Source organism: Streptomyces bungoensis (assembly GCF_001514215.1).
Classification (GTDB): Bacteria; Actinomycetota; Actinomycetes; order Streptomycetales; family Streptomycetaceae; genus Streptomyces; species Streptomyces bungoensis.
Window position 1 is genome coordinate 485,891 of record NZ_KQ948853.1, and the last position, 56,225, is coordinate 542,115.

Annotated in this window: 51 protein-coding genes, 1 tRNA gene, 1 pseudogene and 1 riboswitch (2 of these 54 running past the window's edge); of the genes and pseudogenes, 35 read left to right on the plus strand and 18 right to left on the minus strand. The window is 72.8% G+C overall.

Annotated elements, in window-relative coordinates:
* The 15 genes from AQJ66_RS09775 to AQJ66_RS09845 form a co-directional block, all read left to right on the plus strand.
* On the plus strand, nucleotides 1-1,638 hold the 3' portion of the coding sequence (locus tag AQJ66_RS09775) for an N-6 DNA methylase (RefSeq protein ID WP_061919174.1). Its footprint begins 546 nt before the window's first position; 1,638 of the gene's 2,184 nt are visible here — the last part of the coding sequence; its start codon lies off the left edge, out of view; the stop codon is at nucleotides 1,636-1,638.
* A gap of 157 nt (nucleotides 1,639-1,795) precedes the next feature.
* On the plus strand, nucleotides 1,796-2,476 hold the full coding sequence (locus AQJ66_RS09780) for a hypothetical protein (protein WP_061919176.1): 681 nt from the start codon (nucleotides 1,796-1,798) through the stop codon (nucleotides 2,474-2,476).
* A 38-nt stretch (nucleotides 2,477-2,514) separates the two neighbouring features.
* Complete coding sequence (locus tag AQJ66_RS09785) at nucleotides 2,515-4,008, plus strand: protein kinase domain-containing protein (protein ID WP_279617316.1); 1,494 nt, start codon at nucleotides 2,515-2,517, stop codon at nucleotides 4,006-4,008.
* Nucleotides 4,009-4,129: 121 nt separating this feature from the next.
* A complete protein-coding gene (locus AQJ66_RS09790) occupies nucleotides 4,130-4,957 on the plus strand; it encodes a glycoside hydrolase domain-containing protein (protein WP_061919410.1) in 828 nt (275 codons plus the stop codon).
* Nucleotides 4,958-5,103: 146 nt separating this feature from the next.
* A complete protein-coding gene (locus AQJ66_RS09795) occupies nucleotides 5,104-5,754 on the plus strand; it encodes a SurA N-terminal domain-containing protein (RefSeq protein WP_061919180.1) in 651 nt (216 codons plus the stop codon).
* Between the two features lie 124 nt (nucleotides 5,755-5,878).
* Nucleotides 5,879-6,961 (plus strand): nucleoside triphosphate pyrophosphohydrolase, encoded by a 1,083-nt coding sequence (locus tag AQJ66_RS09800; protein ID WP_244162785.1) that lies wholly within the window; start codon nucleotides 5,879-5,881, stop codon nucleotides 6,959-6,961.
* Nucleotides 6,958-8,247: a cytochrome P450 family protein gene (locus tag AQJ66_RS09805; RefSeq protein WP_061919182.1), complete on the plus strand. Its 1,290-nt coding sequence runs from the start codon at nucleotides 6,958-6,960 to the stop codon at nucleotides 8,245-8,247. Before AQJ66_RS09800 ends, AQJ66_RS09805 begins: the two co-directional genes overlap by 4 nt.
* Nucleotides 8,248-8,396: 149 nt before the next feature.
* Entirely contained in the window at nucleotides 8,397-9,446 is a 1,050-nt protein-coding gene (locus AQJ66_RS09810) for a LysM peptidoglycan-binding domain-containing protein (RefSeq protein ID WP_061919184.1), read from the plus strand.
* 182 nt (nucleotides 9,447-9,628) lie between these two features.
* Nucleotides 9,629-9,801: riboswitch (cyclic di-AMP (ydaO/yuaA leader) on the plus strand.
* Between the two features lie 4 nt (nucleotides 9,802-9,805).
* Complete coding sequence (locus tag AQJ66_RS09815; protein ID WP_061919186.1) at nucleotides 9,806-10,492, plus strand: LysM peptidoglycan-binding domain-containing protein; 687 nt, start codon at nucleotides 9,806-9,808, stop codon at nucleotides 10,490-10,492.
* A 268-nt stretch (nucleotides 10,493-10,760) separates the two neighbouring features.
* Nucleotides 10,761-12,071: a phosphopyruvate hydratase gene (gene eno, locus AQJ66_RS09820; protein WP_061919188.1), complete on the plus strand. Its 1,311-nt coding sequence runs from the start codon at nucleotides 10,761-10,763 to the stop codon at nucleotides 12,069-12,071.
* Between the two features lie 192 nt (nucleotides 12,072-12,263).
* Nucleotides 12,264-12,734 carry an FtsB family cell division protein gene (locus AQJ66_RS09825; protein ID WP_061919190.1) on the plus strand — a complete coding sequence of 157 codons (471 nt, stop codon included), beginning with the start codon at nucleotides 12,264-12,266 and terminating at the stop codon, nucleotides 12,732-12,734.
* Nucleotides 12,735-12,763: 29 nt separating this feature from the next.
* Nucleotides 12,764-13,369, plus strand: a complete 606-nt coding sequence (locus tag AQJ66_RS09830) for a DUF501 domain-containing protein (protein ID WP_061919192.1) — start codon at nucleotides 12,764-12,766, stop codon at nucleotides 13,367-13,369.
* Nucleotides 13,366-14,319, plus strand: coding sequence for a Ppx/GppA phosphatase family protein (locus tag AQJ66_RS09835; RefSeq protein ID WP_061919194.1), 954 nt, complete (start codon nucleotides 13,366-13,368; stop codon nucleotides 14,317-14,319). Before AQJ66_RS09830 ends, AQJ66_RS09835 begins: the two co-directional genes overlap by 4 nt.
* Before the next feature lie 524 nt (nucleotides 14,320-14,843).
* The gene (locus AQJ66_RS09840) at nucleotides 14,844-16,223 is read left to right on the plus strand and encodes an NAD(P)/FAD-dependent oxidoreductase (protein WP_079060157.1); all 1,380 of its coding nucleotides are present in this window, start codon (nucleotides 14,844-14,846) and stop codon (nucleotides 16,221-16,223) included.
* A gap of 224 nt (nucleotides 16,224-16,447) precedes the next feature.
* Complete coding sequence (locus AQJ66_RS09845) at nucleotides 16,448-17,737, plus strand: class I SAM-dependent methyltransferase (RefSeq protein ID WP_061919198.1); 1,290 nt, start codon at nucleotides 16,448-16,450, stop codon at nucleotides 17,735-17,737.
* A 53-nt stretch (nucleotides 17,738-17,790) separates the two neighbouring features.
* Here the strand turns inward: AQJ66_RS09845 and AQJ66_RS09850 are convergent, their stop codons facing one another.
* Nucleotides 17,791-20,319 carry an ABC transporter permease gene (locus AQJ66_RS09850; RefSeq protein ID WP_061919200.1) on the minus strand — a complete coding sequence of 843 codons (2,529 nt, stop codon included), beginning with the start codon at nucleotides 20,317-20,319 and terminating at the stop codon, nucleotides 17,791-17,793.
* Entirely contained in the window at nucleotides 20,319-21,089 is a 771-nt protein-coding gene (locus AQJ66_RS09855; protein ID WP_061919203.1) for an ABC transporter ATP-binding protein, read from the minus strand. The genes AQJ66_RS09850 and AQJ66_RS09855 overlap by 1 nt, the downstream gene beginning before the upstream one ends.
* Before the next feature lie 393 nt (nucleotides 21,090-21,482).
* Between AQJ66_RS09855 and AQJ66_RS09860 the strand changes: the two genes are divergently transcribed.
* Both AQJ66_RS09860 and AQJ66_RS09865 read left to right on the plus strand, forming a co-directional pair.
* Nucleotides 21,483-21,569, plus strand: a tRNA-Leu gene (locus AQJ66_RS09860).
* A 97-nt stretch (nucleotides 21,570-21,666) separates the two neighbouring features.
* A complete protein-coding gene (locus tag AQJ66_RS09865; protein WP_208611321.1) occupies nucleotides 21,667-22,407 on the plus strand; it encodes an SDR family NAD(P)-dependent oxidoreductase in 741 nt (246 codons plus the stop codon).
* A 40-nt stretch (nucleotides 22,408-22,447) separates the two neighbouring features.
* Here the strand turns inward: AQJ66_RS09865 and AQJ66_RS09870 are convergent, their stop codons facing one another.
* Both AQJ66_RS09870 and AQJ66_RS09875 read right to left on the minus strand, forming a co-directional pair.
* Entirely contained in the window at nucleotides 22,448-22,699 is a 252-nt protein-coding gene (locus AQJ66_RS09870) for a hypothetical protein (protein ID WP_244162786.1), read from the minus strand.
* Nucleotides 22,700-22,869: 170 nt separating this feature from the next.
* Nucleotides 22,870-23,265, minus strand: a complete 396-nt coding sequence (locus tag AQJ66_RS09875; RefSeq protein WP_061919209.1) for a helix-turn-helix domain-containing protein — start codon at nucleotides 23,263-23,265, stop codon at nucleotides 22,870-22,872.
* A gap of 227 nt (nucleotides 23,266-23,492) precedes the next feature.
* On the opposite strand from AQJ66_RS09875, the gene AQJ66_RS09880 reads away from it, so the two are divergent.
* The 6 genes and pseudogenes from AQJ66_RS09880 to AQJ66_RS09905 all read left to right on the plus strand — a co-directional run bounded on the left by AQJ66_RS09880 (nucleotide 23,493) and on the right by AQJ66_RS09905 (nucleotide 28,497).
* Nucleotides 23,493-23,708, plus strand: a complete 216-nt coding sequence (locus AQJ66_RS09880; protein WP_208611322.1) for a hypothetical protein — start codon at nucleotides 23,493-23,495, stop codon at nucleotides 23,706-23,708.
* Nucleotides 23,709-23,759: 51 nt separating this feature from the next.
* Nucleotides 23,760-23,978: a hypothetical protein gene (locus tag AQJ66_RS09885; RefSeq protein ID WP_061919211.1), complete on the plus strand. Its 219-nt coding sequence runs from the start codon at nucleotides 23,760-23,762 to the stop codon at nucleotides 23,976-23,978.
* A 117-nt stretch (nucleotides 23,979-24,095) separates the two neighbouring features.
* Entirely contained in the window at nucleotides 24,096-26,018 is a 1,923-nt protein-coding gene (locus tag AQJ66_RS09890; RefSeq protein WP_061919213.1) for a zinc metalloprotease, read from the plus strand.
* Nucleotides 26,019-26,080: 62 nt separating this feature from the next.
* On the plus strand, nucleotides 26,081-26,761 hold the full coding sequence (locus tag AQJ66_RS09895) for a hypothetical protein (protein WP_061919215.1): 681 nt from the start codon (nucleotides 26,081-26,083) through the stop codon (nucleotides 26,759-26,761).
* Nucleotides 26,762-26,885: 124 nt separating this feature from the next.
* Nucleotides 26,886-27,467, plus strand: a pseudogene (locus AQJ66_RS09900) (FAD-dependent monooxygenase); the annotation flags it as partial.
* A gap of 169 nt (nucleotides 27,468-27,636) precedes the next feature.
* Complete coding sequence (locus tag AQJ66_RS09905) at nucleotides 27,637-28,497, plus strand: Bax inhibitor-1/YccA family protein (protein ID WP_061919217.1); 861 nt, start codon at nucleotides 27,637-27,639, stop codon at nucleotides 28,495-28,497.
* 72 nt (nucleotides 28,498-28,569) lie between these two features.
* Here AQJ66_RS09905 and AQJ66_RS09910 read toward each other — a convergent pair whose 3' ends face one another.
* Entirely contained in the window at nucleotides 28,570-28,800 is a 231-nt protein-coding gene (locus AQJ66_RS09910; RefSeq protein ID WP_061919219.1) for a DUF4287 domain-containing protein, read from the minus strand.
* Between the two features lie 99 nt (nucleotides 28,801-28,899).
* On the opposite strand from AQJ66_RS09910, the gene AQJ66_RS09915 reads away from it, so the two are divergent.
* Nucleotides 28,900-29,211: a hypothetical protein gene (locus tag AQJ66_RS09915; protein WP_061919221.1), complete on the plus strand. Its 312-nt coding sequence runs from the start codon at nucleotides 28,900-28,902 to the stop codon at nucleotides 29,209-29,211.
* A gap of 12 nt (nucleotides 29,212-29,223) precedes the next feature.
* Here AQJ66_RS09915 and AQJ66_RS09920 read toward each other — a convergent pair whose 3' ends face one another.
* The 3 genes from AQJ66_RS09920 to AQJ66_RS09930 all read right to left on the minus strand — a co-directional run bounded on the left by AQJ66_RS09920 (nucleotide 29,224) and on the right by AQJ66_RS09930 (nucleotide 32,696).
* Nucleotides 29,224-30,006: a hypothetical protein gene (locus tag AQJ66_RS09920; RefSeq protein WP_061919222.1), complete on the minus strand. Its 783-nt coding sequence runs from the start codon at nucleotides 30,004-30,006 to the stop codon at nucleotides 29,224-29,226.
* 293 nt (nucleotides 30,007-30,299) lie between these two features.
* The gene (locus AQJ66_RS09925; protein WP_061919223.1) at nucleotides 30,300-31,520 is read right to left on the minus strand and encodes an acetyl-CoA C-acetyltransferase; all 1,221 of its coding nucleotides are present in this window, start codon (nucleotides 31,518-31,520) and stop codon (nucleotides 30,300-30,302) included.
* A gap of 153 nt (nucleotides 31,521-31,673) precedes the next feature.
* Nucleotides 31,674-32,696 carry an SGNH/GDSL hydrolase family protein gene (locus tag AQJ66_RS09930; protein ID WP_208611323.1) on the minus strand — a complete coding sequence of 341 codons (1,023 nt, stop codon included), beginning with the start codon at nucleotides 32,694-32,696 and terminating at the stop codon, nucleotides 31,674-31,676.
* 160 nt (nucleotides 32,697-32,856) lie between these two features.
* Here AQJ66_RS09930 and AQJ66_RS09935 point away from each other — a divergent pair, with 160 nt between their 5' ends.
* Nucleotides 32,857-34,248, plus strand: coding sequence for a cystathionine beta-synthase (locus AQJ66_RS09935; RefSeq protein ID WP_061919224.1), 1,392 nt, complete (start codon nucleotides 32,857-32,859; stop codon nucleotides 34,246-34,248).
* Nucleotides 34,249-35,160: 912 nt separating this feature from the next.
* On the opposite strand, the gene AQJ66_RS09940 is transcribed toward AQJ66_RS09935, so the two are convergent.
* Nucleotides 35,161-35,586, minus strand: a complete 426-nt coding sequence (locus AQJ66_RS09940) for a hypothetical protein (protein ID WP_061919228.1) — start codon at nucleotides 35,584-35,586, stop codon at nucleotides 35,161-35,163.
* 187 nt (nucleotides 35,587-35,773) lie between these two features.
* Between AQJ66_RS09940 and AQJ66_RS09945 the strand changes: the two genes are divergently transcribed.
* Both AQJ66_RS09945 and AQJ66_RS09950 read left to right on the plus strand, forming a co-directional pair.
* The gene (locus AQJ66_RS09945) at nucleotides 35,774-36,619 is read left to right on the plus strand and encodes a MurR/RpiR family transcriptional regulator (protein ID WP_061919230.1); all 846 of its coding nucleotides are present in this window, start codon (nucleotides 35,774-35,776) and stop codon (nucleotides 36,617-36,619) included.
* Between the two features lie 92 nt (nucleotides 36,620-36,711).
* Nucleotides 36,712-37,296: a hypothetical protein gene (locus AQJ66_RS09950; RefSeq protein WP_107118904.1), complete on the plus strand. Its 585-nt coding sequence runs from the start codon at nucleotides 36,712-36,714 to the stop codon at nucleotides 37,294-37,296.
* A 13-nt stretch (nucleotides 37,297-37,309) separates the two neighbouring features.
* Here the strand turns inward: AQJ66_RS09950 and AQJ66_RS09955 are convergent, their stop codons facing one another.
* The 5 genes from AQJ66_RS09955 to AQJ66_RS09975 all read right to left on the minus strand — a co-directional run bounded on the left by AQJ66_RS09955 (nucleotide 37,310) and on the right by AQJ66_RS09975 (nucleotide 41,012).
* Nucleotides 37,310-37,684: a roadblock/LC7 domain-containing protein gene (locus AQJ66_RS09955; protein ID WP_061919232.1), complete on the minus strand. Its 375-nt coding sequence runs from the start codon at nucleotides 37,682-37,684 to the stop codon at nucleotides 37,310-37,312.
* 20 nt (nucleotides 37,685-37,704) lie between these two features.
* Nucleotides 37,705-38,196, minus strand: coding sequence for a roadblock/LC7 domain-containing protein (locus AQJ66_RS09960; RefSeq protein WP_061919234.1), 492 nt, complete (start codon nucleotides 38,194-38,196; stop codon nucleotides 37,705-37,707).
* 31 nt (nucleotides 38,197-38,227) lie between these two features.
* Nucleotides 38,228-39,058: a hypothetical protein gene (locus AQJ66_RS09965; RefSeq protein WP_061919236.1), complete on the minus strand. Its 831-nt coding sequence runs from the start codon at nucleotides 39,056-39,058 to the stop codon at nucleotides 38,228-38,230.
* Entirely contained in the window at nucleotides 39,055-39,444 is a 390-nt protein-coding gene (locus AQJ66_RS09970; protein WP_063804029.1) for a hypothetical protein, read from the minus strand. The genes AQJ66_RS09965 and AQJ66_RS09970 overlap by 4 nt, the downstream gene beginning before the upstream one ends.
* A gap of 179 nt (nucleotides 39,445-39,623) precedes the next feature.
* On the minus strand, nucleotides 39,624-41,012 hold the full coding sequence (locus tag AQJ66_RS09975; RefSeq protein WP_061919240.1) for a type III PLP-dependent enzyme domain-containing protein: 1,389 nt from the start codon (nucleotides 41,010-41,012) through the stop codon (nucleotides 39,624-39,626).
* A gap of 157 nt (nucleotides 41,013-41,169) precedes the next feature.
* Between AQJ66_RS09975 and hutU the strand changes: the two genes are divergently transcribed.
* From hutU to hutI, 4 genes are all read left to right on the plus strand, one after another.
* A complete protein-coding gene (hutU, locus tag AQJ66_RS09980) occupies nucleotides 41,170-42,834 on the plus strand; it encodes a urocanate hydratase (RefSeq protein WP_061919243.1) in 1,665 nt (554 codons plus the stop codon).
* A 170-nt stretch (nucleotides 42,835-43,004) separates the two neighbouring features.
* Nucleotides 43,005-44,210, plus strand: coding sequence for an allantoate amidohydrolase (locus AQJ66_RS09985; protein WP_061919418.1), 1,206 nt, complete (start codon nucleotides 43,005-43,007; stop codon nucleotides 44,208-44,210).
* Nucleotides 44,207-45,544 (plus strand): formimidoylglutamate deiminase, encoded by a 1,338-nt coding sequence (locus tag AQJ66_RS09990; protein WP_061919245.1) that lies wholly within the window; start codon nucleotides 44,207-44,209, stop codon nucleotides 45,542-45,544. Before AQJ66_RS09985 ends, AQJ66_RS09990 begins: the two co-directional genes overlap by 4 nt.
* Before the next feature lie 38 nt (nucleotides 45,545-45,582).
* On the plus strand, nucleotides 45,583-46,758 hold the full coding sequence (gene hutI, locus AQJ66_RS09995; protein ID WP_061919247.1) for an imidazolonepropionase: 1,176 nt from the start codon (nucleotides 45,583-45,585) through the stop codon (nucleotides 46,756-46,758).
* Nucleotides 46,759-46,771: 13 nt separating this feature from the next.
* Here hutI and AQJ66_RS10000 read toward each other — a convergent pair whose 3' ends face one another.
* From AQJ66_RS10000 to AQJ66_RS10010, 3 genes are all read right to left on the minus strand, one after another.
* Complete coding sequence (locus AQJ66_RS10000; protein ID WP_061919420.1) at nucleotides 46,772-47,743, minus strand: DMT family transporter; 972 nt, start codon at nucleotides 47,741-47,743, stop codon at nucleotides 46,772-46,774.
* Nucleotides 47,740-49,308 (minus strand): RICIN domain-containing protein, encoded by a 1,569-nt coding sequence (locus AQJ66_RS10005; RefSeq protein ID WP_061919249.1) that lies wholly within the window; start codon nucleotides 49,306-49,308, stop codon nucleotides 47,740-47,742. The genes AQJ66_RS10000 and AQJ66_RS10005 overlap by 4 nt, the downstream gene beginning before the upstream one ends.
* Before the next feature lie 262 nt (nucleotides 49,309-49,570).
* Complete coding sequence (locus AQJ66_RS10010; RefSeq protein ID WP_061919250.1) at nucleotides 49,571-50,473, minus strand: RNA polymerase sigma factor SigF; 903 nt, start codon at nucleotides 50,471-50,473, stop codon at nucleotides 49,571-49,573.
* Nucleotides 50,474-50,717: 244 nt separating this feature from the next.
* On the opposite strand from AQJ66_RS10010, the gene AQJ66_RS10015 reads away from it, so the two are divergent.
* Together AQJ66_RS10015 and AQJ66_RS10020 are read left to right on the plus strand one after the other, a co-directional pair.
* The gene (locus AQJ66_RS10015; protein WP_061919252.1) at nucleotides 50,718-51,095 is read left to right on the plus strand and encodes an STAS domain-containing protein; all 378 of its coding nucleotides are present in this window, start codon (nucleotides 50,718-50,720) and stop codon (nucleotides 51,093-51,095) included.
* Nucleotides 51,096-51,406: 311 nt separating this feature from the next.
* Entirely contained in the window at nucleotides 51,407-51,967 is a 561-nt protein-coding gene (locus AQJ66_RS10020; RefSeq protein ID WP_061919254.1) for an ATP-binding protein, read from the plus strand.
* A 962-nt stretch (nucleotides 51,968-52,929) separates the two neighbouring features.
* Here the strand turns inward: AQJ66_RS10020 and AQJ66_RS10025 are convergent.
* Nucleotides 52,930-54,435, minus strand: coding sequence for a peptide MFS transporter (locus tag AQJ66_RS10025; RefSeq protein ID WP_061919256.1), 1,506 nt, complete (start codon nucleotides 54,433-54,435; stop codon nucleotides 52,930-52,932).
* Nucleotides 54,436-54,944: 509 nt separating this feature from the next.
* Between AQJ66_RS10025 and AQJ66_RS10030 the strand changes: the two genes are divergently transcribed.
* Nucleotides 54,945-55,622 (plus strand): response regulator transcription factor, encoded by a 678-nt coding sequence (locus AQJ66_RS10030; protein WP_061919258.1) that lies wholly within the window; start codon nucleotides 54,945-54,947, stop codon nucleotides 55,620-55,622.
* A gap of 39 nt (nucleotides 55,623-55,661) precedes the next feature.
* Nucleotides 55,662-56,225, plus strand: the 5' portion of a protein-coding gene (locus AQJ66_RS10035; RefSeq protein WP_061919260.1) for an ATP-binding protein. 708 nt of this gene lie beyond the right edge of the window; the window shows 564 of its 1,272 coding nt (coding positions 1-564); the start codon lies at nucleotides 55,662-55,664; its stop codon lies beyond the right edge, outside the window.

Sequence of the window (56,225 nt, forward strand, 5' to 3'; positions counted from 1 at the left end):
CCCGGCCCCGCCCCCGCCCTCCGCACCCCCACCGGCCCGCAGCTCCTCGCCTCCGTCCCCCTCCTGCGCGGCGCCGCAGGACTCGCCGCCGAGACCGGCGCGCGGCAGACCTTCGAGTTCCTGCTGGGCCGGCACCTGGACGCCAACCCGCGCCAGTACACGCTCACCCCGGCCGAACTCGCCCGCCTCATGGCCGACCTCGCCGGCCCCGCCCGCACCGTCCTCGACCCCGCCTGCGGCACCGGCGCCCTGCTGCGCGCCGTCGACGCCCGCCCCGACCAGGAGCTGTACGCCCAGGACAGCGCCCCCGACCTTGCCGCCCTCGCCGCGCTGCGGCTCGCGCTGCACGCGCGCGCCACCGTGCGCGGCGCCGCCGGGGACACCCTGCGCGCCGACGCCCACCCGGAGCTGCGCGCCGACGCCGTCCTGTGCCACCCGCCGTTCAACGAGCGCAACTGGGGCCACGACGAACTCGCCTACGACCCCCGCTGGGAGTACGGCTTCCCCGCCCGCACCGAGTCCGAGCTGGCCTGGGTGCAGCACGCCCTGGCCCGGCTGGCCGACGGCGGCACCGCCGTGCTGCTGATGCCGCCCGCCGCCGCCTCCCGCCGTTCCGGGCGCCGGATCCGCGCCGACCTGCTGCGCCGGGGCGCGCTCCGCGCCGTGGTCGCGCTGCCGGTCGGGGCGGCGCCGCCGTACAACATCCCGCTGCACGTGTGGGTGCTGCGCCGGCCCGACCGGACGCCGGCGGCGCCCGAGGTGCTGCTCGTGGACACCGGGCGGTTCGCGGGGGAGGGGCGCGGCGGTCCCGACTGGCCGGCCGTCCGGGACGCCGCCCTCGACGCGTGGCGCTCCTTCGCGCGCACCGGGCGGCTGGCGGAGCGGCCGGGCTCGGCCCGTTCCGTGCCGGTCATCGAACTGCTCGACGACGACGTGGACCTCGCGCCCGCCCGCCACCTGCCGCCCCCGGCCCTGCCCGAGGGCGCGGAGGCGCTCCCGGTGGTGCGCGAGCGACTCGGCGAGACCCTGCGCCTGACCGCCGACCTCACCCCGTCGCCCGCCGAGCCGGCCGCGCCCGTGCGCTGGCCGCTCACCACCGTCGGCGAACTCGCGCGCGGGGGCGCGCTGCTGCTGCGGACCGGCGGCAACGGCGGTCACGCGCGCGTGCCCGTGCTCACCGACCACGACGTGCTCGCCGGCACCGCACCCTCCGGGACGCTCCCGGAGAGCGAGGAGGAGGCCGTGCTGACCGAGCCGGGCGACGTCGTCGTACCGGTGCTCGGCGGCGGCTCGGTGGCGCGCGTCGTCGACGGCGCGACGGCGGGCGCCGCCCTGGGGCGCAACCTGGTGCTCCTGCGCCCCGATCCCGCGGCGCTCGACCCCTGGTTCCTCGCCGGGTTCCTGCGCGGCACGGCCAACCACCGCCAGGCCAGCAGCTACGCCTCCACGGCCACCCGCCTGGACGTGCGCCGGCTGCAGCTGCCCCGGCTCCCGCTCGAGGAACAGCGGCGCTACGGCGCCCGGTTCGGCGCCCTCGACGAGTTCGAGCGGGCGGTGCGCCGTGCGAGCCGGCTCGGGGAGCAGCTGGTGCGCGGCATGTACGACGGGCTCACCGACGGGACGGTCGCGCCGGATTGACGGAGACGGCCGGACAACGGTTCGGTACATCCTGAACCGCTTGTCCGCGGTGGGCCATATGCTCGGTGCGACCTCGCACGAGTGGTGCCGTCCGCCCGGCCGCACCCCGGGCGGGCCCACGCGTCCCTTCCGTCCCTCCCAGGCATCAGGAGCAGCCATGCAAGGCCACGGCTACGCACAGCCGGTGAAGCAGCCGCCGCACCCCGCGTGGCTGGTCATCCTGCGCGTACTGTTCGTGGCCGCGGCCGTCCTCAGCATCGGCTTCCTGACCTGGCTGCTGCTGCTGCGGCTGGCCGTGGTCACGCGCAAGTCGCTGGACTGGGGCCTGTTCGCCGCCGTGCTGGCCGCCGACCTCCTCAGCATCGTGCTGCTGGGCGAGGAGCCCGGCGACGACGTCCACACCGCCGGCGGCTACCTGGGCATCACGCTGCTGCTGGGCGCGCTGGCCGCCGGGGTCGTGTACTACCTCGTGGCGGAGATCCGGCACTTCCAGGCGCTGCGACAGGCGTACACGGGCGCGCCGGGGGTGCCGGGCACGCCGGGGTACGGCTATCCGCGGCCTGCGGCGCCGTTCGCCGCGACGACCGGGGGCCACACGCCCGTGCCCGGCCACACGCCCCTGCCCGGACAGCCTCCGGTGGCCGGTCCCCCGATACCCCACACGCCGCCGCCCCGGCCGCCGTCGGCGACCCCGCCGCCCCAGCGCCCGGCGCCCGCCCGGATCGACCAGGTCCGCGCCGAGCTCGACGAGCTGAGCGACTACCTGCGCAAGCACGACGGCAGCGGTGACGGCAGCCACGACGGCGGCCGGGGCGCCGGCCACGAGGGCGGACGGTGACCGTGGCGACCGGACGTGTCGTCGCCGGCCGGTACGAACTGTCCACGCTGATCGGGCAGGGCGGCATGGGCCAGGTCTGGACGGCCTACGACCAGCGGCTCGACCGGCGCGTGGCGGTGAAGCTGCTGCGCCCGGACAAGGTGGCCGGCCAGGAGGCGGACGAGCTGCGCCGGCGCTTCGTGCGCGAGTGCCGGGTGACCGCGCAGGTCGACCACCCGGGCCTGGTCACCGTGCACGACGCGGGCAGCGAGGGCGAGGAGCTGTTCCTCGTCATGCAGTACGTCGACGGCGCCGACCTCTCCGACCACCTCGCCGAGCACGACCCGTACCCGTGGCAGTGGGCGGTCGCGGTGGCCGCGCAGCTGTGCGCCGTCCTGAGCGCCGTGCACGCCGTGCCGATCGTGCACCGCGACCTCAAGCCGCGCAACGTGATGGTGAAGCAGGACGGCACGGTCACCGTCCTCGACCTCGGCGTGGCCTCCGTCATGGACACCGACACCACGCGCCTGACCCACACCGGCTCGCCCATCGGCTCGCCCGCCTACATGGCGCCCGAGCAGGCGATGGGCGGCGCGGTCGGCCCGTACACCGACCTGTACGCGCTCGGTGTGCTGATGCACGAACTGCTCAGCGGGGACGTGCCGTTCGCGGGCTCCACGGCGCTCGGAGTGCTGCACCGGCACCTGTACGAGCCGCCGCTGCCCGTGCGCCGGATCCGCCCCGAGGTCCCCGAGGCGCTCGAGGCACTGGTGCTGCGCCTGCTCGCCAAGGACCCGCAGCACCGCCCGGCCTCCGCGCAGGAGGTGTACGAGCACCTCGCGCTGCTGCTGCCCGCGCGCGGCACACCCACCGGGGCGCCGCTGGACCCCACCCGCCCCTTCCTGCGCCCGCACGCCCCCTGGCCGGACCGCGCGCTGACGCCCGCGCCCCAGCCCGCCCCGGTGGCGCCCGTGCCCACCGTGGCCGAGAAGCCGGACGTGGCCGCCGCCGTCGACGAGGTCAAGCGGCTCCTGGGGGAGGGCCGCATCACCCAGGCCGTGGACATCCTCGGTGCGATCCTGCCGACCGCGGCCGAGCAGCACGGTGAGCACTCCCCGGTCGTGCGCACCCTGCGCAAGCAGTACGCGGCGACCCTCATGGACGACGGCCAGTACCGGCGCGCGCTGCCCGAACTGCGCCGGCTGGCCGACGAACGCGCCGCGGAGGCGGGCCAGGCCGACCCGCAGTCCCTGCGCTTCCGCTACGAGGCCGCCCAGTGCCTGGAGCAGCTCGGCGAACCGGCGGCGGCGCTCGCCGAGTACCGCGCGCTGCTGCCGTACTACGAGAACCAGTACGTCTCCGGCGACCCGCAGCTCGCCCACGACGTGCGCCGGCGCATCGGTCACCTGCTGCTCGCCCTCGGCGACCGCCCGGCCGCCCACGACACGCTCGCGCGGCTGCTGATGGACGTCGAGCGGCTGGGCGGCCCCGGCCACCCGCTGGCCGCCGAGATCCGCCGCACCCTGCAATGGCTCGGGCAGGTGCGTGGCTGATTTTGCCGTTCCCTGAGTGATTCTTGTACATGACAGGGACTGGTGTTTCCCGAACACGGGAGCGGCGCCGGATAGGTTGCGCTTCGTTTTTGCCAGGCTGAAAAGATCAGGGGTGGGGTACATGGCCGGTCATCGGCAGTCCAGGAAGCGCAGGTACGTCACGTGGGCGGTGGCCGGGGCGGCCGTCGTCGCCGGCGCCGGGATCGCCGCGCAGACCTCCATGGCCGCCACCGCCTGGCCCGCGCAGAAGACCTTCACCGGGCGCGCCTTCGACACCTGCACCGCACCCTCGAAGTCGACGATGAAGGCCTGGCACACCGGCTTCTACGGCGCCGCCGCCGTCTACGTGGGCGGCAAGAACCGCGGCTGCGCCCAGCCCAACCTCACCGCCTCCTGGGTGTCGTACGTCAGCGCCATGGGCTGGAAGCTCGTCCCGATCTACGTCGGCGCCCAGCCGCCCTGCCAGTCCGGCTCCAACCCGGAGAGGCTGACCGCCTCCACCGCCGCCTCCCTCGGCACCGGCGACGCCAAGGACGCGGTGGCCAAGGCCGCGGCCCTCGGCATGAAGGCAGGCAGCGCCCTCTACCTCGACATGGAGCCGTACGACACGACCAACACGTCGTGCAACGACGCCGTGCTCACCTACGTCCGCTCCTTCGACAAGGAGCTGCGCGCCGAGACGTACCGCGCCGGCTACTACGGCTTCACCAGCTCCAGCGCCAAGGCCGTCGCCACCGCGAGCGACAAGACCGACCTGCCGGGCAACCTCTGGTACGCGCTGTGGGACAAGCAGAACACCACGACCGCGGACTGGCCGTGGGGCGCTACCCAGTTCACGAACCACAGCCGGGCCCACCAGTACATGGTCAACAGCAAGGAGTCGCACGGCGGCGTCACCCTCACCGTCGACCGCGACGCGTGGGACGCCCCGGTGGCCGTCACGGGCTGATCCGGCGCCCCGCCGGGGCGGCGCGACGGTGCCCGAAGCGCGCGCGAATCGTTGGTCGAATGGGTTGGCCACAGCCTCCCCACTGCCTACCATCGATCACCGCAAGAACTTTGTGCACCGTCGCACAATCTCCCGTGGAGGTTTCCTTGCACCGCCGCCGTCGCACCGCGCTCGTCCTCACCGCCGCGATCGCCGCCGCGGCCCCTCTCCTCACCGCCTGCGGCAACGAAGCGCACCCGGGCGCGGCCGCCGTCGTCGGCGGACAGCGGATCACCGTCGCCCAGCTGGAGAACCGGGTCGACGAGGTGCGCAGGGCGCAGCGGGCCGCGGTGCCGGACGAGACCCAGTACCGGCAGGTCCTCGCCTCCACCAGCAGCCTCACCCGGGACACCCTGCACAACATGGTCCTCGACCGCGTGCTGCACCGCGCCGCACAGGACGCGGGCGTCACGGTCAGCCGCCGGGAGGTCCAGCAGATGCGCAGCGGCCTGGAGCAGCAGGCCGGCAGCGCCAAGGCCCTGCAGACGGCCTGGCTGCAGAAGTACGGCATCGCGCCCGAACGCCTCGACGACAACCTGCGCCTGCAGCTGGAGGCTCAGAAGCTCGCCGCACGGCTCGGCACCGACCCCAGCCAGCCCGCCTTCTGGAAGGCGCTGTCCCAGGCGTCCAAGGAGCTCCACGTCGACCTGAACCCGCGCTACGGCGCGTGGGACGTGCAGAAGAGCAGCCGCGTGGACGCCCGGACGCCGTGGGTGCGGGAGGTCACGGCGACCGGGGCGCAGCAGCAGCCGGCGTAGCGGCGGGACGCGGCGGCCGGGCTGCGCGGCCGGACAACAGAACGCCGGTCATACGATCACACGCGGCCCCCGCCCCTGTGGACAACCGGTCTCGTCCGCCGGCGCCGTGGGTTACGTTCGGATCGTGAACGCCACCAGCCCCGAACCCGCCGGCCCGGACTCCACCAGCCCGGACCCCGCCGCCCCCGGCCGGATCGTCCTGCTCACCACCAGCCACCGCGTCGCCCCCGGCCTGCTGTCCTGGCCGGCCTGGCAGGCCCTGCGCACGGCCGACACCGTGCTGTGCGCGGACGGCGCGCACCCGCAGCTGCCGTACCTGCGAGAGGCCGCGATAGCCGTGGCCGAGGCGTCCCCCACCGCGCAGGAGCTGGTCGACGCCTGCGCCGGCGGGCGGACGGTGGTGGTCGTGGCCACGGGCGAGGGAGAGCCCGCCCTCACCGACGGCCTGGCCCGCCTCGCCGGCTCCGGCCGGGTCCGGATGCCCGAGCTGGAACTGCTGCCCGCCTCCTACGACCTGCCCGGCGCCCGCCTGCTGGACCTCGTCCAGGTCATGGACCGCATCCGCGCCGAATGCCCGTGGTCCTCCCGCCAGACCCACCAGGGGCTGGCGAAGTACGGCATCGAGGAGGCGTACGAACTGGTCGAGGCGATCGAGACCGGCGACCGCGAGGAACTGCGCGAGGAACTGGGCGACGTGCTGCTGCAGGTCGTCTTCCACTCCCGCATCGCCGAGGAGGACCCCGACGCCCCGTTCTCCGTCGACGACGTGGCCGGCGGCATCGTCGCCAAGCTGATCCACCGCCACCCGCACGTCTTCGGCGAGGAGAAGGCGGAGACCCCGGAGGACGTCAAGGAGCACTGGCTGCGCACCAAGGCCGAGGAGAAGCGGCGCACCTCGGTCACCGAGGGCGTCCCGCTCGGCCAGCCCGGCCTCGCCCTCACCGCCAAGCTGGCGTCCCGCGCCCGGACGGCGGGCCTTCGGGTGCCGCTCCCGCAGGGCGACGGGGTCGGCTACCGGCTGCTGGCCCTGGCGGCGCACGCGGAGGCGGAGGGCGTGGACCCGGAGGCGGCCCTGAGAGCGGCGGCGCGGGCCTACCGGGACGCCATCCTGGAGGCGGAGGGGGCGGCGCCCGGGGCGATAGGCGCGGCCGGCGGCGGCCACCGGGACGCGGAGGCCCACCCGGAGCCGGATACCGTCGAGGAGTGACCGACCAGCCCCCGCCCGACAGCGCCGCCCCCGAGCTCTTCACCTGGGAGTTCGCCGCCGACCCCTACCCCGCCTACGCCTGGCTGCGCGAGCACGCGCCGGTGCGCAGGACGCGGTTGCCCAGCGGGGTCGAGGCCTGGCTGGTCACGCGGTACGCCGACGCCCGGCAGGCGCTCGCCGACCAGCGGCTGAGCAAGGACCCGGCGCACCACGACGAGCCCGCGCACGCCAAGGGCAAGACGGGCATCCCGGGCGAGCGCAAGGCCGAGCTGATGACCCATCTGCTCAACATCGACCCGCCGGACCACACCCGGCTCAGGCGGCTGGTGAGCAAGGCGTTCACGCCCCGCCGGGTCGCCGAGTTCGCGCCGCGCGTCCAGGAGCTGGCCGACGGCCTCATCGACGGCTTCGCGGCCAGGGGATCGGCCGACCTCATCCACGAGTTCGCCTTCCCGCTGCCCATCTACGCCATCTGCGACCTGCTCGGCGTCCCCCGCGAGGACCAGGACGACTTCCGGGACTGGGCGGGCATGATGATCCGCCACGGAGGAGGACCCCGGGGCGGGGTCGCCCGCTCGGTGAAGAAGATGCGCGGCTACCTCGCCGAGCTGATCCACCGCAAGCGCCAGGCCCTGCCCGCCGAGCCCACGCCCGGCGAGGACCTGATCTCCGGTCTCATCCGCGCCTCCGACCACGGCGAGCACCTCACCGAGAACGAGGCCGCCGCCATGGCGTTCATCCTGCTGTTCGCCGGGTTCGAGACGACGGTCAACCTCATCGGCAACGGCACCTACGCCCTGCTCACCCACCCCGGGCAGCGGCACCGGCTGCAGCGGTCCCTGGCCGCCGGCGAGACGGGCCTGCTGGAGACCGGCGTCGAGGAACTCCTGCGCTTCGACGGCCCGGTGGAGCTGGCCACCTGGCGGTTCGCCACCCGGCCGCTCTCCATCGGCGGACAGGACATCGCGCCGGGCGATCCCGTCCTCGTCGTGCTGGCCGCCGCCGACCGGGACCCGGAGCGGTTCGCCGACCCGGACGCCCTGGACCTCAGCCGCCGGGACAACCAGCACCTCGGCTACGGCCACGGCATCCACTACTGCCTCGGCGCCCCGCTCGCCCGTCTGGAGGGCCAGACCGCGCTCGCCACCCTCCTCACCCGGCTGCCCGACCTGCGGCTCGCCGCGGATCCGGCGGAGCTGCGCTGGCGCGGCGGGCTCATCATGCGCGGCCTGCGCACGCTCCCGGTGGAGTTCGCTCCGGCCGGCGAGCGGGCCGTACAACCGTAAACATGACAGGGCTTCAACTCTGTGATCTTCATGTGATCTGCACGGCATGAACTTGTGACAAGTGATCGTCTGCCGATACGTTCACCCATCAGCGCGGCGCCGAGCCCCACCCGCCGCGCCGGTTCTGCTGTCGCACGAAAGGCTTCCGCATGCTCTCCGGGAACGGTCGTCACCGTCGCCCCCGTCAGGCTCCGGCCCTCCTCGTCGCGGCCGGCGTGACCGGCTCCGCCATCGCCATCCCCCTCCTCGGCGCCGCGAGTGCCAACGCGGCCGACGGCACCACGTGGGACAGGGTGGCCGAGTGCGAGAGCGGTGGCTCATGGAGCGCCGACACCGGCAACGGCTACTACGGCGGACTGCAGATATCCCAGGACGACTGGGACAAGTACGGCGGCGCCCAGTACGCCGACACCGCCGACCAGGCCAGCCGCTCGCAGCAGATCTCCATCGCCGAGAAGATCCTGGCCGACCGGGGCACCACCCCCTGGGCCACCTGCGCCCTGACCGCCGGTCTGACCTCCAACTCCGGCTCCGTAGAGGTCGACACGGGTCTCGGCGGCCCGGGTTCCGGCTCCGCGCACTCGGGCACGCAGGACCCGGGCGACCCGGGGACCTCGAACGGGTCCGCCGGCCACTCCGACGCGTCCGGCACGTCCGGCACGTCCGGCACGCCGGATTCGCCCTCCTCATCCGACTCCTCCCCGTCCGGCTCGCCATCCTCGGACCCGGCCGCCACGCCGACTCCGGGCGCGAGCAAGAGTGCCGGACACGGCAAGAGCACAAGTGACCCCAAGTCCGGCAAATCCACCTCGCCGGACTCCGGAGACGTGCAGGACGACGCTTCCCCGAGCACGGACCCTGCGACGGACGACTCGGACAATTCCTGGCAGACCGGCGGCTCTTCGAGTCTGGTCGACACCGGGGCGCTGCTCAGTGGTGGACGTCACCGCGGCGGCAGTGCGGACGAAAGCGTGACAAGCGGTCAGAAGACGGACTCTTCCGGCCGTCACGCGGCCTCCGGTGCGAGCGCCTACACGGTCCGCTCGGGCGACACCCTCGCCTCCATCGCGGACTCCCAGGACGTCGACGGCGGATGGCGCGCGCTCTACGCCGCCAACAAGAGCGCCATCGGAGCCGACCCGAATCACATCAGTGCCGGTCAGACCCTGGAAGTCGGTACCGAAACGGGCGATAAGTAGGCGGAGTTGACGCCCGGATTCGCGCCCGATGTCCGGTTTGGTGAAAGTGTGGGATGAGTCTCAGAAGCCCTGATCGTCTTTGAAATTCCGTCGATCACGTGTCTACGGTCAGGACCGCTCGTCACCACGAGCCCCGGCTTCCGCAACGCCGAATCCTGCCAGCGGTCGCCCGGGAACAGTCGTCGCGTCATGCGCCGTAGGCAGGAGCGGGGGACCCAAGGTAGGCGCCGGGCCCAGCGATTGACGCTGGACCGGCTGGGGGTGAAGCCGCGGCTCGCGAGAGCGAGTGCGCGGCCGGGCAACTCAACCGGCCCGAACCCGACAGCTCACCTCGCAGGCGTCGGTGAGGGGATCGATCCATGCTGTTTTCCGGCAAGGCCAAGCACCGTCGTCCGTCCAAGGCCACCCGCGCCCTCGCGCTCGCCGGTGTCACCGGTGCCGCCGTCGCCGCCCCGCTGATGGCGGCCGGCGACGCCTCCGCCGCCACCGCCTCCCAGTGGGACGCGGTCGCCCAGTGCGAGTCCGGCGGCAACTGGTCCATCAACACCGGCAACGGCTACTACGGCGGCCTGCAGTTCTCCGCCTCCACCTGGGCCGCGTACGGCGGCACCGCGTACGCCGCGCAGGCCAACCAGGCGAGCAAGGCCCAGCAGATAGCCGTCGCCGAGAAGGTGCTCGCCGCCCAGGGCAAGGGCGCCTGGCCGGTGTGCGGCACGGGCCTGTCCAGCACCCCGTACAACGGCACGGCCGCCGCCCCGTCGACGAACACCACGCGCTCCGGCGACCAGCAGGCCGCCTCCCGGTCCGCCAAGCGCCCGTCCGTGAGCAGCAGCAAGACGAGCGGCAGCAAGACCGTCACCACCCCGACCGGCAAGAAGGTCAAGAAGGGCGACGGCGAGTACAAGGTCGTCAAGGGCGACACGCTCAGCACCATCGCCACCAAGCACCACGTCCAGGGCGGCTGGAAGAAGCTGTTCGACCTGAACAAGGACATCGTCCAGACCGCCGACCTCATCTACCCGGGCCAGCAGCTGCACCTGAAGTAAGCGGCCCGGCGGCAAGCGGCCCGCGGGCCGCCCCCGTCCCCACCGCTCCCCGCCCCGGCGCGTGTTCCCCCGTACGCGCCGGGGCGGGGTCATTTGTGTGTGCCCCGTGCAACCACCCTTTGTTCAGTTCGGGAACAATAGGTACCGTCTCCCTGTCCACGGGACGGTCGGTCGGTGGCCGACGCCCCCTGGACGGTTAGGCTCTAGTCGCAAGGCTCCGCCGCAAGGCAGACCGCCCCGCACTTCCAGCGTCACATCCAAGAAGGAGATGCTCGTGCCGTCCATCGACGTCGTCGTAGCCCGGGAAATCCTGGACTCCCGAGGCAACCCCACGGTCGAGGTCGAGGTCGGCCTCGACGACGGCAGCACCGGCCGTGCCGCCGTCCCGTCCGGCGCCTCCACCGGCGCCTTCGAGGCCATCGAGCTCCGTGACGGCGACCCGAACCGCTACCAGGGCAAGGGTGTCGAGAAGGCCGTCCTCGCCGTCATCGAGCAGATCGGCCCGGAGCTGGTCGGGTACGACGCCACCGAGCAGCGCCTGATCGACCAGGCCATGTTCGACCTGGACGCCACCGACAACAAGGGCTCGCTCGGCGCCAACGCCATCCTCGGCGTCTCCCTCGCCGTCGCCCACGCCGCCTCCGAGGCCAGCGACCTGCCGCTGTTCCGCTACCTGGGCGGCCCGAACGCGCACCTGCTGCCGGTGCCGATGATGAACATCCTGAACGGCGGCTCGCACGCCGACTCCAACGTGGACATCCAGGAGTTCATGATCGCCCCGATCGGCGCGGAGTCCTTCTCCGAGGCGCTGCGCTGGGGCACCGAGGTCTACCACACCCTGAAGAAGGTCCTGAAGAGCAAGGGCCTGTCCACCGGCCTCGGCGACGAGGGCGGCTTCGCCCCGAACCTCGGCTCCAACCGCGAGGCCCTCGACCTCATCCTCGAGGCGATCAAGGAGGCCGGCTACACCCCCGGCGAGCAGATCGCCCTGGCGCTCGACGTCGCCGCCTCCGAGTTCTACAAGGACGGCAAGTACCTCTTCGAGGGCAAGGAGCGCTCCGCCGCCGAGATGACCGAGTACTACGAGGAGCTCGTCTCCGCGTACCCGCTCGTCTCCATCGAGGACCCGCTGTTCGAGGACGACTGGGCCGGCTGGAAGGTCATCACCGACAAGCTCGGCGACAAGGTCCAGCTCGTCGGCGACGACCTGTTCGTCACCAACCCCGAGCGCCTCGCCCGCGGCATCGAGGAGGGCGCCGCCAACGCCCTGCTGGTGAAGGTGAACCAGATCGGCTCGCTCACCGAGACGCTGGACGCCGTCGAGCTGGCCCAGCGCAGCGGCTTCAAGTGCATGATGTCCCACCGCTCCGGCGAGACCGAGGACGTCACCATCGCCGACCTGGCCGTCGCCACCAACTGCGGCCAGATCAAGACCGGCGCCCCGGCCCGCTCCGAGCGCGTCGCCAAGTACAACCAGCTGCTGCGCATCGAGGAGATCCTCGACGACGCCGCGGTGTACGCCGGCCGCAGCGCCTTCCCGCGCTTCAAGGGCACGGCGGCCCGCGTCTCCAAGGACTGAGCCATCCCGGGCCACGTCTGAGCCGGTCATACGTACGTCCCCGTACCCGGTCCCGTACCGTGTGCGGGGACGTACGCACGTGGAAGGGGAGGCGGTAAGCCAGATGGCCGTGCTGAACTCTCCCGGGGGCCGGCCCCCGGAACCCCGGCCGACGCAGCCGCCGGCGTCCGTGGCGGGGCGAGGTGGGACGCCGTGAGCGGCCGGGACCGATTCTCCACCGCGACGAGGCTGCGGGCACTGGGCGAGCAGACGGCCGCCCGGGTCTACCGCTCCCAGACCAAGCGGCAGGCCCGCCGCTCCCGCCTCACCGGCCGCGCCGCGCTGCTCGCGCTCGTGCTGTGCTCGCTGATCGTCGCCCTCGCCTACCCGATGCGGCAGTACGTCTCCCAGCGCGCGGAGATCGCCGACCTCCAGCGCCAGCGGGAGCAGGCCCGCAAGCGGGTCGAGGAGCTGCGCGACCTGAAGGCGCGCTGGCAGGACGACGCCTACGCCGAGCAGCAGATCCGGCGCCGGCTGCACTACGTGATGCCCGGCGAGACCGGGTACGTCGTCGTCGACCCCGGCACGGCCAAGCAGTCCCGCACCGACCTCCGGGCCGCCCGCCGGCCCTGGTACGCGAACGTCTGGGACGGCGTCGACAAGTCCGACGCCTCCGACCAGTGAACCCACAGAAAGCCGTAACGAAAGCAGTCATGGAAACGCCCCCGCCGCCCACCGAGCGCACCGAGCCCACCGACGCGGACGTCGAGGCCTTCAAGCAGCAGCTGGGCCGCCCGCCGCGGGGCCTGAGGGCCATCGCGCACCGCTGCCCCTGCGGGCAGCCCGACGTCGTGGAGACGGCGCCCCGGCTGCCCGACGGCACGCCGTTCCCGACGACGTACTACCTGACGTGCCCGCGCGCCGCCTCGGCGATCGGCACGCTGGAGGCCGACGGGGTCATGAAGGAGATGACCGAGCGGCTGCGGACGGACCCGGAGCTGGCCGCCGCCTACCGGGCCGCGCACGAGGACTACGTCCGGCGCCGGGACGAGATCGAGGTCCTGGAGGGCTTCCCGAGCGCGGGCGGCATGCCGGACCGGGTGAAGTGCCTGCACGTGCTGGTCGCCCACTCGCTGGCCGCCGGCCCGGGCGTGAACCCGCTCGGCGACGAGGCGATCGCGATGCTGCCGGAGTGGTGGCGCAAGGGACCGTGCGTGACGCCGTGCGGGCCGCCGACCGGTGAGGGATGGCAGGGGGAGACGACGGAGGACGGCACCGGCCACTTCGCCGCCGGGCCCGTCCGGGAGGACGACCAGTGACGCGTGTCGCCGCCGTCGACTGCGGTACCAACTCCATCCGCCTGCTGGTCGCGGACGCGAACCCGGCGACGGGCGAACTCGTCGAGCTGGACCGCCGGATGACCATCGTGCGGCTCGGCCAGGGCGTCGACCGCACCGGCCGGCTGGCCCCCGAGGCGCTGGAGCGGACCTTCGCCGCCTGCCGCGAGTACGCGGCGGTCATCAAGGAGCACGGCGCCGAGCGGGTCCGCTTCGTCGCCACCTCCGCCTCCCGGGACGCCGAGAACCGGGACGACTTCGTGCGCGGCGTGCTCGGCATCCTCGGCGTCGAGCCGGAGGTCGTCACCGGCGACCAGGAGGCCGAGTTCTCCTTCACCGGCGCCACCACGGAACTCAAGGGACGCGACGACCTCGCCAGGCCCTACCTGGTGGTGGACATCGGCGGCGGCTCCACGGAGTTCGTCGTCGGCGACGACCACGTGCGGGCCGCGCGGTCCGTGGACGTCGGCTGCGTGCGGATGACCGAACGGCACCTGGTGCACGGCGGCAAGGTGAGCGACCCGCCCACCGAGGAGCAGATCGCCGCCATACGGGCCGACATCGAGGCCGCGCTCGACCTCGCCGAGCAGACCGTCCCGCTGCGCGAGGCCCGCACCCTGGTCGGCCTCGCCGGCTCGGTCACCACCGTCTCCGCGATCGCCCAGGACCTGCCGGAGTACGACTCGACGCGCATCCACCACTCCCGCATCTCCCACGACCGGGTCCGCGAGATCACCAGTGCGCTGCTCCACTCCACCCACGCCGAGCGCGCGGCCATCCCGTCGATGCACCCCGGCCGCGTCGACGTCATCGGCGCGGGCGCCCTCGTCCTCCAGGCGATCATGGAGCGCGTCGGCGCGGAGGAGGTCGTCGTCAGCGAGCACGACATCCTCGACGGCATCGCCTTCGCGGCGGCGGCGGAAGCCGGGTAGGACGCGTGACGGCCCCGGCGCCTCCTGGTGAGGAGCCGGGGCCGCGACCGTCGGGACCGGCGTGACCGCGGTCTCAATCCGGCCTGTTTGCTACTGATCGGTAGCCTCTGTTGAGCAGGTTGGATAACGTGTGAGCGAGGTGCTCGGCCACCCCGCGGGCCCTCCGGCACCACCCTGCCGGGAAAGTTCGTGAAGTTCTTCACAAGAGATTGGTGTCCCGGCGTCACGGAAACAGGGCCCAATGGCCCTTCCGGGGGCTCGGCAGTCGTTTGAACATGTTCAGACGGGGTGTGCACGACGCCCCTCGAAGCTGGTGCTCCGGCCGTGTCGCGGGAACCTCACACCCGCCCCGCTCGGCCAGAGAAGCAGCTCACGCGCCCTTGACAACGGGTCGAACCACCCGGGAGCCCCCCTCCCGGACCACGATCCCGGTCAAGCGGGCCGCGGAGTTTAGCACAGGGGCTGCCCGAGCTTGTGAAGGGGCGCACGAGCACCCCCCCGGACGCGGGTGGATACTCGATGCCATGAGCACCACGGAGCGTCCCAGGATCCTCGTAGTAGGCGGTGGGTACGTAGGCCTGTACGCAGCTCGGCGCATCCTCAAGAAGATGCGCTACGGCGAGGCGACCGTCACGGTCGTCGACCCCCGGTCGTACATGACCTACCAGCCCTTCCTCCCCGAAGCCGCCGCCGGCAGCATCTCCCCTCGCCACGTCGTCGTCCCGCTGCGACGCGTACTGCCGAAGGCGGAGGTCCTCACCGGCCGGGTCACCACCATCGACCAGGACCGCAAGGTCGCCACGATCGCCCCCCTCGTGGGCGAGGCGTACGAGCTGCCGTTCGACTACCTGGTCATCGCGATGGGCGCGGTCTCCCGCACCTTCCCGATCCCCGGCCTCGCCGAGCAGGGCATCGGCATGAAGGGCATCGAGGAGTCCATCGGCCTGCGCAACCACGTCCTGGAGCAGCTGGACAAGGCCGACTCCACGACCGACGAGGAGATCCGCCGCAAGGCGCTCACCTTCGTCTTCATCGGCGGTGGCTTCGCCGGCGCCGAGACCATCGGCGAGGTCGAGGACATGGCCCGGGACGCGGCCAAGTACTACAAGAACGTCTCCCGCGACGACATGCGGTTCGTCCTCGTCGACGCCGCCGACAAGATCCTGCCCGAGGTCGGCCCCAAGCTCGGCCAGTACGGCAAGGAGCACCTGGAGAGCCGCGGCGTGGAGGTCTACCTCTCCACCTCCATGGACTCCTGCGTCGACGGCCACGTCGTGCTGAAGAACGGGCTCGAGGTCGACTCCAACACCATCGTGTGGACCGCCGGCGTCAAGCCGAACCCGGCCCTCGCCCGCTTCGGACTGCCCCTCGGCCCGCGCGGCCACGTCGACTGCGAGCCCACGCTCCAGGTCAAGGGCACCGACTACATCTGGGCCGCCGGCGACAACGCCCAGGTCCCGGACCTCGTCGGCCGCAAGGCCGGTAACGAGAACGCCTGGTGCCCGCCCAACGCCCAGCACGCGCTGCGCCAGGCCCGGGTGCTCGGCGACAACGTGATCTCCGGCATGCGGGGCTTCCCGCAGAAGGAGTACGAGCACGCCAACAAGGGTGCGGTCGCCGGTCTCGGCCTGCACAAGGGCGTGGCGATGATCGTCATGGGCAAGATGAAGATCAAGCTCAAGGGCCGCCTCGCCTGGTACATGCACCGTGGCTACCACGGCCTGGCGATGCCGACCTGGAACCGCAAGATCCGCGTCTTCGCCGACTGGACCCTCGCCATGTTCCTCAAGCGCGAGGTCGTCTCCCTCGGCGCCATGGAGAACCCGCGCGAGGAGTTCTACGAGGCCGCCAAGCCGGCCCCGGTCGCCGCCGCCAAGACCGAGGAGAAGGCCAAGGCCTCCTGACCTCGGGTCACCGGAACACCCCGAAGGGGCCGCCCGCCATCCGTGGTGCGGGCGGCCCCTTCGGCGTGCCCGGCCGGGTGCGCGCCGCCCGGAGTGCGCGAGGCGTGCGCCGCACCCCTCCGAATGGTTTGCCGGACCGTGACGCGCGTGGGGGACTGCCACCCGGCCGCGCAGGTGTTTACGTGGTGACAGATCCGGGATCACTCGTCACGGAGGTGTGCACCATGGCCGAAGCCGCGCCGCGGCTCACGAGACTGCTCGAACAGTTGCTGGGTGTCCCACTGCCGGTGCGCATCCGCGCCTGGGACGGTTCGCAGGCGGGGCCGCCCGGGGCACCGCTGCTGGTCGTACGCAACCGCCGCGCGCTGCGGCGGTTGCTCTTCAAGCCGGGTGAACTGGGCCTGGCCCGCGCCTGGGTCGCCGGGGACCTGACCGTCGAGGGGGACCTCTACGCCGCCCTCGAGCTGATGTCCGGCCTGGTCTGGGAGCGCGGCGACGACGCCCGCGGCCTGCTGCAGACCCTGCGCGACCCGGAGGCCCGCTCCGCCGCCGTCGGCCTGCTGAGACTGGCCGGACCGCCGCTGCCGCCCGCCCCGCCCCCGGAGGAGGTGCGCCGCACCGGCCACCTGCACACCCGGCGCAGCGACAGACGGGCCATCAGCCACCACTACGACGTCGGCAACGACTTCTACGAACTCGTCCTCGGCCCGTCGATGGTCTACTCGTGCGCCTACTGGGAGCCGGACGGCACCCTGGAGACCGCCCAGCGCGACAAGCTCGAACTGGTCAGCCGCAAACTCGGCCTGAGGCCCGGCCTGCGCCTGCTGGACGTCGGCTGCGGCTGGGGCTCCATGGCCGTCCACGCGGCCCGCGAGCACGGCGTGGGCGTCGTCGGGATCACCCTCTCCCAGGAACAGGCCGCCTACGCCCGCAAGCGCGTCGCCGACGAGGGCCTGACCGACCTCGTGGAGATCCGCGTCCAGGACTACCGGGACGTCACCGACGGCCCCTACGACGCGATCTCCTCCATCGGCATGGCCGAACACGTCGGCGCCGAACGCTACCTGGAGTACGCGCGCACCCTCCACGGCCTGCTGGGGCCCGGCGGACGGCTGCTCAACCACCAGATCGCGCGCCGCCCCGAGCGCGACGAGTCGTCGTACGAGGTGGACGCGTTCATCGACGCCTACGTCTTCCCCGACGGCGAACTCGCCCCCCTCGGCACCACCGTCACCCAGCTCGAGCGGGCCGGGTTCGAGGTGCGGGACGTGGAGTCGCTGCGCGAGCACTACGCCCGCACCCTGCGCCGCTGGGTCGCCAACCTGGAGGCCGGCTGGGACCGCGCGGTGCGGCTGACCAGCCCCGGCCGCGCCCGGGTCTGGCGGCTGTACATGGCCGCCTGCGCGCTCTCCTTCGAGCGCAACCGCATCGGCGTCAACCAGGTCCTCGCCGTCCGCACCCCCGACCCCGGCACCTCCGGGCTGCCGCTGCGGGCCCGCACCTGGACCGCCTGACCGCACGAAGGGCCCCGTTCCGCTCGGGAACGGGGCCCTCACGGGTCGTACGGCTACTCGGCCTTGATCGCGCTCAGCATGTTCAGCCGGGCCGCGCGCCGGGCCGGCCACAGCGCGGCCAGCACGCCGACCACCGCCGCCAGCAGCAGGAAGAGCGCCATCCGGCCCCAGGGCAGGACCAGTTCGTACGTCGCCATCTTCGTGCCCAGCAGCTCACCGGCCGCCCAGCCGAAGAACACCCCGAGGCCGATGCCCAGCACCCCGCCGAACAGGGAGATCACCAGCGACTCCAGGCGGACCATCCGCTTGACCGACCTGCGGTCCAGGCCGATCGCGCGGAGCATGCCGATCTCCTGCGAGCGCTCGAACACCGACATGGCCAGGGTGTTGATGACGCCGAGGACCGCGACGATCACCGCCATGCCGAGCAGGCCGTAGACCATGTTCAGCATCAGCGTGAACATCTTCGCGATGTCCTGGGAGATGTCCTGCTTGTCCTGCACCCGGACGGCCGGGTTGTTCCCCAGCACCTTCTCCAGCCGGTCCTTCGTCGCGCCGGACGCGCCGCCGGACGTCCGGACCATGACCTGCATGTCGGCCGGGTCGCGCAGGTGGGGGGTGAGCACGGCGTCGTCGAGGATGATCCCGCTGATCAGGTCGTTGCCCTCGTAGACGCCGGCGACGGTGAGCGTGCGCGCCCTGCCGTCCTCGAAGTGGGCGGTGAACCGCGAACCGGGCTTCCAGCCGTGCGACTTCGCGCGGTCCTTGTCGACCACGACCTGCGTGCCGGCCACCGTGAAGGACCCGTCGTCCACCTTCAGGTCCGTCAGCTTGCCGATGGCCGAGCCGTCGACGCCGGTGAGGAACTCCGTCTCGCCGCCGATGCGGGACTCGCCGTTGCGCAAGGGGCTGCTGGCGGTCACGCCGTCGGCGGCGGCGAGCTTCCGCGCCACGTCGGGGGAGAGCGGGGAGCGGTTGGCCATCGACACCACGTAGTCCGCGCGGATCGAGGCACTGGCCATCTTGTCGATGGACGTCTGCAGACTGCCCGCCATCACGGTCATGCCGGTGATCAGGGTCAGGCCGATCATCAGCGCGGACGCCGTGGCCGCCGTACGGCGCGGGTTGCGCACCGAGTTCTGGCGGGCCAGCTTGCCCGAGACCCCGAACAGGCGCAGCACCGGCGCGGCGGCCGCGACCAGCGGACGCGACAGCAGCGGGGTCAGCACGAACACGCCGATGATCAGCAGGACGGCCCCCAGGCCCATCGGCGCCTGGGCGGAGTCGGCGTCCATCGAGGTGGCCGCGAGGACCACCGCGACACCGGCCGCCGAGAACAGCGCGCCCAGCGTGTTGCGCAGCACCAGCGACTTGGTGCTCGCCTTGGCGTGCACGCTGCTCATCGCCGCCACCGGCGGGATCTTCGCGGCCCGGCGGCCGGGCAGCCAGGCGGCGAGCACGGTGACGACGACGCCGACGGCGAGGGCCGTCGCCACGGTGCCCGGCGTGACCACCAGCGGCCCGTCGGGCACGCTCGCGCCGAAGGAGCCCAGCAGGCCGCGCAGTCCCGCGCCGATGCCGACACCGGCGGCGAGCCCGGTCACCCCGGCGACCGTGCCGACGACGAGCGCCTCGATCAGCACCGACCGGGTGACCTGCCGGCGGGAGGCGCCCACCGCCCGCAGCAGCGCCAGTTCCCTGGTGCGCTGGGCGACCAGCATGGTGAAGGTGTTGGCGATGATGAACGTGCCGACGAACAGGGCGATGCCGGCGAACACCAGCAGGCTCTGCCGCATGCCGCTCATCGACGAGGAGATCATCTCGGCCTGGTCGTCGGCGAGCCGCTTGCCGGTGGTGGTCTCCACGAGGCGGGACGGCAGGGCCCGGTCGAGCGCCGACTTGAGCGCGGTCTGGCTGGTTCCCGGCGCCGCCTTCACGTCGATCTCGTCGTAGGTGCCCTTCTTGCCGAACAGGGCCTGCGCGGTCGGGGTGTCGAACAGGGCGAGGCTGCCGCCCGCGGCCACGTTGCCGTCGTCGGTGGTGAAGATGCCGGCGATCACCGGCTTCAGCACCGGGCCGTCGACGGAGAGGCGCACGGTGTCGCCGACCTGGTAGCCGGCCCGCTCGGCGGTCCTCGAGTCGATCAGCACCTCGCCCCGGCCGTGCGGGGCGTGGCCCCGGGCCAGCGGGTAGCGGGCGTCCTCGGTGCCCCAGTAGTTGCCGCCCTCGGACTGCCAGCCGCTGCCGACCAGCTTGCCGTCCTTGCCGGCGATCGCGGTGAACCCGGTGACGACCCCGGTGGCGGAGGCGGCGCCGGGGACCTCGGCGGCCTTGTCCAGCATGGCCCGGGTCAGCTCGGCGCTCCGGCCGACCTTGTCGCCCCTGGAGTCCTGGTACTTGGCCCGGACGGCCACGTCGACCTGGTCGAAGCCCTTGGCGGAGCTCTTCTGGTAGGCGTCGGAGATGGTGTTGGTGAAGACCAGCGTGCCGGAGACGAACGCCACGCCGAGCATGACGGCGAGCACGGTCATCAGCAGCCGGGCCTTGTGCGCGGCCACGTTGCGCAGGGCGGTGCGGAACATCAGGAGGTACGGCCCTTCGCGTCGAACTGCTTCATCAGGTCCAGGACCGAGTCCTGGGTGGGGCCGTGCATCTCGTCGACGATCCGCCCGTCGGCGAGGAAGACGACCCGGTCCGCGTAGGCCGCGGCCACCGGGTCGTGGGTCACCATGACGACGGTCTGGCCCAGCTCCCGCACGGAGTTGCGCAGGAAGCCCAGCACCTCGGCGCCGGAGCGCGAGTCGAGGTTCCCGGTCGGCTCGTCACCGAAGATGATCTCGGGCTTCGCGGCGAGCGCGCGGGCGACGGCGACCCGCTGCTGCTGGCCGCCGGACAGCTGGGACGGCCGGTGGCTGAGTCGCCCGGACAGCCCGACCATCTGGATGACCTGATCCAGCCACGCCTTGTCGGCCTTGCGGCCCGCGATGTCCATCGGGAGGGTGATGTTCTCCAGCGCCGTCAGCGTCGGCAGCAGGTTGAACGCCTGGAAGATGAACCCGATCTTGTCCCGGCGCAACTTGGTCAGCTGCTTGTCCTTCAGGGAGCCCAGCTCGGTCTCGCCGATCCGCACGGACCCGGAGGAGAAGCTGTCCAGCCCGGCCACGCAGTGCATCAGCGTGGACTTGCCGGAACCGGACGGTCCCATGATCGCGGTGAACTCGGCCTGCCGGAAGTCGACCGAGACCCGGTCCAGGGCGACCACCCGGGTCTCGCCCTGCCCGTAGATCTTGGACAGCTCGGTGGCGCGTGCGGCCACGCCGGTGGTCCGGCCGGCGGTGGGTGTGGTGGTCACGGGAGGGTGCTCCTGTCGGGACGGCGGGTACGTCATGGGGACGCACCCATCGTCCCGGCCGCGTCCGCCCCTGTAGTCAGTCGCTGTTCCGGTTCCGGAGGGCGACTGCGGTCGGACGGGACCGGCCCGCGTCATACCTGGGGAGGACGGGCGACCCCGAGACCGGTGTGGCCGGAACAGGTGGGACACCCTCGTTCGGTAGGTGAAATCTCGTCATTCCCCGTACGCGCGCACCCACGTCCCGTCACGCTATTGGCAAGTGCGGATGGGACGTTCCATGGTCTGATGCACCCTCAGACGTCAATAAAATAAGACAACATCGGGTCATCCCGTCCCCTGTCCGAGGGATGCGTCCCGATAGGCTCGGACTGCTCGAAGCGGAGCCCAAGGCCTGCCCGGATGGTGGAATGCAGACACGGCGAGCTTAAACCTCGCTGCCCCTTCGCGGGCGTGCCGGTTCAAGTCCGGCTCCGGGCACCACCACGTCTGCGACGCGGGGCACGGGTCACCTCGGGTGCCGAACGCCAGGTCGCGTTCCCGCCGGTTCTCGGCGCCGGTCCCCACCATGCTCGACGTCATGAACCGATTCGAGGGAAACACGGCTCTGGTCACGGGCGGCAGCCGGGGCATCGGTGCCGCCGTGGCGTTACGGCTGGCCGAAGAGGGCGCCGACGTCGTCCTGACCTACGAGAAGAGCGCGGAACGCGCTGCCGACGTGGTGGAGCGGATCAGGGCCGAGGGGCGCCGGGCACACGCCGTCCAAGCCGACGGCGCGGTCCCCGAGGCACTCACCGCCGCGGTGGACGAGGCGGGCGCGATGTTCGGCAGGCTCGACATCCTGGTCAACAACGCCGCCGTCTTCCTCATCGGCCCGCTCGACGACCTGGGCCCGGCCGAGATCGATCGCACCCTGGCGGTGAACGTCCGGGCGCCGTTCGCCGCGTCCCAGGCCGCCGTGCGCCATATGGACCGGGGCGGCCGCATCATCAGCATCGGCAGCAACGTCGCCGAGCGCGCGGTCTTCCCCGGACTGGCGCTGTACGCGATGAGCAAGACGGCTCTGGCCGGCATGACCAGGGGCCTGGCCCGGGAACTCGGCCCCCGCGGCATCACCGTCAACCTGGTGCACCCCGGCCCCACCGACACGGACACCAACCCCGCCGACGGGCCGAACGCCGAGGCGATCGCCGGCTTCACCGCCGTCGGCCGCTATGCGGAGGCCTCCGAGATCGCGGCCACCGTCGCCCACCTGGCGAGTGCGGAAGGCGCGTACATCACCGGAGCCTCGATCCATGTCGACGGGGGCTTCACGGCCTGATCAGGTGTCAGTTCACGGCTGACCCCGTCGCGGGCACCGCTCACCCCTCGTACACCGTGAGCACCGCACCCCCCACCTCGACCCGCCGCCCCGCGCTCATGCCGTTGCGGCGCAGGGTCTGCAGGCAGGTGTGGAACAGGGTCAGCTCCTGAGCGTCCAGGATCGCGGCGGCCAGGTCCAGCAGTTCGGTGACCGCCTGCTCGGTGAGCACCTCGGGCAGCTCGCCGGAGAGCAGGACCATCGATTCACCGGCGGGCCCCCGGACCACCGCCGTGGTCGGTCCGCCATGCACGAACAACACGTTCCCCCCAAGAGCCCGGGGTGGTCTTACGGCTCTCGTTCCTCGGGCAGGACGAGAGACTAGCGGGGGATCTCTGCGGTTTCGGGTGGGTGTGAAATCTTTTTCCGTGTTGACGGAAGTGGCACGTATCCAGGGCCGAAGGTGCGTCGGGCGATCGCTCGTCACGTGTCCGCGGAGCGGCCCAGCAGGGACTCCACCAGGGCGGCGACGTGCCGGCGGTCGTCGGCGGAGAGTTTCTCAACGCTCGCGATGAGCAGGTCCACCTCGGGGTCGGCGCTCCGGGGAGCCGCCGCGTCGGCCTCCGGGCCGGCCGGGGTGCCGTACACGTGGATGCCGCAGGCCTCCGCCGCGGCGCGCCGGACGGTGTCCAGCGGCAGTTCCAGGCCCTTGGCCAGACCCTCCAGCGTGGTCGCCTGGGGCATGCGGACGACCCGGTCGGTGGTGGCCAGGTGGTGCACGGTGGAGCGGGGGACGCCGCCCCGGCGCGCCACGTCGCCGTAGGACCAGCCGTTGCGATCGAGGCGCTCGCGGATCAACTGCTGCAGTGCGTTGGCCACCGTTGGTCACTTCCTGCTCGCCGCTCGCCGGACCTCCGTCGGAGGGATTCTACGGGCGGGTAGGCGCTGGGCCGAAAGGGTGATTCACGGAACGGGTTGCGCGGAGGCGCTCCGAGGCCCTAGTGTCCAATCTCGTTGGACAGCTCGTCCGACCAAGTTGGACAGAGTCCGGGGGGAACCTGACTCGGTCCGACCGGAAATGTCTATTTCCCGAGGGGGAATCGATCATGATGGACGCCCACGAGCTCGAGGCCGAGTCCGCCGAACTGCTGCCGGGCCGCGAGGCCCTCGGTCGCCTGAAGTTCAGCTTCGGCAAGACCGTCAACGTCACCAAGCACGTCGCGAACATCTCCGCGCACAACGAGTCCGCCGCCCTGAACAACCACTCCGCGTGGTCCGTGGCCGACTCCGGCGCCGGCCAGAGCATCACGGTCACCCAGTAACGCCCGCGCACCACCCCACCCACCGAAGAACAGAGCGAGAGGAACACCATCATGAGCATGGACATGCGCGAGCTGGACGGCGAAGCCGCGGAGCTGCTGCCGGGCCGTGAGGCCCTCGGCCGGCTGAAGTTCAGCTTCGGCAAGACGGTCAACGTCACCAAGCACGTCGCGAACATCTCCGCCCACAACGAGTCGGCCGCGCTCAACGACCACTCCTCGTGGTCCGACGCCGAGTCGCAGGCCGTGCAGTCGATCACCGTCCAGCAGTAGCGGCGCCACCGCCGCGACGACGGCCCCGGGGGCGGACCGCACCCACACATGCGGCGCGGTCCGCCCCCCGGGGCATGCCGGGGGGACAGCGGTGAGGACGTGGGGGGGAGACCACACATGACGGTGCTGGGAGACGGCACCACCGCGCTCTACGACACCGGCCCGGTACCCGGGCCCGGTGGCAGGCCGGTGACGTACGAGCAGGTGGCGACGGGCACCCTGCCCGTCGTCGGGGCGCCGGCCCGCCCGGTGCCCCGGCTCAGCGCGGGGCTGCAGCTGCACGGCGAGTACCAGGGCTCGGGCTTCACCGAGGCCAAGTACATCGCCCGTCGGGGGGACGGGCAGGTCGTGCAGCTGTCACGGCTGCTGTACCTCGTGGCGTCGTCCGTGGACGGCGTGCGGGACGTCGACACGATCGCCCACCGGGTCAGCGCCCGCTTCGGCCGTGAGGTCAGCGGGGAGAACGTCCGCTACCTGGTCGAGAACAAGCTGGAACCGCTCGGGGTGACGGTGCCCGAGGGCCAGGAGGACGACGAGGTCGACGCCCCGCGCTCCGACCTGCTGCTCGCCCTCAAGGGCCACCGGGTGATCTTCGACGAGCGCCGGACGGCGAAGATCGCGCGGGCGTTCGGCTGGCTGCACCGGCCGGCCGTGGTCGTCGCCGTGCTGCTGTCGGCCGTCGCCATGGACGTCTGGCTGTTCGGCTTCTTCGGGGCGATCGAGCCGGTCCTGGAGGTCCTGGACCAGCCGCTGCTGATCCTCATCGTCTTCGTCCTCACCGTGGCCTCGCTCGTCTTCCACGAGTTCGGCCACGCCTCCGCCTGCCGGTACGGCGGAGCCCGGCCCGGGTGCATCGGGTGCGGGCTCTTCCTCATCTGGCCGTCGATGTACACCGACGTCACCGACGTCTACCGGATCAGCCGCGCCGGCCGGCTCCGCACCGACCTCGGCGGGGTGTACTTCAACGTCGTCTTCATGCTGGCCATGGCCGGGGCCTACTTCGCCACCAAGGCGCAGTTCTTCCTGGCCGCGGTCTACCTCGGGCACTTCGAGATCCTCGAACAGCTGATGCCGGCCGTCCGCCTGGACGGCTACTACATCCTGGGCGACCTCGCCGGGGTGCCGGACCTCTACGGCAAGATCCGCCCGATCCTGCTCTCCCTGGCGCCGGGCGCCCGGGGACGGGCGGCCCGCACCGAGGTCGCCGGGCTGAAGAAGTCGGCGCGCACCATCGTCGCCACCTGGGTGCTGACGATGGTGCCGCTGATCATCGGCGAGATGGGCTACGCCCTGTGGAACCTGCCGCGGATCCTCACCACGATGGTCCGCTCGCTGACCGAGCAACTGCTCGGCACCGGCTCGGCGTTCGTGCACGGTGAGATCCTCGCCGGGCTCGTCGGGGTGATCGGCACGGTCATGCTGCTGTGCCCGATGGCCGGTGTCGTCTACCTGTCGGTGAAGATCGGCGGCCGGCTCTTCCGGGCCGCGAAGCGCGCCACGGCCGGCCGGCCGACGCTGCGCCTCGCCGTGTGCGTGCTCGCCCTCGCCGGACTGGGCGGCCTGAGCTACGCCTGGGTGTCCGGCGTGACCCCGCAGCCGCTGCCGAAGAAGCCGCCGATAGCGCCGATACTGCAACCCGGCGTGCCCACCACGGCGCCTCCCTCCCCGGACGCCTCGCAGCCGGGCGGCGACCGCAGCAGCTCGGCCGGCGACGCCGGCACGGCTTCCGCCTCGCCGTCGGCCCTTCCGGGAGCGGCGTCCCCGGGACCGTCCGGCGCGCCGTCGGCCAGCGCTTCGGGCAGTGCCTCCGCCTCGGCCGCGCAGGCGACCGCCGCGTCGTCGGCGCCCGGCAAGAAGCCGACCAAGAGCACCACGCGGACGCCGGCCTCCTCCGGGGGCTCGGCGGGCGGCCCCGCACCGGCGTCCTCACCGCCGGCGCCCGAACCGTCGCCCACCCCGTCGGAGAGCGTCCCGGCCTCCCCGCCGCCGAGCCCGTCGGAACCGCCGCCCAGCGACTCGGCGGCCCCGGCGTCGTCCTGACGGGCGCGGCGCGGCCCGGCCGCGCATCCCACCTCACGTCATCCGATCCTTCAGGAGACCTCATGAGCAGCCATCGCAAGGCACGCTCCAGCAACCGGATCCTCACCCAGCGCGCCGTGCGCATAGGGCTCTTCGCCGCCTCCGTCGCCGGGGTGGCGGCCGCCGTCCCCGCCCAGGCGGAGGCGGCGACCGGTTCCGCGCACGCCGCGGTCGCCCTCGACCACGTGTTCACGCACGCCGACCGGGCCCACCACACCCAGGCCCGGGACTCCTTCACCGTCCGCCAGTTCGGCACGGTCAACGCCACCGGCGTGCGCAACCAGGCCAACGCGGTGTCGGCCGGCTGCTCCGCCGACGACCACTGCCGCTCGGTGGCGCTGTCCTTCCAGATCGTCACGGTCGCCGGTGAGCACACGCACCTGAACGCGGTGAACCTCAGCGACGCCGCCAACAAGAAGTGCACCGGCTGCCAGACCCTCGCCGGCGCCTACCAGTTCGTCGTCTCCACGCCCACCCCGTTCGGCCTCGACGCGAACACCCGGAGCCAACTGGACGACATCCACCGCCGGCTGGACGCCCTGACCCACTCGTCGCTGCCCGCGGCCGAGCTGCGGACGCGGGTCGACGCACTGGCCGGGGAGGTCACCGGGGTGCTGCGCGACGCCGTGGCCCACGCCCCGAAGGGGGCCGAGCAGCCCGACGTCACCCTGCACCGCCACCTGGACGGCTGGCCGGGCCACTGACCGCGCCCTGACCGTCCGACACCGGCCGGCCGCCGGGTCCGCGAGCGCCTCCCGCGGACCCGGCGGCCGGCCTCATGCCACCTCACCCATGGACACCGCATGCCCGGCGACGCAGACTCGACGCCCGGAAGTTCGTGAAGAAAAGTTCACCTCACGAACACGGGGTCCGCGAGCATCAGGTGCCGGGGAGGGCAGGCCGATGCGCACCACCGACCAGGTGCCCGCCGGCACCCGGGCCGAGGAGTGGACGGACGACGCCCTCTGGGCGGAGCTGGAGCGCCGCGTCGAGACCGGCGACGACTGGCGGCTGGAACGCGGGCCCGTCACACAGAAGTCGGTCACACCCATGCGCTCCTTCGTGCACGAGCCGATGCGCCACGGCCGCCTCTTCCTCGCGGGCGGCGCCGCGCACATCGTGCCGCCCACCGGCGCCAAAGGGCTGAACCTGGCCGTCGGCGACGTCGTCACCTTCGCCCGGGCCCTCGTCCACCAGCGGGAGACCGGGTCCGCGGACCTCCTCGACGCCTACTCCGCGACCTGCCTCGCCCGCGTCTGGCAGGCCGAGCGCTTCTCCTTCGACATGACGACGCTGCTGCACCGCGCCCCGGACGCCACCCCCTTCGACACCCGCCTGGACCGTATCGCCGGCTCCCGCGCCGCCGAGACCGACCTGGCCGAGGCGTACACGGGGTTTCGCCTCGGCTAGGTACCAGGTTCGTCATGGAATGCGATCGTCCATGGCGGGGAATCAGAGGGCCACGTAGCGTGTTGCGCAGCAGGGCGAGGGAAAGATCCTCCTCAAGTAGTACGGTCGATCCTTTGCCAATCCATTACTCTTGAGCCAAGGCTGCGCACGGCAGCCATGGAGGAGTGAAATGAGGAGCAGCAACCCGGTCTTCTCGCGACGGGGGTTCAGCCGCGACAACGGCTACGCCGGCTTCAACACCGCAGCGCAGGCCGGGTACGCACAGGGCAACCCGTACGCGCAGAACCCCTACGCGACCGACCCGTACGCCCAGCAGGCCACGCAGTACGGCGCCCCGCCCCAGGCCCCGGCCACCACCGACCGCATGACGATGGACGACGTCGTCGTCCGCTCGGCCCTCACGCTCGGCACGGTCGCCGTCGGCGCCGTCCTCGCCTGGGCCCTGCTGCCGGTCTCCGCGACCAGCTACGGCCTGGCGTTCGGCGCCGCGATCATCGCGATGGTCCTGGCGCTGGTGCAGAGCTTCAAGCGCACCCCGTCGCCCGCCCTGATCCTCGGGTACGCCGCCTTCGAGGGCGTGTTCCTGGGCGTCATCAGCGAGATGTACAACAGCCAGTGGAACGGCGCCCCGTTCCAGGCGGTCCTCGGCACCATGGCGGTCACCGCCGCGACCCTGCTCGTCTACAAGGCCGGCTGGATCCGCGTCACGGCCCGCTACGCCCGGGTCGGCATGGCCATCGCCATCGCCTTCGTGCTCGTCATGGCGGTCAACCTGCTGCTGGTCGCGTTCGGCGTCGCCGAGAACGGCGGCCTGCGCAGCTTCGGCCCGCTGGGTGCGATCGTCGGCATCATCGCCATCCTGCTCGGCGCCTTCTTCCTGACCCTCGACTTCAAGCAGATCGAGGACGGCATCGCCTACGGCGCCCCGCGCAACGAGTCCTGGCTCGCCGCGTTCGGCCTCACCCTCACCCTGGTGTGGATCTACGTGGAGATGCTGCGCCTGGTGGCGATCTTCAGCAGCAACGACTAGCCGCGAGAAGCGGTAGGCAGCAGTAGCGCGAAAGGGCCCCGGGCTGACGGTAGTCCGGGGCCCTTTCGATGTCTAGAGCAGCTTGCGCGCTGCCCTTCGCAGGTCGTACTCGTGGACGATCGCCTTCGCGTGGCCGTACGCGAGGTCGTACTCGTGCCGGAGCCAGCTGACCTTCTCCTCGAAGCGGAACAGGGCGGGGCCGTCTTCAACGGTGCGCAGCCAGTCGGAGACTTCACGACCGGTGCAGTGCGGGATGCGGGCGAGCAGGTTGCGGTGGGTCTCCTCGGAGAAGAGTTGGGACATCGGCGCCTCCGAACGCAAAGGGGATGTAAGCCGGTCCTTCACGTCACCGTGCCTGAGCGTTCGCGTATTGGCAACAGTGCGGCACGTTACGCTCGGCGCGTGCTTGATACGACGCCCTTGATCCGAGCAGTTGATCACTTCGCGGACCGGCTGCGGGCCGCTCCGCAGAGCCGGCTCCAAAGGGGCGCCGCCGCGGAGGCCCTGGCGCTGGCGAGGGAGATGTCCCGGCGGGCCCAGCTGGTGGAGGAGCCGGCCGCCGAACCGCGACTGATGCCGGACGCGGGCATGTTCGCGGTCGCCGACCAGATCCTGGTGGCCGCGCACGACCTGGCCCTCGTCCTGCGCAGCGAGGACGAGGTCGCCGAGGCGGTCGAGCTGGTCGAGGAGGCGCGCAAGCGGGCGGGAGTCTGAGCGGACGGGCCGTCAGAGGGAGGCGATGACCCGGTCGGCCAGGATGTAGACCGTGTCGTCGCCGCACGCGAACGTCAGGGTGTAGGCACCCGAGACGCCCGAGCCGCCGAGGAGGTAGGGGGACTCGCCCTCACGCAGGGCGGCCGCCAGCCGCTCCGCCGTCTCGCGGTGCCCAGGGGTCATGCACAGGGTCGTGCCGTCGGCGAAGACGTACACGTCCAGGGTGCCGAGCGGCCCGGGACGGACGTCCGCGAGCTCGGTGCGGCCCGCGGCGAGCTGCTCCAGCGCGGTCACGGTCCGCTCGTGGTCGTTGACGCCCCGGGACTGCACCGGGACGAAGTCCGGATGCGACGGGTGACGGCGGCGGGCCGCGGCCAGTTCCGGGGAGTCCCCGGCGAACTCGTCGGACTCGGCCGAGGGCTCGGCGACCGGCTCCAGCGGCTCCAGGCCCGTGAAGTCGGCCTGCCGGGGCAGGAACATGTCGCTGTCGCCGAGGCCCAGCAGCGAGGGGGCGTCGGAGGCGTCCCGGGCCTCCTGCGCGGCCCAGAAGGCGCGGGCCTCGGCAAGCTCCCGCTCCCGCTCCTCGGCGAGCGCCTCGGCCACGGCCGCGCGTATCTCCTCCGCGTGCGCGGTGGTGCGGGCGGCGGGCAGCAGCGCCCCGAGCGCGGCGGCCTGGTTCTCGGCGAGCTGCGCCTGCAGCTCCGCGAGCTGGCGGCGCAGCTTCAGCACGGTGCGCAGGACGGCGACGCCCACGGCGCCGGTGGCGGCCGTGGTGAGCAGGAGGGCGATCGGCATGGCGCTCACTGACGTACTCCCAGGTTCAAAGTCGACCCCCGACTTCCTACATCAGCTTGAAGGGCGGACTAACCAGCTGTCAGTGCGTAACGTCACGAAACGGACAGGACTTTCGTCTCCGTGTTTCCCGGGCGACGGCACCGGCCCGCACTGACCTGCACGAATGCCGCCGACGAGGGAGACAGGTCACATCCTGAGGGAGATTGGATCACAAAACGGCCCAGAACCCGGGTGTTTCCCGGGTTCTGGGCCGTTGCCTGACGTACGGTGCCGCACCGGCTACCGAGGGTGTGTCAGCTGAGGCGCTCGATGACCATCGCCATGCCCTGGCCGCCGCCGACGCACATCGTCTCCAGGCCGAACTGCTTGTCGTGCCACTGCAGCGAGTTGATCAGCGTGCCGGTGATCCGGGCGCCGGTCATGCCGAAGGGGTGGCCGACGGCGATGGCGCCGCCGTTGACGTTCAGCTTGTCGAGGTCGATGCCGAGGTCGCGGTAGGAGGGGATCACCTGGGCGGCGAACGCCTCGTTGATCTCGACCAGGTCGATGTCGCCGATGGTCAGGCCGGCCCGCCGCAGGGCCTGCTTGCTGGCCTCGACCGGGCCGAGGCCCATGATCTCGGGGGAGAGGCCGGAGACACCGGTCGACACGATGCGGGCGAGCGGGGTCAGACCCAGCTCACGGGCCTTGGTGTCGCTCATGATGACCAGCGCGGCGGCGCCGTCGTTGAGCGGGCAGCAGTTGGCGGCGGTGACGAGCCCGTCCGGGCGGAACACCGGCTTCAGGCCCTGGACGCCCTCCAGGGTGACGCCGGGGCGCGGGCCGTCGTCCTTGCTGACGACCGTGCCGTCCGGGAGGGTCACCGGGGTGATCTCGCGCTCCCAGAAACCGTTCTTGATGGCCTGCTCGGCCAGGTTCTGCGAGCGGACGCCGAACTCGTCCATCTCCTGACGGGTGACGCCCTTCCACCGGGCGAGGTTCTCGGCGGTCTGGCCCATCGCGATGTACGCGTCCGGGACCAGGCCGTCCTCACGCGGGTCGTGCCAGGTGGTGCCCTCCTGCTCGGCGACGGCGGCGGTACGCGCCTCGGCCTCGGCGAAGAGCGGGTTGTGCGTGTCGGGCAGGCTGTCGGAGTTGCCCTTGACGAACCGGGAGACCATCTCGACACCGGCCGAGATGAACACGTCGCCCTCGCCGGCCTTGATGGCGTGCAGGGCCATCCGGGAGGTCTGCAGCGAGGAGGAGCAGTAGCGGGTGATCGTGCAGCCCGGCAGGTGGTCCATGCCCATCTGCACGGCGACGATCCGGCCGAGGTTGTTGCCCTGCTCGCCGCCGGGCAGGCCGCAGCCGAGCATCAGGTCGTCGATGTCCTTCGGGTCCAGCTCGGGGACCTTCGCGAGCGCGGCCTGGATGATCGTGGCGGCGATGTCGTCCGGGCGCAGGTCCTTCAGGGAGCCCTTGAAAGCGCGGCCGATGGGGGAGCGGGCGGTCGAGACGATGACGGCTTCGGGCATCACGGCTCCAGTGCGAGGGGTTGTAGGGCCGGTTGGGAAGTTACCGGTACGTATGGTCCAGGTCACCGGTGTCGTGGTGTGACACTGGCCGCAATTTACTAAGCGCTTGCTTTGGACGCCCGCGCGGCCCCCGGCGTGGAACTCCCCGGGCGGTCACACCGACGGACGTGCGGGCTCGGCTTCCGTGACCCGCCGGCGGCGCCTCCGCTTGAGCAGGGCCCACGGGCCGCGCGGCCCCGTCGGCATCGCCGCCGTCACCTCCGTGCCCGCCTCGTCGGCGGCCTCCGCCGCCGCACGGGCCACCGGCAGGAACCCCTCGCGCCGGAACACGTCCGGCCGTTCCTCCTCCGCGGGCCACAGCCCCAGCGCCGCGCAGACCGTCGGCAGCACCGCCATCGCCGCGGTCGCGTACCCCTCCGCCGAAGGGTGGTAGTTGTCCGGCCCGAACAGCTCCCGCGGGTTCGCCTCGAACTCGGGGCCCAGCAGGTCCCCCAGCGACACCGTCCGCCCGCCCTGCTCCACCACCCCGATCGTCTGCGCGGCCGCCAGCTGCCGCGAGGCCCGCCGGGCCAGCCACCGCAGCGGCTGCTGCACCGGCTCGATGGTGCCGAGGTCGGGACACGTGCCGACCACCACCTCCGCACCGGCCGTGCGCAGCCGCCGTACCGCCGCCGCCAGACACCGCACCGACTGCGTCGGCGGCATCCGGTGCGTCACGTCGTTCGCACCGACCATGATCACGCAGATGTCGGGCACCGGGTGCGGGGACGACAGCACCAGCCCCACCTGCCGTTCCAGGTCGTCCGACCGGGCCCCCGGCAGCGCCACGTTGCGCAGCTCGACCGGCCGCTCCGCCACCGCCGCCAGCCCCGACGCCAGCAGCGCGCCCGGGGTCTGCCCCGCGCGGTGCACCCCCTGTCCCGCGGCCGTGGAGTCGCCGAGCATGGTCAGCCGCAGAGGGGGTTCGCCGGGGACGTCATAGGCGTGGCCGTACACGCCGTCGGCCACCGGTACCCGGCCGCCGCTGCTGCCGTTGGCCACATGGCGCCGGGCCAGCTGCATCTCCGCGACCAGCAGCCCGACCGCCGCCGCCCCGACCAGCCCGACCCCGCCACCGCCGTACGCCGCCCCGGCCGCGATGCGCCGGGCCACCCGCGCCCTCGACATGCTCGTCATGCGTCGCCGCCACCTCCTCGTAGCCGTACACCCACTCCTTGCCCCGTACGGCCTGTGCGCCAATCTCGACGGGGAGTGAACGTCCGCCCCGGTTCACCCCGGGGCCTTAGGCTGGCGGCACCACTTGACATCACTTTTTGCACAGCAACCGGAGACAACGGTGCACTTCCACGACTCGATGATCAGCCTCGTCGGCAACACCCCGCTGGTGAGGCTCAACAGCGTGACCAAGGGCATCCAGGCGACCGTCCTGGCCAAGGTCGAGTACTTCAACCCGGGCGGTTCCGTGAAGGACCGCATCGCCCTGCGCATGATCGAGGCCGCCGAGCAGAGCGGAGAGCTGAAGCCGGGCGGCACGATCGTCGAGCCGACCAGCGGGAACACCGGGGTGGGACTCGCCATCGTGGCCCAGCAGAAGGGCTACAAGTGCATCTTCGTCTGCCCCGACAAGGTCAGCACCGACAAGATCAACGTGCTCCGCGCGTACGGCGCCGAGGTCGTCGTCTGCCCGACGGCGGTCGCGCCCGAGCACCCGGACTCGTACTACAACGTCTCCGACCGTCTCGTCCGCGAGACCCCGGGCGCGTGGAAGCCGGACCAGTACTCCAACCCCAACAACCCGCTCTCGCACTATCACTCGACCGGACCCGAACTGTGGGAGCAGACCGAGGGGAAGATCACGCACTTCGTGGCGGGCGTCGGCACCGGCGGCACCATCTCCGGCACCGGCCGCTACCTGAAGGACGTCAGCGACGGCCGGGTCCAGGTCGTCGGCGCCGACCCGGAGGGCTCGGTGTACTCCGGCGGCTCGGGGCGCCCGTACCTCGTCGAGGGCGTCGGTGAGGACTTCTGGCCGACCGCCTACGACCGGTCCGTCGCCGACGAGATCGTCGCCGTCTCCGACAAGGACTCCTTCCAGATGACCCGCCGCCTGGCGAAGGAGGAGGGCCTGCTCGTGGGCGGTTCCTGCGGCATGGCCGTGGTCGCCGCCCTCCGCGTCGCCGAACGGCTCGGCCCGGACGACGTCGTGGTCGTCCTGCTGCCGGACAGCGGGCGCGGGTACCTCAGCAAGATCTTCAACGACGAGTGGATGGCCGACTACGGCTTCCTGGAGGACGAGGGCCCCAGCGCCCGCGTCGCCGACGTGCTCGACGACAAGGCGGGCGGGACCATCCCCTCCCTGGTCCACATGCACCCGGAGGAGACGGTCGGCCAGGCCATCGAGGTGCTGCGCGAGTACGGCGTCTCGCAGATGCCGGTCGTCAAGCCGGGCGCCGGTCACCCGGACGTGATGGCCGCCGAGGTCGTCGGATCGGTCGTGGAGCGGGAGTTGCTCGACGCGCTCTTCAGCCAGCGGGCCTCGCTGGAGGACCCGCTGGAGAAGCACATGTCCGCCCCGCTGCCCCAGGTCGGTTCCGGCGAGCCGGTCGCCGACCTGATGTCGGTACTGGGGTCGGCGGACGCGGCGATCGTCCTGGTCGAGGGCAAGCCCACCGGCGTGGTCAGCCGCCAGGACCTGCTGGCGTTCCTGGCCAAGGGCGGCAGGCAGTAGCGGGTCCCCGGCGGCGAACCCCTCGGTGAACTGACGGTCGCGTTAATCCGGATCGGGCGATGGTCACCTCTCGGGCTTGCGGCACCATGGGGTCGATGCGGTTAGGTGGTTGTGCGATCTGGGACGCCAGGTAGGGCGTCAGCGTGCGGGGCCCCCGCTCCACCGGTGTGATGGTTCGGGGCCTCCCCGTCGCCTCTGGCCCTGCCCATATGGCCAGGTCGTGAGGGAACCGGCCTCCCGGGATCGGACCACGGACAGGATTCGTGTTGCTGCCCCGGGGCTGAGTACGCCGGGGACCAGTGCGCCCAAGACCGTTCGGGGCGCGAGGCTGAGGGGACTCGCTCCTTTTCAGTCCGCAGGAACGGTTCGCGGAAGTGGTACGAGCGTGTCACGTGCGCGCAGCACCCGCTTAACACGGGTCCGGCAGATTGGTGGGTGTCGGCAGGGCGGGAGCGGCTCCCCGCCCGGGCCGGCGCCGTACGGCGCCAAGGACCTCCGGAGCGGCTCCCGGACCTCCATGGGCGCCACGGACGCGCACGACCGGCCTGACACCGGCCCGCGTCCCTCGCGGGGACCGCCGTCGTCCCGCCCCCCGGCAACGGGGGTGCGGCGGTCCCCGCGCAAACCGGCTTCCCGGCCTCCCGGTCCCCGCCCGACCGGCTCGCGCCGGCTCCGCCGGTCCGGTCCGTCGGACCGGTTTCCGTCGGCTCCCGCCCGGCCCGCGGGCGATGGGCCGTGCCGGCGGTCCCGATCCCGCCTGGCGGACCGGTCGCGGCGCCTCTCTCAGCCCCGCCGGCGCCCTGGGTTCCCCGCTCCCAGCAGCACCGCGCAGACGAAGCGCCACGCCGGCTCTGCCGACCCTGTCCGAGCATCCGGTCTCCGTTGCCTCGCGCCCAGCCGGCAGGCCGGTGTTCAGTCCCGGTCGTCGGAGCGGTCGCGTCTGCCGGTGATCAGTTCCGGGTTGACGCGTACGGCCTGGGCCGCGTTGACGCCGACGATGCCGGCCCAGACGACCGCGAGGCCGGGCATGCCCGCGAGGGCGCCGCTGATCGCGGACAGCGGGATCGCCAGGACCAGGGTGACGAGGGCGAAGCCGAAGCGTTCCGCCCAGGTGTCGGCCGTCTTCGGGCGCCGGGTGCCGCGTGCGTCGGTCATCCGCTGCTCGGCCAGGTGCCGTCGCACCCGCCGGTCCACCGTGTCGTCGATCCGCTGCTCGATCTTCTCCAGGAAGGAGTCGACGAGCGCGGAGTCGTACTCCTCGCCCAGTTCCCGGCGTGCCCGCACGGTGGCGTCCAGATCCTTGCCGAAGTCGGCGTCCCGCGAGTCCAGTGCGCTCATGAGGTCCACCGTAGGGAGGCGGCGGGGCGCCCGCACTGGGGACAACCCCCCTCTCGGCCCTGCGGCTGCCCCCGCCCCGGCTGTATAACGGTATGCAGAGACGCACTGTCTGAATAGGTGGGCGGTGTGGGTGTAGGCCTCGGCGCTGTACTCTCCCGGGGCGGCGAGGACATCTGGAGGGGGAGTCATGACCGTGACCGACAGCCCTGCGACCCGGTTGCAGGCGCTCTTCGAGGGCCACCGGCTCACGCCGACCCAGCGCCGCATCGCGCACAGCATGGTGCGGCGGGCCGCCGACGTGCCGTTCCTGTCCAGCGTGGAACTGGCCGAGCTGGCCGGGGTCAGCCAGCCGTCCGTGACCCGGTTCGCGGTCGCCCTGGGCTTCGACGGCTACCCCGCCCTGCGCCGCCACCTGCGCGAGGTCGTCCCCGCCGAGCCGGCCGCCGCCGAGGCCGGCTCGTACAACGAGTACCAGCAGGCCGTCGAGGCCGAGATCGAGAACCTGCGGCACCTGGCGGAGCTGCTCGCCGACCCCCGGCCGGTGCGGAAGGCCGGCCGGATCCTCGCCGCCTCCCGCCCGCTGCCGGTGCTCGGGCTGCGCGCGGCCGCGTCCCAGGCGTACGGCTTCGCCTACTTCGCCGCCAAGGTCCACCCGGACGTCCGGCTGCTCGACGAGGGCGGCACGATGATCCACGACCGCATCGACGCGGCCGTCCGCGCCGGCGCCACCGCGCTGCTGTGCTTCGCGCTGCCCCGGCATCCGCGCGAGGTCGTCGACACGCTCGGCTACGCGCAGGAGGCCGGCCTGACCGTCGTCACGGTCGCCGACTCCGCCTTCGCGCCCGTCGCCGCCCACTCCGACCTGCTGCTGCCGGCGGCGGTCGGCACCGGGCTCGCCTTCGACACCGCGTGCGCGCCGATGCTGCTCGGTCGGGTGCTGCTGGAGGCGATCTGCGACGATCTGCCGCAGGCGCAGGCCCGGTTGGAGGAGTTCGACGCGAAGGCGGCGGCCCGCGGCCTGTTCGTGGAGTGATCTGGCGCGCTCTCAGATTCGTCTCAGGTTCCGCCGCTACCGTGCTGACGAGACTCAAGACGCTTGGTGGACTCGTGACACGGGAGGCTGACGTGGCGCGCGGAGGACTGGGGCTGGCCCGGGTGGCCGTCGTCGTACGGGCGGGAGCCGCACCGCTGTGGTGGCTGGGGGTGTTCGCGGCGGGGATCGGTGTCCTCGTCCCGGGGGTGACCGGGCGGCCGGTCGGGCTGCTGGCGGGGGCGTTCCTGTTCCTCGCCGCCGCGGCCGTGGTCGCGCTGGTACGGCGCGGCCGGTACGCGGAACTCGTCAGCGGCGCCGCGCGCGCGGGCAAGTACGACGTCCTGCAGGACCGGGCGGTGACGGTGCGCAACTGGCGCCGCGGGCACCGCTGGTGGCTGCTGCTGGCCTTCGCCGCCGCCTGCGGCAGCGCCTTCGCGGTGCCGGCGGCCGGGGGCCTGCTGCTCGCGGGGGCCGGCGTCGGGCTGCGGCTGAAGGCCGCCTGGATCGGGCGGCGCGAGCGCGCCGCGGACTCGCTGCTGTGGGTGCGGGTCGACTGGCTCGACGGGCGCGGCGGCAGCCCGGCCGGCAAGGCCGTGAAGGGCCTGCGCGGGACGGGCATCGCGGCCGGCGACGCGGCCCCCGGAGGGGCCCGCCGCCGTACCGCCGCTCTCGTCTAGGCCTCGGGTCCGGTCAGACCTCGAGGTCCTCCTCGATCTTCTTCAGCTGGTGCCGGGCCATCGCCAGGTTGGCCCGGCTCGCGTCCAGCACCAGGTAGAGGAAGAGGCCGTTGCCGCCGCGGCTCTTGAGCAGCCGGATCAGGTGGTACTGGTCCGACAGCGTGATCAGGATGTCCTCGATGCCGCCCTTGAGACCGAGCATCTCCATCGTGCGCATCTTGGCGCGGATCACGTCGGTGTTGCCGGCGGCGGCCACGTTCAGGTCGAAGCTCTTGCTGCCGCCCATCGTGCCCAGGGCCATGCCGCTGGTGTAGTCGACGAGCGCGACGCCGGTGGCACCCTCGATGGAGGTCAGCGCTTCTTTCAGTGCCGTCTCGGTGTTGGCCATGGTGGTTCCTTTCGCAATGCTCAACTGTCGGTTGCGGTGCGCGCTTCGGTGGCCGTGGTGCGGGCCGCGCGCGTCGTGCGGGTTCGTACGGGGGTGGTGCGGGTGGCCGGTCGTACGGTCCGGGCGGCGGCCTCGGCGGCGTCCAGCAGCTCGCCGATGCGGGCCCCGGCGCGGCGGCCCTCCAGGTGCAGCCGGCCGACGTTGACCCGGTCCTGGGTGAGCAGCGTCAGCACGGCGGTGCGGCCGGCCGCGTAGGTGGCGACGTAGCCGTGCTCGCCGCGCACCAGGAGTTCGCGGAAGCCGCCGTTGCCGGTGGCGTCGGCGACCCGGACGGCCACACCGAGCGCGGCCGCGGTGAGCGCCGCCAGCCCCTCCGGGTCGACCCCTGGGGTGTCGTGGGCGACGACGAGTCCGTCGACGCCGGCCGCCAGGGCGCCGGTGAGCTGCGGCACCCGGGTGCGCAGCCGGCGCAGCTCGTCCAGGACGGTCTGCAGGTCCTGTTCGGCCACCATCAGGTCATTCCTCTCGGTGGGGCGGTGCCGTTCAAAGCGCCTCCAGCGCATCCCTGAGCCTCTTCAGCAGCGCGATGTCGGGGTCGGTGACCGTGAGCGGGAGTGTCGGGGGTGCCGGGCGCGGTGGTGGGGCGGGGACCGTGGGCACCGGCCGCACGAGTCCGGCCGCCGCGAGGCGGCGGACGTCCACCAGTGTGTGGAAGGCCTGCCGGCCCAGGTCGCGGGCGATCTGCGCGGCCGTGCGGACGCCGTCCACCCGGTCCAGGACCGCCCGTCTGCGCGCCGTGACCGGCGCCGTGGTGCCCGGATCGGCCCTGATCAGGGGGGAGGTGTCGGTCGCCGGGTCCGGCCAGGTGCGGTGCAGCAGGAGCCGGCGGCGCAGCGTCTCGCGTTCCAGCGCCACGACCGGGACGGAGGGCAGGGCGCCGGAGCGCGGTGGCGGGCCGTAGCGGAACCGGCCCGGGACGCTGCTGGGCGCCAGCGCGAAGTACCCGGCGTCGTAGAGCGCGTCCAGGTGGCACAGCTCCAGCGCGCCCGAGGGGAGCAGCCCGGCCTCCAGCAGCAGGCGGGCCGCCTCCGCCGGACCGTCGGCCTGCGCGGTCGCCTGCTGCCAGGCGGCCGAGGCGAGCGTGCCGTGGGCCGTGAGGAGCACGTCGAGACCCGGGGCGTGGGGGCTCTCGGCGTGCACCACCCGGCCCTCGGTGAGGTGCAGGGTGCCGTGCTCGCGGACCAGGACGCCGGTGGCCCGCTCCTCGGCGAGCCGGCCGAGCATCGGTGACAGCGCGCCCGCGCCCGCGCCGCGGTCGCGGGCGGCCGCCCGGTCCCGCACGGGCAGGGGCGGAGGTGTCCCGACCATCGTCATCCCAGCACCAGCCGCGCGGCCATCTCGCCGAGCCGGATGCGGGCGAGCGCGAGGTTGCCCTCCTCGCGGCCCAGCCACAGGTGCAGGAAGACGCTGCTGTCGAAGGACGTGTCCACGAACCGCAGCAGGTGGTAGCTGTCGCGGTTGCTGACGATCACGTCCTCGACCGGGGGCTGCCCGTCCGCGCCGGTGCCGGCCGTGAAGGCGCCGTGCTCGGCGGCCAGCCGGGCCAGTTCGGCGGCCTCCGCCGCGGTGGTCTCGTGGTCACCGCCGGGTGCCTCCCCGACGGTGCCGAGGGCCAGTCCGCTCGTCCAGTCCACCAGCGCGGCTCCCCGGGCTCCGGGCAGACGCATCGCTTCGAGTAGGCACTCGTCTATTCCGGGCACCGTGGCTCCCCTCCTGCCTGGGACTCCGGTTGAGTGACCACGACACTACGCAACGTATGTGCGGGCGGTGAGGCCTTTGGCATTTTCCGGTGGAACGTGCGCCGGGCGTACTAGGGTGTGTCAACTGAGGACTGTCCCGCGGCAGTTGATCCATTTGTTCGAGAGCAGGCGGGGGTGCGTCAACGGCTCCCGGGGGCGCGCAGGGTGGTGAGCGAAGACGCGTGCGCCGCGCCGGATTCGGCCACCAGTTCCGCCGTCGTCTGCGCTGCGCGCACGGTCGCGAAGGCCACGCCCGCCGGCCCGTCCGGCGTGAAGCCGTGGACGGCGGGCCGGGCGAGGGAGTTGTAGGCGTAGTGGTGGGCGAAGCAGTACGCGCCCGTGTCCAGCGCCGCCGCGTAGTCGCCCTGCTCCAGCAGGGGCAGCGCGCGGGCCTCGGCGAGGAGGTCGCCCGAGAAGCAGGCCGGGCCCGCCACGTCCTGCACCACCTCCGGGCCGGTCTTGCGCCGCCCCCGGCCGTCGTAGGCGGCGATCCGCAGCGGCCAGGCCCCCGGCGCGTACACCGTCCGCGTGGCCACCTGCACCCCCGCGTGCGTCACCGCGATCCGCCGCCCGCCGGCGCTCTTGGTGTACTCCACCCGCGCCACCACCGTGCCGTGCCTGGCCAGCAGCGACCGCCCGAACTCCGTCACCAGCCCGTACCGCCCGTCGAACAGCCCCGGCACCTCACCGGCCAGCAGTCGCGCGTAGGCCGCGTACGTCGGCGCCGTCGTCTCCGCGGTGAAGTCGACCGGGAGCCCGCCGCCGATGTCGAGCGTGTCGACCTGCGGCCGCCCCACGTGCGCGTTGATCTCCTCCGCGAGCGCGTACGCCTCCGCCACGCCCCGCGCCATCAGCGGCAGCGGGACGCCCTGCGACCCGGTGTGCGCGTGCAGCCGGGTCAGCCACGGCCGGTCCGCGTACGCCCGGACGACCCACGACCGGGCCCCGTCGTCGCGCAGCGCCACCCCGAACTTGGAGGTCCGCGTCGCCGTCGAGGTCGCCCCGATGCTGCCGCCGCCGACCTGCGGGTTGACCCGGAGGCCGAGGGCCGAGCGGGTGGGCGCCGAGGCGACGAGCGCGTCGAGCCGCCGCAGCTCCTGCGGGTTGTCCGCGTTCACGGCGATGCCCGAGGCCAGCGCCTCGCGCAGTTCGGCGGTGGTCTTGGCGGGCGAGTCCAGCACCGTCCGCTCCGGCGGCAGCCCCGCCGCGCGGGCCAGCGCCAGCTCGCCGGGGCTCGCGGCCTCCGCGCCGATGCCCTCCTCGTGCAGCAGCCGCAGCACCGGCACGAGCGGGGTCGCCTTCACCGCGAAGGCGTGCAGCACCGGCGTCCCCGGCGCCGTGACCGCATCGAAGGCCGCGCGCAGGGCCGCGGCCGACTCCCGGATGCCGGTGACGTCCAGCAGTCCCACAAGGGCCGCGTCCGGCCCCAGCAGCCCCTGCTCCACCGCGGCGCGCACCGCCGCGTCCCGCCGGGCGGCCCGCTCCCGGGCCTCCTTGCCGGTGTCCTCCTTGCCGGTGTCCTGCTCCACGGCTCCTCCTCCGGTGCCCGCCCGGTCCGCTCTGTCCGCCTTCGGGTACTTCCAGCCAAACACCGGCGGCGCGCGGACGCGTCCGGCCCGACGTATTGACTAGTTCTATTCAGCGGGACAGGATGTGAATAGAGGTAGTAACAGGAGGAGGCAGACGATGTCGGGACCCCGCCCCGTACGAGCACCGCGCGGCACGGAACTCAGCGCCCTGGGATGGCAGCAGGAGGCCGCCCTGCGCATGCTGCAGAACAATCTCGACCCCGAGGTCGCCGAGCACCCCGACAAGCTCGTCGTCTACGGCGGCACCGGCAAGGCCGCCCGTGACTGGCGCTCCTTCGACGCCATGGTCCGCACCCTGCGGACCCTCAAGCAGGACGAGACCATGCTGGTCCAGTCCGGCCGCCCGGTCGGTGTGATGCAGACCCACGAGTGGGCCCCGCGCGTCCTCATCGCCAACTCCAACCTCGTCGGCGACTGGGCCAACTGGGAGGAGTTCCGCCGCCTCGAGGCCCTCGGCCTGACCATGTACGGCCAGATGACCGCCGGCTCCTGGATCTACATCGGCACCCAGGGCATCCTCCAGGGCACCTACGAGACCTTCGCCGCCGTCGCCGCGAAGAAGTTCGGTGGCACCCTCGCGGGCACGATCACCCTCACCGCCGGCCTCGGCGGCATGGGCGGCGCCCAGCCCCTCGCCGTGACCATGAACGACGGTGTCGCGATCTGCATCGACTGCGACCCCCGCGCCATCGAGCGCCGTATCGAGCACCGGTACCTGGACGTCCGGGCCGACTCCCTCGACCACGCGCTCCAGCTGGCCACCGAGGCCCGCGACGCCCGCCGCCCGCTGTCCATCGGCGTCCTCGGCAACGCCGCCGAACTGGTCCCGCAGCTGCTCGCGATGGACGCGCCCATCGACATCGTCACCGACCAGACCTCCGCCCACGACCCGCTGTCCTACCTGCCGCTCGGCGTCGCCTTCGAGGACATGGCCGACGCCGCCGCCAAGGACCCGGCGGGCTTCACCACGCGTGCGCGCGAGTCCATGGCCCGGCACGTCGAGGCGATGGTCGGCTTCATGGACGCCGGCGCCGAGGTCTTCGACTACGGCAACTCCATCCGCGGCGAGGCCCGACTGGCCGGATACGACCGCGCGTTCGCCTTCCCGGGCTTCGTCCCCGCGTACATCCGCCCGCTGTTCTGCGAGGGCAAGGGCCCCTTCCGGTGGGCGGCCCTCTCCGGCGACCCGGCCGACATCGCCAAGACCGACAAGGCGATCCTGGAGCTGTTCCCGGAGAACGAGTCGCTGGCCCGCTGGATCAAGATGGCCGGTGAGCGGGTCCACTTCCAGGGCCTGCCCGCGCGCATCTGCTGGCTCGGCTACGGCGAGCGCGACAAGGCCGGTGAGCGCTTCAACGACATGGTGGCCTCCGGCGAGCTGGCGGCCCCGCTGGCCATCGGCCGCGACCACCTCGACTGCGGTTCCGTCGCCTCCCCCTACCGCGAGACGGAGGCCATGCTCGACGGGTCCGACGCGATCGCCGACTGGCCGCTGCTGAACGCCATGGTGAACGTGGCGTCGGGCGCCTCGTGGGTGTCCATCCACCACGGCGGCGGCGTGGGCATGGGGCGCTCCATCCACGCCGGTCAGGTCACGGTGGCCGACGGTACGAAGCTGGGCGGGGAGAAGATCCGGCGCGTCCTCACCAACGACCCCGGCATGGGCGTCATCCGGCACGTGGACGCCGGGTACGACATCGCGGAGTCCGTCGCGGGCGAGCGGGGGGTCCGGGTGCCGATGCGTGAGGGTGACGAGGCGTGAGTTCGGAAGCAGGCGGGCACGGCCGGGCTTCGGCGGGGGCGGACGCCTCGTCGCCGTCTGCCGGTGCGGCTGTGCCCTCCCTCCCCCCGTCCCGGCTTCGCCCGACCGGGGGGACCCCCGTCGCCCCGCGGAACGACTGCCCACGGCCTGTGGGCAGCTCCTTCCAGGAGATGTGGCGTGAGCTGCTGCCCATCGGTCGGCATTCCGATTCCGGCGGGTACCGGCGTCACGCCTGGACCGGCGCCGACGCCGACTGCCGGGCCTGGTTCCGGCAGCAGGCCGAGGACCGCGGGCTGGCGTACGAGGTCGACCGGAACGGGAACCAGTGGGCCTGGCTCGGGGACCCGGCCGCCGGGGACGCCGTGGTCACCGGGTCGCACCTGGACTCGGTGCCGGACGGAGGGGCCTTCGACGGGCCCCTCGGGGTCGTGTCCTCCTTCGCCGCCCTCGACGAACTGCGTGCGAGAGGGGCGCGGTTCAGCAGGCCGCTGGCCGTCGTCAACTTCGGCGACGAGGAGGGCGCCCGGTTCGGGCTCGCCTGTGTCGGGTCCCGGCTCACCGCGGGCCTGCTGACCGTCGAGGAGGCCCACCGGCTCACCGACGGCGACGGGACCACCCTTGCGCAGGCCATGGAGGCCGCCGGGTACGACCCCGAGGGCATCGGGGCCGACCCCGGGCGGCTGGCCCGGATCGGCGCCTTCGTCGAGCTGCACGTCGAACAGGGCCGCGCGCTGGACCTGTCCGGCGACCGGGTCGGCATCGCCAGCGCCATCTGGCCGCACGGGCGGTGGCGGTTCGACTTCCGGGGCGAGGCCAACCACGCCGGCACCACCCGGCTGGTGGACCGGCGCGACCCGATGCTGTCGTACGCCGAGACCGTGCTCGCCGCCCGCCGGGAGGCCGAACTCGCCGGTGCCGTCGCCACCTTCGGCAAGATCGCCGTCGAGCCGAACGGCGTCAACGCCATCCCCTCCCTGGTGCGCGGCTGGCTCGACTCCCGCGCCGCCGACCAGCAGACCCTGGACACCGTGGTGGGCGGGATCGAGAAGGCGGCCCGGGAGTACGCCGACGCCCACGGCATCGACCTCGACGTCGTCCGGGAGTCCTTCACCCCGGTCGTGGAGTTCGACCACGCCCTGCGCGACGAACTCGGCCGGATCCTCACGACGGCGAGCGATCACCTGAAGGTGCCCGTGCTCGGCACCGGCGCCGGACACGACGCCGGAATCCTCGCCGGGCGCGTTCCGACCGCCATGCTGTTCGTACGCAACCCCACCGGTGTCTCGCACTCCCCGGCAGAGTTCGCGGCCGAGGACGACTGCGTGGCCGGGGTGCACGCGCTCGCCGACGTACTGGAAGGACTGGCCTGCAGGTGACCAAGGGAACCTACTGGTTGGAGCACGCCTGGCTCGGCACCCACGTCGAGCCGGGCGTCGCGGTGGAGGTGGCGGACGGCCGCATCAGCGGCGTCCGCACCGACGTGGCCGCGCCGCCGCCCGGCGCCGAGGTGCTGCGCGGCCTGACCCTGCCCGGCCTGGCCAACGCCCACTCGCACGCCTTCCACCGGGCGCTGCGCGGCACGGTCCAGGTCGGCAGCGGCACCTTCTGGACCTGGCGCGAGGTGATGTACTCCTTCGCCGACCGGCTGACCCCGGAGACCTACCACGCCCTGGCCCGCGCGGTGTACGCCGAGATGGCCCTGGCCGGCATCACCTGCGTCGGCGAGTTCCACTACGTGCACCACGCGCCCGGCGGCACCCGCTACGCCGACCCCAACGCCATGGGTGAGGCACTGATCGCGGCCGCCGCCGAAGCCGGTGTCCGCATCACCCTCCTCGACACCTGCTACCTCTCTTCCGGCTTCGGTGAACCGCCCAACACCCACCAGTCGCGCTTCTCCGACGGCAGCGCGGAGGCCTGGGCCGCACGCTGTTCAGTTCTCAAGGAGCGGGACCACGCGCGGATCGGGGCGGCGATCCACTCCGTACGGGCCGTGCCGGCCGGGCAGCTGCCGACCGTGGCGCAGTGGGCCGAGGAGCGGCGGGCCCCGCTGCACGTGCACCTGTCGGAGCAGACCGCCGAGAACGAAGCCTGCCTCGCCACCCACGGCCGCACCCCCACCCGGCTGCTCGCCGACCACGGCGTCCTCGGGCCGCGCACCACCGGTGTGCACAACACCCACCTCACCGACGACGACATCGCGCTGCTCGGCGGCTCGCGCACCGGCACCTGCATGTGCCCGACCACCGAACGGGACCTGGCGGACGGCATCGGCCCCGCCGTCGCCCTGCAGCGGGCGGGCTCCCCGCTGTCCCTCGGCTCCGACAGCCACGCCGTGATCGACCTGCTGGAAGAGGCGCGCGCGATGGAGCTGAACGAGCGGCTGCGCACCCGCTCCCGCGGCCACTGGACGGCCGCCGCGCTGCTGCGGGCCGCCACCGCCGACGGCCACGCCGCCCTCGGCTGGCAGGACGCCGGCGCCATCGAGACCGGCGCGCTCGCCGACCTGACGACGATCGCGCTCGACTCGGTCAGGACGGCCGGGCCGCTGCCCAGGCTGGGCGCCGAGACGGCCGTATTCGCGGCGAGCGCGGCGGACGTGCGGCACACGATCGTGGGCGGCCGGCACGTCGTCCGCGACGGCGCGCACACGCTCGTACCCGACGTGCCGCAGGCGCTGTCGGCAGCCGTCGAAGCCCTGCGCGGCTGAACCCAGCCGGCCACCCATCGGCCACCCACGAGGACACCATGAGCAGCAGCACCGTCATCACCAACATCGCCACGCTGGTCACCAACGACCCCTCCTCCGGTGACACTTCCCCCCTGGGCCTGATCCAGGACGCGGCCGTCGTCATCGACGGCGACCGCGTCGCGTGGACCGGTGAATCCAGGAAAGCACCCGCCACCGACAACCGGGTCGACGCGGGCGGGCGGGCGGTGCTGCCGGGCTTCGTGGACTCCCACTCCCATCTGGTCTTCGCCGGTGACCGCACGCAGGAGTTCAACGCCCGCATGTCGGGCCGCTCCTACACGGCGGGCGGCATCCGCACCACGGTCGCGGCCACCCGCGCCGCGAGCGACGCGGAACTGGAGGCGAACCTCACCCACTACCTCGGCGAAGCCCTCCGCCAGGGCACCACCACCTTCGAGACCAAGTCGGGCTACGGCCTCACCGTCGAGGACGAGGCCCGCGCCCTGCGCATCGCGGCGCGGCACACCGACGAGGTGACGTACCTCGGCGCGCACATCGTCTCCCCCGAGCACGCCGACGACCCCGCGGCCTACGTCGCCCTGGTCACCGGCGAGATGCTGGACGCCTGCGCGCCGCACGCCCGCTGGATCGACGTGTTCTGCGAGAAGGGCGCCTTCGACGGCGACCAGGCCCGCGCGATCCTCACCGCCGGCAAGGCGAAGGGCCTGCACCCCCGCATCCACGCCAACCAGCTCTCCTACGGCCCCGGCGTCCAGCTGGCCGTCGAACTCGACGCGGCCAGCGCCGACCACTGCACCCACCTCACCGACGCGGACGTCGACGCCCTGGCCAACAGCGACACCGTCGCCACCCTGCTGCCCGGCGCCGAGTTCTCCACCCGCGCCGAGTGGCCGGACGCCCGCCGCCTGCTGGACGCCGGCGTCACCGTGGCCCTGTCGACGGACTGCAACCCGGGCTCGTCGTTCACCTCGTCCGTGCCCTTCTGCGTCGCGCTCGCCGTGCGGGACATGCGGATGACCCCCGACGAGGCGGTCTGGTCCGCCACGGCGGGCGGCGCGGCGGCCCTGCGCCGCACCGACATCGGCCGACTCACCCCCGGCGCCCGCGCCGACCTGCTCCTCCTCGACGCCCCGAGCCACGTCCACCTCGCCTACCGGCCGGGCGTCCCGCTGGTCAGCGGGGTGTGGCGCGCGGGCGTACGGGTCGTCTGAGCGCCGAGCGCGGTCAGGCGCGCTCCCTCTCCTCCTCGGGGACGACGGCAGCCGTGGCGGCGGGCGCGGCCGGCGCCGCCCGCCCCCGGTCCGCCACCGACCGCCCCCAGGCCGTGCCGGCGAGGACCAGGGCCGCGCCGAGCAGGCTGAGCGGACCGAGGCGGTCCCCGCCGACGGCGATGCCGAGCGCCGCGGCCCACACCGGTTCCGTGCCGAGCAGCAGGCTCACCCGGGACGGGGAGGTGCGGCGGACCGCCCACATCTGCACGAAGAACGCGAACAGCGTGCAGAACGCGGACAGGTAGAGCAGCCCGAGCCAGTCCCCGGCGCCGAACCCGGCCGCGGCCGCCCAGGGCGGGGAACCCGTGCCCGGCAGCGCCACCAGCACGGCGAACACCACGACCGCCCCGCCCAGCTGGACGGTGGTCAGCGACAGCGCGTCCGCTCCGCGCACCGACTCCATGCGGGACATGGCGAGGACGTGCACGGTACGGGCGGCGGCGGCCCCCAGCATCAGCAGGTCGCCGCCGGTCGGGGCGCTGAACCCGGCCCCCTGGGTCAGCAGTGCCACACCGAGCACCGACAGCCCGGCGGCCGCCAGGAAGGAGCCCGGCAGCCGGGTGCCCCGCACCCTGCTCTCGGCCAGCGGGGTGAACACCATGGTGAGGCTGATGATCAGCCCGGCGTTGGTCGCCGAGGTCCGCACCAGGCCGTACGTCTCCAGCAGGAAGATCCCCGCGAGGATCAGCCCCAGCAGCCCGGCGCCGCGCAGCTGCACGGCGCTCAGGGCCCGCAGCCGCCGCCATCCCGCGGCGACCAGCACCGGGACCACCACGGCGAACCGCAGCACCAGCACGGCCGGCACGGTCCGTTCCGTGGTGACGCCCTTGGCGGCGAGGTAGCTGGAGCCCCACACCACCGCGACCAGCAGCACGGGAAGATCGGTCAGCCGGCCGCCGCGGGACCCGGTGGCGGGCGCGCTCATGCCGCTCCCGCCCGCCACCGCTGGGCCGCGCCGCCGTCCAGCGGCCGCAGGACGACGCCGTCGCCGCCGTCCGGGGTCACCGCCGTCCCGGTGTCGATGGCCGGGCGGACGGTGCCGTCGGGGCCGACGGTGAAGCGGAGGTTCTGGCCGTTGCCGCCGTAGACCGCGTCGCACTCCCAGATGCCGACGCCCCGGTACGTCGAGCCGCGGCTGTCCAGGCAGAAGCGGGGGTCGGCGGCCGAGCGCAGGACGCCGAGGTCGGCGTCGACGCGCCAGCGCTGGGTGGCGGAGGAGTCGCAGCCGGCCGTGACGACGTCGTTGCCCTCGGACAGGTCACCGTCGCGGATGTCCAGGCAGCGGCCCGTCGCCACGTTCACGACCTGCGCGAAGGAGCCGCCCGGGGGCGAGGGCGTGGGGGACGGGCGCGGGGTGCGGCGGGGCGGCGGAGGCGGGGCCGGGCGGTGGGACGTCGTGCCGGGGGAGGGGGACGCGGAGGTGCGGGACGGACTCGGGGTGGGCGACGGGGAGGGGGAAGGGGACAGGGAGACCGTCGCCGTCACCGTCACCGGCGGGGGTGCGGGGGTCGCCGCGGTCTCCCGCTGGTCGGGGCCGTGCGAGCTGGTGAGCAGCAGGACGAGGACGGGCACGAGGGCGAGGGCCAGGGCCGTCGAGGCGAGCAGGTAGCGGCGCCGGGGTGACCGGCCCGGACGGTCGGCGGCCCGGGGGGCGGGCGCCGGGAGCGGGTCGCCGGCGCGCAGGTACGAGGTGCCGCTCCAGGGCAGCAGGCCCTCCGCCAGGGCCTGCCGGGGGGCGTCCCGCAGGGCGGTCAGGTCCTCGACGGCGGCCGTGCAGTACGGGCAGTGCACCCGGTGGGCGTCCAGATCGGCGCTGTGGCGGGCGCCGTCCTGCCGTACCGCCTCCTCGATCAGCCGGCGGAAGTCGGCGCAGCGCGGGTCGTCGGAGGCGGCCAGGCGCTGTGCGAGGCAGGCCTGGGCCAGGGCCTTGAGGGCGGGCGGGGTGCCGTGGGCCACGTCCGCGCGGCTCAGGCCCAGGAGGGCGGCGGTGCGCTCGACGGGTTCCGCGTCGAGGGCGCCGTACCAGATCAGGCCCTGGGCGCGGGACGGGAGCGTCAGGTACGCCGGGAGCAGCGGCGGGGTGGGGCCCTCGGGCAGGCCGCAGGCGTTGAGGACCAGCAGCAGGGCCGGGTCCAGGCCGGCGGAGCGGTCGTCGGCGGCCCAGCCGGCCGCCAGCCGCGCGGTCAGCAGCAGCAGCCAGTGCCGCAGCGGTGCGTTCGGCTCGCGGCCGCGGGCCGCCTCGCGGACCGCCGTGGTCAGCGCCTCCGCCGCCAGCCGGCGGGCCGCGGCCTCGCTCGCGGCGCACAGGCGGGCGTAGGCGAGGACGGCGGGGTGGTGCCGGCGGCGCAGCTCCTGCAGCGCGGGGTACGCCGTGGGGGTGGGGGAGCGCAGCAGCTCGGTCAGCCGTTCGTCCGGCGCGTCCGCGAGGGCCGCGTCCGTCCCGGCTCCGTGGTCCCCGTCGGTCCCGGCCACGTGGCCGCCCTGAGCCATCCCGCGTCCTCCGTCCCCCTGGCATCCGACGTACCAGCCGGTATCAAGGGGTTCATCGTGGTGGAGGGGTGCGGTTCGGGAAAGACGTTTCCCCCGGTAACCGCATAACGGTTCGTGCTCGGGATCGTGCCCGAGTCGTGTGCGGACGGCATGGGTGCGGTGACGGCGGGTACCGGGCGGCCGGTGAGGTGTGACGCGGACACGCGGGAGCGGCCCGGCCGTCACGGCCGGGCCGCTCCCGCGTACGGTGCCCGGAGGAGGCTCACTCCTCCACGGTCAGCCCCTTGCGCAGCCGCACCAGGGTCCGCGACAGCAGCCGGGAGACGTGCATCTGCGAGATGCCGAGTTCCTCGCCGATCTCCGACTGGGTCATGCCCGCGACGAAGCGCAGGGACAGGATCTTGCGGTCCCGGAACGGCAGTTGGGCGATCAGGGGCTTCAGTGACTCGACGTACTCGATGCCCTCGAGCCCGTGGTCCTCGTACCCGATGCGGTCGGCGAGCGCGCCCTCGGTGTCGTTCTCCTCGGGCTGGGCGTCCAGCGAGGAGGCGGTGTACGCGTTGGACGCGGCCATGCCCTCGACGACCTCGTCCTTGGGGATGCCGAGCCGCTCGGCGAGTTCCGCGACCGTGGGGGCGCGGTCGAGCTTCTGGGCCAGCTCGTCGCCGGCCTTGGCCAGGTCCAGCCGCAGCTCCTGCAGCCGGCGCGGCACGCGCACCGACCACGAGGTGTCACGGAAGAAGCGCTTGATCTCGCCGATGATGGTCGGCATGGCGAATGTGGGGAACTCCACACCGCGCGAGAGTTCGAAGCGGTCGATCGCCTTGATCAGCCCGATCGTGCCGACCTGGATGATGTCCTCCATCGGCTCGCTGCGCGAGCGGAAACGGGAGGCGGCGAACTTGACGAGCGCCAGGTTGAGCTCGACCAGCGTGTTGCGGACGTAGGCGTGCTCGTGCGTCCCTTCCTCCAGCGACTCCAGCCGCTCGAAGAGGGTCTTGGACAGGGCCCGTGCGTCGACGGGGTCGACCTCGTCGAACCGGGGGATCTCCGGGAGTCCCTCCAGGGGGGCGTGGGGGGCGATGGGATCGACGGGATCCAGTTTTTCCGGTGGGAGTGTCGACGTCGCCAGGGGGGTATGCGATCCGTCGAGCCGGGGTGACATGGGGTCCTCCATCGTTCTCGGCATATGGCTGCCGAAGCCAGTACGTGCACAGCGGTGTGCGGCGCCTCCGAAGCCGGCGTGTAGGGATGCGTGTCCTCCTAGGCCTACCCGCTTCACGGACCATGTCGCAAGTGCGGTCTGTAACCGTATGTCCGTTTCCGTGAGGTTGTTCGGGTGTCGTAGTGCGGATGGAAGGCGTAATGTTCGAGGGCATCAGCAGCCACGACCTCGGGAGAGAGACGGCATGGACCACGGGACGGTCGGCAGCGCGGAGTCGGGCCGGCTTCTGGTGGAGGTGCGGGAAGAGGGCTCCAGCGCCGTAGTGACACCGGCGGGTGAGCTCGATCACCACACCGCCGATCTTCTGCGCGAACCCCTCGACGACCTCTTGGACAAGGGATTCGCGCGGCTTGTCGTGGACTGCTCACGGCTGGAGTTCTGCGACTCCACTGGCCTGAACGTTCTGCTCGGCGCCCGACTGCGCGCGGAGGCCGCCGGCGGCGGTGTGCACCTGGCCGGAATGCGACCCGTGGTCGCGCGTGTGTTCGAGATCACAGGGGCCGAGGCGGTCTTCACCGTCCACGACTCCGTGGACGCCGCACTGGCCGGTGGAGCCGACTGAACCCGTGCCAGACCGCCCCTGCCGCGGGCCGGTGCCTGTACCGTCCACCGGCCACGCCCGAATCGGTGGTGTTCCGGCGCATCGGCAGGGCAGGAGACATCGTGAGCCCCCTCCGCAACGGGAGGCCCGGGACCGGTCCCGGGAACCGGCGGGCGGCCCGGGCGCGACCTAGGGACGAAGGGCGTACGACGTACGACGGAGGAGGCACGTGCGAACCGCGGGCAGACGGCGTACGGACCGGCCGGCACCGACCAGTGCCCGGCCTATCGACATGAACTCGTGAATCGGTGAATCGGTGAGGTGAAGCGCTGATGAGCACCACCCGGCCTTACTCGCCGGGCGACCGCGGCCCGGAGCCCAGCGGCGCTTCCGGGGCGTCCGAGGGGGGTGCGCCGGCGGACGGCGTGTCCACGGGGGCAGCCGCGCCGTCCGTGCCGTCCGAAGGGGCGCCGGAGCCCCGGGGGCGGCAGGTCCGCAGACTGCGGCTGGACGGTGAGAGCGGAGTCGTGCCACTGGCCCGCGACTTCACCCGGCAGGCGCTGTACGCCTGGGGCTGGCTGCCGGCCGCCGGAGCCGAGCAGCGGGCCGCCGCCGAGGACGTCCTGCTCGTCGTCTCCGAACTGGTCACCAACGCCTGCCTGCACGCCGAGGGGCCGGACGACCTGCTCCTCACCTGCGACAACAAGGTGATCCGGGTGGAGGTCACCGACCGCGGCGCCGGCCAGCCGACCCCCCGCACCCCGCACCGCGCGGGCCGCCCCGGCGGCCACGGCATGTTCATCGTGCAGCGCCTCTGCCTCGACTGGGGCGTCCAGCGCACACCGGGCCACGCGGGCAAGACGGTATGGGCCGAACTGGGGGCCCCGGCCTAGCACCGGATTCCGGCCGGGCCCGTCCTGCGCCGGCCTCTGCGCCGCACCCGCGTCGGCGCGGTCGGTTTCCTGGTCAGCCTCCCGGCCACCACCGAGCACGGGGCTCGGCGCTCCAGGCTGTTCCGGCCGGTTCGTGCGACCACCGCGCCTGCCGTCCAGGTCGGTCCGATCGGCGATCGCCGTTGCCTCGGGTGGGCCTCCGGCCGTCGCGCCTGGGTGTGCCGGCCGCCGTGCCCGATGTCACCGGCGGTCCGGACCGCGATCTCGGAGTCCGAACCGGGCATCCCGGCCGACCTGCCTGGGTGCGCCCCCAGCCGTCCCTTTCAATCCGTCCCGTCGCGCCCGGGCGCGGGGTCGGCCGCGGCACGACCGTCCTCGCGCCGCGTCTCGCGGTACGCGCGGAACGGTGTCCCGGGCCAGGACCTGGACCGCGCGCCGCGCCCCTCCTCGTCCGCCCGCGCCCCGCCATGCGCACGCGGTTCACCGAACCCTGCCCGCACCACCCGGCGGTCGACGTGGGCGACGTGACCCCGACCGTCACGGCACCCGGCGGAGCGCGGGACACGGCGACGGTGACGGCCGGACTCCCCGCCCCGGGAGGCGACGGGGATCGCCGCACGCCGGCGCAGCCGCCGGCGAACCGGGCCACCGAAGGCGGGGCGGAGCCGACGCCGGGAGCGCTCGGGCGAGCGGCACCGCGCACCGACCGCCGCCGCCCGCGCGGGCGGCGGCGCTCGCGCTGCCCCCGCTCCTGTCCGTGCTTCCGTTCCCGCTCACCGCGACCCCCGGCCGACGCGGCGGACGGACCTGACGCCAGGCTCTCGAAGTCCGAGGCGGGAACCGGTGCCCGGTGACCGCCGACGGGAGCCACCGGCGGGCGCACACGCTGACACGCCCCTCACGCGCGGAGGGCCACCGCGTCCCCAGGGATGCGGTGGCCCTCCGGCAGGCTCACGACACGGTCAGTTGACGCTGCCCATGAGCTTCTTGACCTTGTTGCGGTACATCCACACGGCGAGACCGGCGACCACGGCGAGCCCGGCCTCCAGGGCGACGAAGCCCATCCGGTCGAGGTTGACCCCGCCGACGGCCGGGTTGGACAGCAGCGCGGTGATCGAGTCGCCCGCGGTGACCGCGAGGAACCAGACGCCCATCATCTGCGAGGCGTACTTCTTCGGCGCCATCTTCGTCGTCACCGACAGACCCACCGGCGACAGCGTCAGCTCACCGACGGTCTGCACGAAGTAGATGCCGACCAGCCACAGCGCCGCGGCCTTGTGACCGCCCTCGGCGATCGACAGGGGAGCGAGGAAGAGGAAGAACGACGCACCGACCAGCACCAGACCGGAGGCGAACTTCACGATCGTGCTCGGCTCCTTGCCGCGCCGGTTCAGCCACAGCCAGAGCCAGGCGAAGACCGGCGCCAGGGCCATGATCATGACCGGGTTGACCGACTGGTACCAGGAGACCGGGAACTCCCAGCCGAAGATCGTGTTCTCGGCCTTGCCGTCGGCGAACAGCGACAGGGTCGAGCCGCCCTGGTCGTAGATCATCCAGAAGACGGCGGCGGCGACGAAGAACCAGATGTACGCCGACACCTTCGACTTCTCGGCGGCGTCCAGGTCCCGGTCCCGCAGGATCCGGCCGATGACCACGATCGGGACGATCAGGCCGATCACCGTGAGCGGGATCAGCGCCCAGTTCAGCGTGAAGTGGCCGGAGAAGCCGACGGCACCGTAGAAGACGGCGGCGATGGCCAGCCAGATGAGGCCCTTGCGCAGCGTGGCGGCCTTCTGCGCGGGGGTCAGCGGCGTCGGGACGACGCTGCTCTCCTCGCTCAGGTGGCGGCTGCCCAGCAGGTACTGGGCCAGACCCAGCGCCATGCCGAGCGCGGCCAGCGCGAAGCCGAAGTGCCAGTTGTAGTTCTCACCGACGGTGCCGATGATCAGCGGCGCGGCGAACGCGCCCAGGTTGATGCCGATGTAGAAGAGCGTGAAGCCGCCGTCGCGGCGCGGGTCGTCCGGGCCCTTGTACAGGTGGCCGACCATCGTGGAGATGTTGGCCTTCAGCAGGCCCGAGCCTATGGCGACGAGGCCGAGGCCGACGAAGAAGCTGACGGCCGCCGGCAGCGCCAGGCAGAGGTGGCCGATCATGATGATCAGACCGGAGACGGCCACCGTCTTGCGGGGACCGAGGACGCGGTCCGCGAACCAGCCGCCGGGCAGGGCGAGCAGGTACACGAGCGACACGTACACCGAGTAGATCGCGGTCGCCGTGCCCGCGCTCAGGTGCAGGCCACCCGGGGCCACCAGGTACAGCGGGAGCAGGGCCCTCATGCCGTAGTAGGAGAAACGCTCCCACATCTCGGTCATGAAGAGAGTGGCCAGTCCGCGGGGGTGGCCGAAGAAGGTCTTCTCGGACCCGGGGGTGCCCGGGCGGACCGAGTCCTTCGTCAGGCTGGACGCCATGGTCGTTCCTTGCTGGTTCGGGACGCGCGTGGAGCGTTGCGCGCCCGGTGGGGGTGTCGGCCGGCACCGGCTGGATCGAGCGTCCACCCCCCCACGCCCGAGGGGAGCCCGCCCCGGATCACGGAGCGGCGGACGGCGACCACCGGGATCCACGCTCCGTGACGACGCTGTCGTGCGCCCGGAGCCCGGCCAGAGGTCATTCCTTTCAGGGCTGATCCTTCTCAGCCCGCACACAAAAGAGACCCTCAGCGACAACTGCCCGCCAAAGGTCCCCGGTGTGCTACAGGCGTACACGTCACTGTACGTCAGGACACTGCCTGATATGGAAGGACTTGAGACGCGGATCACAGGTGTCGCGGGAACCGCGGCAGTGGTTTCGAAGGTCTCTTCTACGATCGCATCCCCACGACAATGGTTCGTACCACTGCGCGGGGAGCCTGCGGGGAAGGTAAGAATCCCTGGAAGCGATCACACCCCGGCACCGTGCGCGGGCGGTCTACCATCACTGCATGACCCGTGTACTGCTCGCCGAGGACGACGCGTCCATCTCGGAGCCGCTGGCCCGCGCCCTGCGCCGGGAAGGTTACGAGGTCGAGGTGCGCGAGGACGGACCCACCGCGCTCGACGCCGGAATGCAGGGCGGCGTCGACCTGGTCGTGCTGGACCTCGGCCTGCCCGGCATGGACGGCCTCGAGGTCGCCCGCCGGCTGCGCGCCGACGGCCACGCCGTGCCGATCCTCATCCTGACCGCGCGGGCCGACGAGGTGGACACCGTCGTCGGCCTCGACGCGGGCGCCGACGACTACGTCACCAAGCCCTTCCGGCTCGCCGAACTGCTCGCCCGCGTGCGGGCCCTGCTGCGCCGCGGCGCCGCCGAGCCGCAGCAGCCGCCGGCCACCCACGGGGTGCGCATCGACGTCGAGTCCCACCGGGCGTGGATGGGCGACGAGGAACTCCAGCTCACCGCCAAGGAGTTCGACCTGCTGCGGGTGCTGGTGCGGGACGCCGGGCGGGTGGTCACGCGCGACCAGCTGATGCGGGAGGTCTGGGACACCACCTGGTGGTCCTCCACCAAGACGCTGGACATGCACATCTCCTGGCTGCGCAAGAAGCTCGGCGACGACGCCGCGAACCCGCGGTACATCGCCACCGTGCGCGGCGTCGGCTTCCGGTTCGAAAAGAGCTGAACCCCGCCCGGGGTCCGGCACCACCTCAGGTAACAGGACATGCGCCGACGTCTCATCCAGTCCACCCTTGCCGTCGTGCTGGTCGTGATCGCCGTCTTCGGGGTCTCCCTCGTGATCGTCGAGACGCGCACCATCAGCAACAGCGCCCAGGAACGGGTGGAGTCCGAGGCCCTGCGCCTGGCCAGCATCGTGGACAGCCGGATCCTCGCCTCGGAGAAGGTCGACGCCGAGGCCCTGCGCAACCCGGTCAGCAAGGACCAGTACGCGGTGATCCGCCGGCCCGGGCTCCCGCCGATCGAGATCGGCACCAGGCCGCGCGGTGACGTCATCCACTCCACGCAGACCGGCGAGGAGGGCGAGACGGTCACCGTGCAGGAGCCGCGCTCAGCGGTGACCCGCGAGGTCGGCCGGACCCTGCTGATCATCGGCCTCGTGGCACTGCTCGCCGTCGTCGCCGCCGTGCTGCTCGCCGTACGCCAGGCCAACCGGCTCGCCTCCCCGCTGACCGACCTCGCCGAGACCGCCGAACGGCTCGGCTCCGGCGACCCGCGCCCCCGCCACAAGCGCTACGGCGTCCCCGAGCTGGACCGCGTCGCCGACGTG

Excerpts from the sequence above, each read along its gene's own strand:
- AQJ66_RS09985 (WP_061919418.1), top strand. The coding sequence starts at position 43,005 with ATGTGGCGTGAGCTGCTGCCCATCGGTCGGCATTCCGATTCCGGCGGG.
- AQJ66_RS09780 (WP_061919176.1), top strand. The coding sequence starts at position 1,796 with ATGCAAGGCCACGGCTACGCACAGCCGGTGAAGCAGCCGCCGCACCCC.
- AQJ66_RS10020 (WP_061919254.1), top strand. The coding sequence starts at position 51,407 with ATGAGCACCACCCGGCCTTACTCGCCGGGCGACCGCGGCCCGGAGCCC.
- AQJ66_RS09930 (WP_208611323.1), bottom strand. The coding sequence starts at position 32,696 with ATGACGAGCATGTCGAGGGCGCGGGTGGCCCGGCGCATCGCGGCCGGG.
- AQJ66_RS09940 (WP_061919228.1), bottom strand. The coding sequence starts at position 35,586 with ATGAGCGCACTGGACTCGCGGGACGCCGACTTCGGCAAGGATCTGGAC.
- AQJ66_RS09850 (WP_061919200.1), bottom strand. The coding sequence starts at position 20,319 with ATGTTCCGCACCGCCCTGCGCAACGTGGCCGCGCACAAGGCCCGGCTG.
- AQJ66_RS09885 (WP_061919211.1), top strand. The coding sequence starts at position 23,760 with ATGAGCATGGACATGCGCGAGCTGGACGGCGAAGCCGCGGAGCTGCTG.
- AQJ66_RS10000 (WP_061919420.1), bottom strand. The coding sequence starts at position 47,743 with ATGAGCGCGCCCGCCACCGGGTCCCGCGGCGGCCGGCTGACCGATCTT.
- AQJ66_RS09845 (WP_061919198.1), top strand. The coding sequence starts at position 16,448 with ATGGCCGAAGCCGCGCCGCGGCTCACGAGACTGCTCGAACAGTTGCTG.
- AQJ66_RS09815 (WP_061919186.1), top strand. The coding sequence starts at position 9,806 with ATGCTGTTTTCCGGCAAGGCCAAGCACCGTCGTCCGTCCAAGGCCACC.
- hutU (WP_061919243.1), top strand. The coding sequence starts at position 41,170 with ATGTCGGGACCCCGCCCCGTACGAGCACCGCGCGGCACGGAACTCAGC.
- AQJ66_RS09955 (WP_061919232.1), bottom strand. The coding sequence starts at position 37,684 with ATGGCCAACACCGAGACGGCACTGAAAGAAGCGCTGACCTCCATCGAG.
- AQJ66_RS09920 (WP_061919222.1), bottom strand. The coding sequence starts at position 30,006 with ATGCCGATCGCCCTCCTGCTCACCACGGCCGCCACCGGCGCCGTGGGC.
- AQJ66_RS09890 (WP_061919213.1), top strand. The coding sequence starts at position 24,096 with ATGACGGTGCTGGGAGACGGCACCACCGCGCTCTACGACACCGGCCCG.
- eno (WP_061919188.1), top strand. The coding sequence starts at position 10,761 with ATGCTCGTGCCGTCCATCGACGTCGTCGTAGCCCGGGAAATCCTGGAC.
- AQJ66_RS09965 (WP_061919236.1), bottom strand. The coding sequence starts at position 39,058 with ATGACGATGGTCGGGACACCTCCGCCCCTGCCCGTGCGGGACCGGGCG.
- AQJ66_RS09945 (WP_061919230.1), top strand. The coding sequence starts at position 35,774 with ATGACCGTGACCGACAGCCCTGCGACCCGGTTGCAGGCGCTCTTCGAG.
- AQJ66_RS10010 (WP_061919250.1), bottom strand. The coding sequence starts at position 50,473 with ATGTCACCCCGGCTCGACGGATCGCATACCCCCCTGGCGACGTCGACA.
- AQJ66_RS09880 (WP_208611322.1), top strand. The coding sequence starts at position 23,493 with ATGATGGACGCCCACGAGCTCGAGGCCGAGTCCGCCGAACTGCTGCCG.
- AQJ66_RS09810 (WP_061919184.1), top strand. The coding sequence starts at position 8,397 with ATGCTCTCCGGGAACGGTCGTCACCGTCGCCCCCGTCAGGCTCCGGCC.
- AQJ66_RS10030 (WP_061919258.1), top strand. The coding sequence starts at position 54,945 with ATGACCCGTGTACTGCTCGCCGAGGACGACGCGTCCATCTCGGAGCCG.
- AQJ66_RS09840 (WP_079060157.1), top strand. The coding sequence starts at position 14,844 with ATGAGCACCACGGAGCGTCCCAGGATCCTCGTAGTAGGCGGTGGGTAC.
- AQJ66_RS09895 (WP_061919215.1), top strand. The coding sequence starts at position 26,081 with ATGAGCAGCCATCGCAAGGCACGCTCCAGCAACCGGATCCTCACCCAG.
- AQJ66_RS09865 (WP_208611321.1), top strand. The coding sequence starts at position 21,667 with ATGAACCGATTCGAGGGAAACACGGCTCTGGTCACGGGCGGCAGCCGG.
- AQJ66_RS09905 (WP_061919217.1), top strand. The coding sequence starts at position 27,637 with ATGAGGAGCAGCAACCCGGTCTTCTCGCGACGGGGGTTCAGCCGCGAC.
- AQJ66_RS09910 (WP_061919219.1), bottom strand. The coding sequence starts at position 28,800 with ATGTCCCAACTCTTCTCCGAGGAGACCCACCGCAACCTGCTCGCCCGC.
- AQJ66_RS09925 (WP_061919223.1), bottom strand. The coding sequence starts at position 31,520 with ATGCCCGAAGCCGTCATCGTCTCGACCGCCCGCTCCCCCATCGGCCGC.
- AQJ66_RS09960 (WP_061919234.1), bottom strand. The coding sequence starts at position 38,196 with ATGGTGGCCGAACAGGACCTGCAGACCGTCCTGGACGAGCTGCGCCGG.
- AQJ66_RS09830 (WP_061919192.1), top strand. The coding sequence starts at position 12,764 with ATGGAAACGCCCCCGCCGCCCACCGAGCGCACCGAGCCCACCGACGCG.
- AQJ66_RS10005 (WP_061919249.1), bottom strand. The coding sequence starts at position 49,308 with ATGGCTCAGGGCGGCCACGTGGCCGGGACCGACGGGGACCACGGAGCC.
- hutI (WP_061919247.1), top strand. The coding sequence starts at position 45,583 with ATGAGCAGCAGCACCGTCATCACCAACATCGCCACGCTGGTCACCAAC.
- AQJ66_RS10015 (WP_061919252.1), top strand. The coding sequence starts at position 50,718 with ATGGACCACGGGACGGTCGGCAGCGCGGAGTCGGGCCGGCTTCTGGTG.
- AQJ66_RS09790 (WP_061919410.1), top strand. The coding sequence starts at position 4,130 with ATGGCCGGTCATCGGCAGTCCAGGAAGCGCAGGTACGTCACGTGGGCG.
- AQJ66_RS10025 (WP_061919256.1), bottom strand. The coding sequence starts at position 54,435 with ATGGCGTCCAGCCTGACGAAGGACTCGGTCCGCCCGGGCACCCCCGGG.